Genomic DNA, 55,024 nt, shown 5'->3' with positions numbered 1-55,024 from the left:
GGCTACAACCTGCTCGTCTTCGGACTGCCCGGGGGCGCGCGGGGCGGGCCGATGAGCACGTCGCCCGTTCAGGCGTCCGTCCTCGCGACGGCCGCCGCCGCGCTCTTCAGCTGGGCCGGGAACCGCTACTGGACCTACCGGCACCGGCACCGCGAGAAGGTGGCCCACGAACTCGTCCTGTTCCTGGTGGCGAACGGGGTCGGGCTCGCCATCACTGCGGGCACGATCTTCGCCTCCCGGCATCTGCTCGGGCTCGACTCCCCGCTCAGCGACAACACCGCCCGCGTCCTGGGCTGGGTGCTGGCGACCCTGTTCCGCTTCTACGCCTACCGGCGCTATGTCTTCGTCGCCCCCTGAGCCGTCGGCATCCTGAGCCGTTAGCATCCGGCATATGGGACAAACGGGATGGGTGTCGCGGGTGCGGCGCTGGGTCTGGGCACTGGCCGTCGTCGCCGCGGTCTGCTGCCTGGGCACGGTCCTCGTCTTCGCCCCCGGCTACCTGAGTCCCGACAGCCTCGACCAGCTGCGGCAGGCCAGAGGAACGACGCCCCTGACCGACTGGCACCCGCCGGTGCTGAGCCTGGTGTGGCGTGCGCTCATCGCCGTGACCGGGTCGTTCGCGTCCATGGCCGTCCTGCAGTCCCTGGTCCTCTGGGGCGCGCTGTGGGTGCTGGCCTGGTGCGTGTGGGAGCTGACGGCGAGCCGTGCCGGTTCGCTGGCCGTGCTCGGGCTGGGGTTGCTGCCGTGGGTGCTGACGTTCGCCGGGGTGGTGTGGAAGGACGTCCACGCGGCGTTCGCGCTGCTCGCCGCGGTCGCGGTCGCGTTCGTCGGGCTGCGGCTGCGGGGCGGTCGTCCGCGTCCCGCGGTGCGGTGGGGCCTGCTCTGGCTGGGTGTGCTGTTCCTCGCGTACGCCGTGCTGGTGCGCAAGAACGCCTTCCTCGCCGCGATCCCCGTCTTCGTCCTGCTGGTCCTGGCGCTGTGGCTCGGCCCCGGACGCCGTACGTGGGTGCGGTGCACGGCGGCACTGGCGGCCGCCGTACTCGTACCGGCCGCCGCCATCTCCCTCTTCGCGCGGCCCCTGCAGACGCACCAGGAGGCGCAGATCGCGCTCGACGACCTGGTCCATGTGCTGACGGTGGACGAGCTCAGGTCGGCGGACGTGCCCACCGGCCTCAGGGACCGGCTGGTCGCCGCCGCGCGGGAGTGCGACCGGGCCGGGGCCCTGTCGGACGCCTACTGGGCCTGCTACGAACGCCCGGCGGACGGGCTGCGCGGTGACTCGGACGATCTGACGTCCCTGTGGCTGCGGGAGATGGGCGGGCATGTGCCGCGGTACGTCCAGTACCGGCTGGTGCTCTTCGCGAGCCTGCTGTTCGAGACCGGCTACCAGTACAAGGCGGGGATCACCCGCAACGACCTGGGCATCACCGTGGCGCATCCCCGGCTCGAGGACATGCTCGGCACGTACGTCGAGGGCATGGCCGAGGATGTGCCGTGGCTGTTCCGCGGGTGGTTCTGGCTGGCCGTCGCGCTGCTGCTCGCCATCCGTCCCGGGAAGGGGCTGTTCTCGATGCCGGTCCGGGCACTGGGTGTCAGCTCGGCGGCCTACATCCTCGGCTACCTGCCGATCATGCCCGCGACGGACTTCCGCTACGTCTACTGGCCGGCGATCGCCGGCTCCCTCGGCCTGCTCCTGCTGTGGCTGGGCCGGGGGGAGACGCCCCCGCCGCCGACGAGCCCCGGCGCCACGGCCGGCCGTACGGTGCCGGTGCATCGGCCGACGGATGCCGAGGGCCGGTCGCCGGCGTCGTGAGGCCCCGGCCGGCCAGAGCGCGGCTCCCGTGGTGGTTGCGGCCGCGGGAGCGTTGTGGCTGGTCGCGCAGTTCCCCGCGCCCCTGACGGGGCGCACACCTCCGGCCGGTCCGACGCCGACGGGTGAAACGCGGCGGTGGTTGCGTCCGCGGGAGCGTCGTGGCTGGTCGCGCAGTTCCCCGCGCCCCTGACAGGGCGCACGCCCCCGGCCGGTCCGACGCCGACGGGTGAAACGCGGCTCCCGTGACGGTTTCGGCCGCGGGAGCGTCGTGGCTGGTCGCGCAGTTCCCCGCGCCCCTCAAGGGGCACACGCCCCCGGCCGGTCCGACGCCGACGGGTGAAGCGCGGCGGTGGTTGCGTCCGCGGGAGCGTCGTGGCTGGTCGCGCAGTTCCCCGCGCCCCTGACGGGGCGCTCAGTCCAGGACCGGCAGCAGTTCCGGGAGGTGGCCGTCGGAGGCTTCTGCGGTCCGCTGTCGCTCCTGGGGAACCGGCCCGTAGAGGGTGTTGCGTGGCTTGGCCGGGCGGCCTGCCGCCTCCGCCACCGCGATCAGGTCCTTGACCGACTTGTACGAGCCGTACGACGAGCCCGCCATCCGGGAGATGGTCTCCTCCATGAGCGTCCCGCCGACGTCGTTCGCGCCGGAGCGGAGCATCTCGGCGGCACCCTCGGTGCCGAGCTTCACCCAGCTGGTCTGGATGTTGGGGATGTGCGGGTGCAGGAGCAGCCGGGCCATGGCGGTGACCGCGCGGTTGTCCCGCATGGTCGGACCCGGGCGGGCGATCCCCGCCAGGTACACCGGCGCGTTGGTGTGCACGAACGGCAGCGTCACGAACTCGGTGAAGCCGCCGGTGCGCTGCTGGATGCCGGCCAGGGTGCGCAGGTGCCCGAGCCAGTGGCGGGGCTGGTCGACGTGGCCGTACATCATCGTCGAGGAGGACCGGATGCCCAGCTCGTGGGCCGTCGTGACGACCTCGATCCAGTCCGCGGCGGGCAGCTTGCCCTTGGTGAGGATCCAGCGGACCTCGTCGTCGAGGATCTCGGCGGCCGTGCCCGGGATGGTGTCCAGCCCGGCCTCCTTGGCGGCGGTCAGCCACTCGCGGATCGACATGCCCGTGCGGGCCGCGCCGTTGACCACCTCCATCGGCGAGAAGGCGTGCACGTGCATGCCGGGGACACGTTCCTTCACCGCCCGCGCGATGTCGAAGTACGCGGTACCGGGCAGGTCCGGGTGGATGCCGCCCTGCATGCAGACCTCCACCGCGCCCACGTCCCAGGCCTGCTGGGCCCGGTCGGCGACCTGGTCCAGGGAGAGGGTGTAGGCGTCGGCGTCCGTGCGGCGCTGGGCGAAGGCGCAGAAGCGGCAGCCGGTGTAGCAGACGTTGGTGAAGTTGATGTTGCGGGTGACGATGTAGGTGACGTCGTCGCCGACGGCCGACTTCCGCACGTCGTCGGCGACCCGGGCGAGGGCGTCCAGCGCCGGGCCGTCCGAGTGCAGCAGGGCCAGCGCCTCCTCGTCGGTGAGCCTCGTCGGGTCGTCGGCGGCCGTGCGCAGGGCCTCGCGTACGTCGGTGTCGATGCGCTGCGGTGCCATGCCGGGGGCGGCGGCCTCGCGCAGGGCGCCCCAGTCGCCGTACACCTCGTCGAAGTCGTCCCGGCGGTCGGACGTACGCCCCTCGGTGTCGATGGAGCTGTGCAGGTCGGTGCGGCCGGACGCGGTGAAGACCTCCTCCGGCTCCTGCCACGGCAGGCCCCGCGGGAGGGCGTCGGGGCGGGCCAGGCCGGTCTCCGGGTCAGCGAGGGCCGCCACGTGCGGGCGCAGCCGCGGGTCCAGCCAGGGCTCGCCGCGCTTGACGAACTCCGGGTACACGCAGAGCCGTTCACGCAGCTCGAACCCGGCCCCCCGGGACTTCTCGGCGAGCTGCTCGATCTGCGGCCAGGGCCGCTCCGGGTTGACGTGGTCGATGGTGAGCGGCGAGACGCCGCCCCAGTCGTCGATGCCGGCCCGGATCAGCCGCTCGTACTCGTCGTCGACGAGGTTGGGCGGGGCCTGGATGTTGCCGCTCGGGCCCATGAGGAGACGGGCGACGGCCACCGTGGCGACCAGTTCGTCGAGTTCCGCGTCGGGCATGCCGCGCATCGCGGTGTCCGGCTTGGCGCGGAAGTTCTGGATGATCAGTTCCTGGACGCCGTGGTAGGCGCGGGAGACCTTCCGCAGCGCGAACAGGGACTCGGCGCGCTCCTCGTAGGTCTCGCCGATCCCTATCAGGACACCCGAGGTGAAGGGGACGGAGGAGCGGCCCGCGTCCTCCAGGACGCGCAGGCGGACCGCGGGCTCCTTGTCGGGGGAGCCGTGGTGGGGGCCGCCCGGCTCGGACCACAGGCGGGTCGCGGTCGTCTCCAGCATCATGCCCATGCTGGGCGCCACCGGCTTCAGGCGCTGGAAGTCGGTCCAGGACATGACGCCCGGGTTCAGGTGGGGCAGCAGGCCCGTCTCCTCCAGGATGCGGATGGAGATGGCGCGGACGTAGGCGAGGGTGTCGTCGTAGCCGTGCGCGTCGAGCCACTCGCGCGCCTCCGGCCAGCGGTCCTCCGGCTTGTCGCCGAGGGTGATGAGGGCTTCCTTGCAGCCGAGGGCGGCGCCCTTGCGGGCGATGTCGAGGACCTCGTCCGGGGACATGAACATCCCGTGGCCCTCCCGGCGCAGCTTGCCGGGGACGGTGACGAAGGTGCAGTAGTGGCACTTGTCCCGGCACAGCCGCGTCAGGGGGATGAAGACGCTCTTCGAGTACGTGATGACTCCGGGCCGGCCGGCCGCCTCGAGCCCCGCGTCGCGCACCCGGGCGGCCGAGGCCGACAGGTCCTCCAGATGCTCCCCCCTGGCCTGCAGCAGGACCGCCGCCTCGGCGATGTCGAGCGAGACGCCATCCCTGGCCCGTTTCAGGGCGCGACGCATGGAGTTCTCGGTGGGGCCGGTTCCGGAGGTCGCGGAAGTCGTCATCCTTCGAGCATACGAGTGCGCTGATCAGCGCGGGTGGTCCCGGTCAGTGGAAGGCCAGCCACCCTATGCCCAGGGCACAGGTGAGGCCGGAGGCGGCCATCGCGGCCGGCCTGTTGCGGTTGTCCAGGGTGAACCAGACCAGCGCTGCGGTCACGAGCACGGCGAGTGTGCCGATCGCGGCGGGCAACAGCCCCTGGCTGTAGCCGTATTCCGTGAAATGCCGGTAAAGCCAGGACAGCCAGGCGAATCTCATGACGCTCCCCCGTGGGCGGCTCGGTACCGGGTGGCGGGTCACGTCCTTCGGGCGCGGTGGTCAGCCGCGCGGTGCCCCCGGATGGTTCTTGACCCGCACTTTAGTAGTGACAGCCAACTGCTCTGCCCGGCCCCGCAGTTGCCGGCCGTCAGAGATACCCCGCGAGTCCGTCCAGCGCCTTGAGCACCTCCGCCTCCCCCGCCGGCGGCAGCTGCGCCACGACCTCGTCGATGCCGAGGTCGGCGTAGTGGGCCAGCTTGCCGGGGGACGGGTGGACGGCGTACGGCACGACCTGGAGGGCCTTCGGGTCGCGGCCCGCTTCCGCCCAGGCGGCCCGCAGCAGGGGCAGGGACTCGGAGAGGCCGCGCCCGCCGATGGGCAGCCAGCCGTCGGCGTATTCACAGATGTGCGTGAACAGCTTGGGCCCGGCACCCCCGCCGACGAGTGTGCGCGGGCCGATGACCGGCCCGCGCGGCTTCCGCACGGGCTTGGGATGTGCCTGACTGGCCCGGACGCTGCTGAACTCCCCCTCGTACGCGACCGGCCCCTCCGACCACAGGGCCCGCATCAGGCCCATCCGGTCCCTGACCAGCTCGCGCCGGGTGCGCCACTGAACGCCGTGGTCGGCGGCCTCCTCGACGTTCCAGCCGAAGCCGAGCCCGAGCGTGAACCGGCCACCGGAGAGGTGGTCCAGGGTCGCGACCTGCTTGGCCAGGTCGATCGGGTCGTGCTGGGCGACCAGCGTGATGCCGGTACCGAGCCCGAGCCGCTCGGTGACGGCGGCGGCCTGGCCGAGCGCCACGAACGGGTCCAGGGTCCGGCCGTACTCGCGCGGCAGCTCGCCGCCGGCCGGGTACGGGGTGGTCCGCTCGACCGGGATGTGCGTGTGCTCGGGCAGGAACAGCCCGGCGAACCCGCGGTCCTCCAGCTCACGTGCGAGCCGGGTCGGGGTGATCGTCTCGTCGGTGAGGAAGATCGTCACGGCGATGCGCATGGAGTATCCCTACCCAGGGAAGGGCCGACTGTCCATACCGGCCGGTCGGCATCGCACAGGGGGTCGTGTCGGCGAAAACCGCCGGTCCCCTTCCCGTGCGCCGAAGTTCACGGCTCAATACCAGAGTTGTACGCACCACCCCGCCCCACCCGTGCCACGTCACCGACGACACCCTGGGAGCAGCCGCATGTGCGAGGACAACCACGGCGGGCCCGGCCGGCGCGCCCTGTTCGTGACCGGAGCCGCCGCCGCGCTTACGCTGGGAGGCGTGACCTTCGCGTCAGCGGCCGGCGGAGGCCGGGACGATGCGGGCCAGGAGAGCAGAACGGTGCGCGGCACCCTGCCGCCCGGCTCTCCCGACTTCGTGTACGTGCCCGTCGAGGTCCCGGCCGGTGTCCGGGAGATCAAGGTCGCCTACGCCTACGACCGGCCGTCCGTCCCGCCCGGCACCACCGGCAACGCCCTCGACATCGGCGTCTTCGACGACCGCGGCACCGAACTCGGCGGCCGGGGCTTCCGGGGCTGGTCGGGCGGGGCGCGCACCGAGTTCTTCATCCGCGCCGACGACGCGACGCCCGGATACATCCCGGGCCCGGTGCGCCCGGGCACGTGGCACATCGCGCTCGGCCCGTACACGGTCGCCCCGCAGGGGATGTCGTACGAGATCACCGTCACGCTGACGTACGGGGAGCCGGGCGAGACCGCCCGGCCGGTGTACCCGCCGGAGCGGGCGAGGGGGCGGGGACGGGCCTGGTACCGGGGGGACTGCCACCTGCACTCCTGGTACTCCGACGGCCGTCGCACCCCCGCCGAGATCGGGGCGCTGGCGCGGGCGGCGGGACTGGACTTCATCAACTCCTCCGAGCACAACACGCACGCGGCGCACGCCCACTGGGCGGACGTGGCGGGCGACGACCTGCTGGTGATGCTGGGTGAGGAGATCACGACCCGGAACGGCCACGTGCTGGCGCTCGGTACCGACCCGGGCACCTTCGTCGACTGGCGCTACCGGGCCCGCGACAACCGCTTCGGCCGCTTCGCCCGCCGGATCCGCCACGCCGGCGGCCTGGTCGTCCCCGCCCACCCGCACGCCACGTGCGTCGGCTGCAACTGGAAGTTCGGCTTCGGCGAGGCCGACGCGGTGGAGGTGTGGAACGGCCCGTACACGCCCGACGACGAGGTGGCCCTGGCCGACTGGGACAGCATGCTGGTGGCGTCCGTGCGCGATGGGCGGGACGGGCGCGACTGGCTCCCGGCGATGGGCAGCAGCGACGCCCACCGCGACCCGGACACCGTCGGCAGCCCCCAGACGGTCGTCCTGGCCGACGACCTGACCCGCCGGGCCGTCCAGGAGGGCCTGAGGGCCGGACGGTCGTACGTCGCCGAGTCCGCCAGGGTCGGGCTGTCGTTCCGGGCGTCCGGCGGGCGCGGTGAACACGCGGGTATCGGCGGGCGGTTGAGGGTGGCGCGCGACACGCCGGTCACCGTCCGCCTGGAGGTCACGGGCGCACCGCGCTGCACGGTCCGCTTCGTCACCGACCAGGGTGTGCTGCACACCAGCGCCCCCCTGCCGGTCTCGGGCTCGGGCGTCGTCGAGTGGCGGACGACAGCGTCGTACGCGGCGTACGTGCGGGCCGAGTTGCGGCACGAGGCGGCGGCGGGGCCGCTGCCGGGTGCGCTGGCTGCGTTCACGAACCCGGTCTTTCTCGGAGGTCAGTGAGATCGGGTGCGGGAACCCCGGCGCCCCTTACGGGGTATGCGGCGGAGTCAGTCCACCACCTGTGGATCACGGACGTACTGGCAGGAATCCGCTGGGTTGCTCTCGCTCACCTAGGTGAACGCCTGGCGTCCACGGGCGGCCGCGCCGAGGACCACGTCCGCGCCGCCCGCGCCACCGGCCTGCGGAGCCTCCCCTGCACGACGCCACGCAGAACCAGATCTGGCCGGAGGTCGTCCAGGTCACAGTCGACCTGCCGGCCTGGATGCCGATGCTCGCCCTGGCCGGCACCGCCCGGCTCTGGGTAACCCCGCGGCCTGCGACTGCGTGTGCTCTCCACTGCGGCCCAGCTCATCATCACCGGAGCCACCGCATCCTCCGGCTCGCCCGCCACTGGCCCTGCCGCATCCGGCCAGGACTTCCGAAATGGACTGCCCCTACCTCTCCCTCTGCCGTCGGGTCAAGCGGGATCCGAAGCCACGGCTATTGTTCGGCCAAAGCGTTCGGTCACATCTGCTGGTTCTTGTGCGAACGTGATCGACTATGTGAAGATCTTGAGCGCGCACCGGGGGGAGGGCGTGTCGACCGCACGCACGTGCCACCCCCTCGGGGCATTCCATCGACTCGAGGGGGACTCAGGTTTGTTCGGCCGGACCGGCAGTTGCCGCACTCGCAGCGTCCCCGAGAAACGACTCTGAGAACGCGTTCCGCGGACTCTTCTTTGCCTGGGGCCAGGTGGGCAAGGAACTTTCCAGGTCGGAGGACGCGATATTGACCGCTGACCCGCTTCATGGCCCTGATCAGGACTCAAGAACGCGACTGATGCGCTCAGGGAATGCCGCCAAGCGCCCTCCTGGCCCGTCAACGGCTTCATGGGCTGCCCCATTCGGCGCGACAACTGAGCGACCAGCACCTGCCGTCTGTGCAAGAGAAAGGGAGAACCTGACTGATGAGCAAGCGAACCCGTATCGCCGCGGCGGCTACCATCAGCGCTCTGATTACCGTATCCACCTCAGCCACGGCTACGGCCGCACAGGATGACGCCTTCGCACGGACGGCCACGGCAGCCGACGCAGCCGCGGAAGGCGATCGAGGTGCCGAGAGAGCCATGTCCGAGTGGTCAGTAGCGCACGGAACCGCAAAGGCCTCTGGCCTGATTCGCCCTGCTGACGGTAAGAGCGCGATTTCCGGGGAGCTTCGAAATTCCGGCCCAGGATGCTACTCGCTGACGATCCAGTTCACGCTCGGCTCCTTCCCCGGGCCCATCACGAAGGTAGCGACAATCTGCGGCTCCGAAACAGTGCCGGTCTATCGCGAATACGCCGGCAGACCTCTCATCAAGGTCTGTCGCGACACTGCCGCGGCCTTCACCGACTGCGGCCCCGCCCAGCAGCTTCCGGAAGGCTCGAACGCGCCACAGGGATACGTCTACGAAGCCGCATGGTTGGCCACACCGGACTACTGCAGGTCTGAAGGAGAAAAGGGCATTGCGGAAGGCCGCTGGACCGCCTACGTGTGCCGCCAGGAATACCGAGGCGCGGACGTACCCCTCCTCCACCAGGTGCTGTACGTGAAGAAATGACCTGAGAAGCCGCATCTCAACCGATCTTGAGGCCTGCAAGTCACCCCGACTGAAGAGAAGGAACCTGCCATGACTCGTGCGATACAGAAAGCAGTGCCCGGCATAGTGCTTGCCGCCATGCTCGCCCTGGGCGCCCCGGGGGCATACGCCGCATCGGGCGGCGGCACCACTGGCTCAGAGCAGCGGCCAGTGGCCAGCGCCTGGACGCCCCCTGAAGGCTTCGTTCGCGAAGCTTCGTTCTCCGGTATGGACGCCGCCTGCGAAAAGGCGGGCAGAAACGGCATCGCGGACGGCAAGTGGAGCGCATACATCTGCGTACGGGTGTTGCCCTTCTCGCCCTTCGTGGACCTCTACGTCAAGAAGTGATGTCGTGGTCCAAGGTGTTCACGCATACCCCATCGACCGGTTGCACAACGCGCTGAGTCTGTACACGAGGCACTGTTGAGGGCCCTGTCCCCGATGCGCCGGCCGCCGGGGCGAAGGCGGTTCGGTGGAGGCTCCGTCTCTCCGGTGGAGAAACCGGGATGAACCGGGGGTCGTGGGGCGACGGTGGCGGGTTACGGCGTTCCGTTTACCTGTGCCGGTTCCTTATGATCGCTGCGTTTGTCATGGCGGCCGCCGCTCCCTGACCAGGGGCCAGGGCCGCCGGAGTGAGACACGGGGGTAGTGACTTGACGCTAGGTGCAGCGTCCGTACTCGGACTGTCGGAGCTGGAGGAACGCCTCTACCGGCACTTCCTGAGAAATCCCGGAACGACGGCTGATGACGTCCATCTCCTGCTGGAAGTATGCCCTGAGGAAGTCGGGGCGGCGCTGGGACGGCTCACCGCACTGGCCGTTCTGGGAGAAGGCGGGGATGGGGGATATCTGCCTGGGAATCCGGAACTTGTCGTGGACACTCTGGCCGACCTGCGACTGAGACAACTGCATGACGAGATGCGGGCCGTCACCCAGGCCCGGCACCTGGTCGCCTCACTGCGCGCCGAACAGGAACGCGCACCGACCCCGGCGCCGGTCGTCGAGAAGATCGAGAACCTGGACACCATCCGCAGCAGGATCGACGCCCTGGCCTTCTTCGCCCGCGAGGAGATCCTCTCGGCCGAGCCCTACACCGCCCTGACCCCCGAGAACATCCAGCACTCCAGACCCCTGGACCTGCGATGCATCAGACGGGGCGTACGGATCAAGAACGTCGTTCTGAGCAAGACCGTCGAAGACCCTCTGACCTTCGAGTACCTGCGCGAACTCGCCTCGCTCGGTGCCGAGATCCGCGTGGCGGAGGAGATCTCCGCGCACATCCTCGTCTACGACCGCCACACGGCACTGACGCCCATCGACCCGGCCGACAGCTCACGCGGGGCGCTGGTGGCGAACGAGGCCGGACTGGTGGCCAACATGGTGGACCTCTTCGAGAAGATCTGGTCCGACGCCGTGGATCTGATGTCCTTCAGCGCGGAGAACGAGGGGGACCGGCTCCCCGACGAGGAACAGCGGGTCCTGGAGGCCATGTGCCGCGGCACGAAGGACGAGATCGGAGCCCGGGACCTGGGTGTCTCGGTACGCACCTACCGTCGCTACGTGGCCAGCATCCTGCACATCCTCAATGCCGCGAGCCGTCCGCAGGCCGTGCTTCTGGCCCGCGAGCGGGGCTGGATCTGAGCCTGCCGGGGGACTTGCCATGTTGGAAAGTCGAGGTAGACTTTCCAACATGGAAAACATCACGCCCGAAGGACCTGCCGACGCCCGTGCCGCCCTCGACAGCGCCGCCGCCGCCCGTGCCGCGGTCGCGGACCGCGCCGCCGCCCCTTGGTGGTACCACGCGGGGCTCGGCCTGGGTGTCGGCCTCGCCTTCCTCTCGATCGATGTCGGCGGAAGCTTGGTGCCCACAGGGGTTCTCGTCGGTGGAGTGTTACTGCCCGCCACGCTCACCCTGACCGTCGCCCGCTCCCGGGGCGTCTCCGTCAACCGCTCCCTGTCCGCGCCGGGCACCCGCCAGCTCAACGGCCTGTACCTGATCATGCTCATCGTCCTCGGCGGAGTGGGCCTGGCCCTCAAGCTGGCCGCGGACCTGCCGGGCGCCATGTCGGTGGCGGGCCTCGCGGCTCTGGCCTTCACCATCTACGTCAGCAGGCGCAACGACGACGCTCTGCGCCACGACCTCCTGCGCCGGCCATGACCGCGTCCGGCCTCGACGAGGTGATCCATCCGACGCACCGGCTGCAGATCTGCGCGATGCTCGCCGCGGTGGAATCCATGGAGTTCTCAGCGGTCCGCGACGCCCTGGGGGTGAGCGACTCCGTGCTGAGCAAACAGATGAAAGTGCTGCAGACGGCCGGCTACGCCACCGTCAGGAAGGCGCCCATGAACTCCCGGACCCACACCTGGCTCGCCCTCACCGACGCGGGCCGCACCGCTCTCGCCGGACACCTGGCAGAGCTGCGGCGCATCGCGGCACTCGCCGACCCGGCGAAGCAGTAGCCGAACTCCCGCGCGACCCGGTGGTCGCGCGGGAGCGGGGAGACCGTACGACCCCGGCGTGCTCCTCGGCGGCACACCGGGGTCGTACACCGGGGGCGGTGCGGGGCCGCGCGGCACGACCCTCGTCGAAGTGGTACCTCGGCGTCAGCGCCGGGCGAACGCCCCCGCCGGTGCTCCGGGGAGCACCCCCGGCTTCATGAACTCGTCCGGGGCGTCGGCGCCGAGCAGGACCGTGTCCATGGCGGCGGTGGCGAACAGCTCACGGCCCGCCCGGGCCACGGCCTCGCCGGGCACCTCGTGCAGCAGTCGCGGGATGCGCGGCAACCACAGCGGGTCTCGCCCAGCGGCCGTCAGCTGGCGCAGCAGATCGGCCTGGGTGGCCGGGGAGTCGAACGCACCCAGCGCCTGGGCCGCGCAGAACTCCCGGGCGTCCGCCACTTCCGCGTCCCCGAACGGCTCCTCACCCGCCCGGCGCAGTTCCGCCCGCACCCCGGCGAGAGTCTCCCCGGCCAGGTGGGGCGCCACCCGCGCCCGGACGAAGACCCGGGCGGTGTCCAGCAGGACGTCCCGTCCCGCGTACACCTCGAAGCCCGCGCCCATCACGCCACGCATCCGGGCGGCCAGCCGGGAACCGAAGTAGCCGCCGAACACCGCTGTCGCCAGATAGCGTGCCGCCTCGGTCGCCTCGGCATCGTCCGCCGGGGCCGCCGGCTCCGGTGCGCAGAAGGTGAGATGGACTTCGCGCTCGGCGGGCGACCGCAGCATCAGCAGCCGGCCGCCCGCGGCCCGCCGCGGGGCGCCGCCCGTACGGGGGAGCGGGGTGAGGCCGGTGAACTTCGGGCGGGTGAGCGCCTCGCGCGCTTTCGCGAGGGCACGGTCCGGGGCGATGTCCCCGTTGAGGATGAGCACACCGCCCTGCAGGGCCCCCCTCGACGACGCGTTCCCCGGCGTCTCGTCCGCCAGCCAGTGGCGCAGTACCGCGTCGTCCATGAGGCGTCCGGCCGTCGGACGAACGGTACGGCCCGCGCTCGCCGGCGACGGCTCCGACGCCGCCTCCTGCAGGAACTCCCCTTGTGCGCTCAGGAGTTCCGCCAGCACGGCCAGCCAGGCCGGCAGCTCCTGCGGTGGAACGCAGCCCGTGACGTCCATCCACTGCCCGTCCACGGACCCCTCCATGACGCCGCCCAGACCCGCCGCACGATCGCCGGCCCGGGTACGGGCCAGACCGCGGCGCAGCAGGGACTCGGCCGCAGGGGCGTCCCACCCGCCGAGAACGCCCAGCGGCAGCCGCAGCCGTACCTCGACGGCCGGTGCCCGGCGGTCGGCGAGAGCGACCACACGCAGCCCGTTGTCCAGGACCAGATCGTCCGACTGCCATCGGAGGGGTGCCGCGGGCCGCCCGTACGGCGGGATGGCGCGGGCCTCAGCGCGCACCCGGGAGACACGGCCGGAGCCGGCCGCGTCCGCACCGCCGGTTCCGGTGTCGCCGAACGGCGGCTCCGGCCGGGTCCGGGTGCTGCCCGGGCGCATGACCAGGACCGTCGCGGGCGTGGCCGCCAGTTCACGGGCGGCCCTCGCGATCTCGGCCGGCCCGATGGCCGCGAGGTGGTCCGGGATCCGGTCGAGGATGTCGGCCCGTCCGAAGAGGATCTCCAGACGGCCCAAGGCACGGCACCGGGTCTCCAGGTCCCCTTGCCCGCGGTGATGCTCAGCCGTCATCAGCCGTACGGTGCGCCGTACCGCCTCCGCCGGAGGCAGCTCGGCCCAGCCGGCCCAGCGACGGGCGATCGCGGCCGCCACCTCCCTCGGACCGGCGTCCGGCGGCAGCAGCGCGGTGACCACCAGGGCGTCGGGGTCCCTGGCGTCCAGCGGGCCGAAGAAACCGCAGCTCGTCCCGACCGCGGGCAGACCGGGCGCCACCGGTCCCTGCTCGGCGGTGAGCCGGGCCAGCACGGCGTGCGCCAGATAGCCCGGCAGATCCGTTCCCGGGTCGGGCAGCCGGTGTCCCATGGCCAGCGCGGTCGCGGTGACCCCCGGCTCGGTGCACTCCAACCACCGTTCCTCGTCCGGGCGAGGCTCGGCCAGGACGGGCGCGGGTGCCGTGCTGCGAGCGGGTATGCCGGCGAAGTGCCGCTCCACCAGCTGCCGGATCCCCTCGGGGTCGGCGCCGCCGACGACGGTCAGCACGGCGTTGCCGGGAGCGTAGTGGGCGTCGAAGAACTCCTCGCAGTCCGCCACCGTGACGGTGCGCAGCCGCTCGGCGTCGCCGTAACCGTCGTGCGCGTTCGCGAAGGTACCGAACAGCACTCCGGGCAGCAGCGGCCAGGGGAAGCCGCCGTACGGCCTGTCGTGCACGGCCTGCTGGATCTCCAGCTCCACGCCGCGCAGTTGCTCGGCCAGCGCGGTCTCGGTGAACAGCGGAGCCCGCATCCGATCCGCCTCGGCGAACAGCGCCCGCTCCAGGGCCTGGGCCGGAACCACCTGGTAGTAGTCGGTGTAGTCCTGGTGCGTGGTGCCATTGGCCCGGGCACCGAAACGATGCACGTGGTCGTAGAAGCGGCCGTCGGGAAGGCTGGCGCTCCCCCGGAACATCAGGTGCTCGAAGAGGTGGGCGAACCCCTCTCGGCCCGGGGGCTCGGACCGGAACCCGGTGCCGTAGTGCACGGCGACCGCCACCCTCGGCTGCGGGAAGCGGCTGTCCAGCACCACCCGCAGCCCGTTCGGCAGGGTGAACCTGTGCAGCCCGGGTCGCGGACGGTAGGTGCTCATGAGGGTACGTCTCCCCTTCGTGGTCAAGGAGTTGTGTCGAGGGTCCGGGAACCGGCGCGGCCCGCTGGGCGGTGGGCCGCGCCGGTCACAGATCGAAAAGGAACGTCAGGAAGGTCGCGTAGTGGTCGAACCCCGCGGTGTGCCAGCCGACGTAGGCGGCGATGTCGTGGACGTGCAGCAGGATCCGCAGGGCGGCCGCCCGGCTCCACTCGTCGCCGAGGTCCCGGCCGTAGCCGTCGAAGAGCGCCTCGAGCAACAGCTGCCAGCCCTCCTGGTCTCCACCCAACTGCCACCTCAGCTCGACCAGTTCACCCAGAACCCAGCCCAGGTCGAAGTACCAGGGGGCCACGGCCAGGTCCTCGCCCGTCAACAGGGCGTCCGGGCCGACGCCGCTCCCGGCGACCAGCGAGCCGAGTCCGGGAGCCCCGTGCACCAGGGTCACGTCGGTGTCCTCGGTGATGCCGCGGCTCCAGTCGACGGCACGGGACCAGCGTCGCGGTCCCAGTCGCGTCCGCAGTTGGACACCGACGTACGCGGCGCGGGGGACCGGCGCCCGCCCGTCCAGCCAGGTGTCCAGACGTACCAGGCCCCGAGGCGGGCCGAGCCGCTCCGCCACCGGCGGAGGCCCACCGTCGTGCAGCCGTCGCAGCGCCAGACCGAGGCCGCGCAGCGGCTCCCGCAACTGCGGCGACGGCCCCGCGGACAGCAGCCGGTTCGCGACCGACTCCCCGCCCTCGACCGTGTAGAGCCTGCCCTCACCGACCGGCCTGCCCACCGTCAGGAGGGCCGCGCCGTCGCCGCCCACCGCCACCGCACGGCCCGCCGGACCGGTGACGGGCCGGAACGGCTCGGGCGCCGACGGGCCGGGGGTCCTGATCCACTCGTGGCCACCGGGCAGGGCGCGCACGGACGTGCGCAGCAGATCGGTGCCGTACTCGGCGACCGCGGAGGCCCCCGGAACGTCCTGGTGCGGGCCTTGGTCCTGTGCGGTCGTCTCCGCGACCGCTCGCAGATCGCTCACGGGTGGACCAGGTCAGCGACGAACTCACCCGGGGTCCTGGGGTCCCGGTGCGGACGGCCCGCCTCCAACTGGGCGCGGCGCTTCTCCAACATGTCTATGACCTCCGGCAACAGGGGTGGGACCCACGCGTCGGCACGACCGGTGGTCATGCTGACACCTGGGTGGGGCGGGACGAGGACGACGTTGGGGCGGGCGGTCAGCGCAGCCCAGTGCGTCTGGAAAGCGGCGCTCTCCAGCCCGCCGGGCGGCAGCGCCGGGGCCACTGCGACCGGGGCCCGGGTGCAGTGACAGGCCAGCAGTGCGGGCGAGTCGGCCAGCCCCAGCGCCAGCCGGGCGGTGAAGTGGAAGGTCGCCGGATAGACCACGACCGCCTGGGCCCACTCGGCCAGTTCGACGTGCCGGGCCGTCCCCTCGTCCTCGGGCCACTCGTCGAACAGCACCTCACCGTGCCGGTGCAGCCGCCCGGCCAGCGCCTGACGGGTGACGAACCGCCGGGCGCTGGCGGTGAGCACCATCTTGACGGCCAGCTCCGGGTAGGACAGGCGCAGCCAGTCGATCCAGTACGGCATCCCGGTGGCGAAGGCGGAACCGGCGGTGACCACCAGCAGCCGCTCGACGCGCAGCTCGGGCGCCTGCGCGTCCGGCACCGCGGTCCCCGGAAGGCGGCTGTGCGTCATGACGTCACCTCGGCGAGGACGGTCTCCAGCTCCCGCAGCGCGGTCCGGCTGCCGTACATGCCGTTCACACCGGTCACGTTGAGCACGATCTCGTCGACCCCCGCCTCCCGGTACGCCGCGAACTCCTCGGCGAGCACCTTGGGCTCCCCGTAGAGGAAGGCCCGTCCCTCGACCAGAGCGGCCGCACCCGCAGCCGGATCGGAAGTGTCGGTGCGGATGCCGGAGCGGCGGAGCATGTCGACGTAGTGCGGCAGCCGGAGGTGGCCGATGTTGCTCGCCAGCGCAAGGGCCGCCGGGTCGCGGTCCGCTTCCGCCAGGGCCACGGGCACGATGGAGACCAGGCGCGGGACCGGGCGTCCCGCCGCCTCGGCACCCTCGCGCAGCGCGGGCACGATGGTGTCGCGCAGATAGGCTGCGGGGGTGAGCCAGGTGATGGCCGTGTCGGCCACTTCGCCCGCCAGCCGTGCCATCCCGGGACGCAGCACACCCAGGCCCACCTCGATGGGCGGCCGCGGCACGGGGAGCAGTTTTCCGTGGCAGGTGAAGTACGTGCCGTCCTGCTCGACCGACTCGCCGTCGAGCAAGCCGCGCACGGCGGTGAGGTACTCGCGTGACGCGGCGAGCGGGCTGCGGTAAGGGGCTCCGCACATGCTGCGCTGGAGCACCGCCGCGCCCGGTCCGAAGCCCGCCACCACGGAATGCCCGGTCGCCGCCGCCAGCGACTGGGCCTGGAGCGCCGCCTCGTAAGGGTGGGTGAACGGCATGAGCGTCACGCCGAGTCCCACCGGAACCCGGAAGCCGGACGCGGCGGCGTAGGCGAAGGCCTGGTGCGGCTGGTTGAGCATGGCCTGGCCCTGCCACAGGCGGTGCGCGCCGCTCCACTGGGTGAGCGCGGCGAACGGCAGGATCTGTTCGGGCCGCGGCGGCGCGAAGGGCATGAGTACGGAGTACACGCTGTCGGTCCGGTCGGTCATGGGACGGCTCCTGGCCTGGTCGTACGGTCGGCTCCTGGCCGCGGTCATCGGGAGACGGTGCTGAGGACCTGCCCGCTCACCAGGTCGGCGTAGTCGGGGCACCGGTCGAGGAGGTTCATGTGCGTGCCCTGGTCCACCACCCGGCCGGCGTCCAGCACGATCACGCGGTCGGCGTGCTGGACCGTGGAGATGCGGTGGGCGACGACCAGCACGGCGCGGTCCACGGCCAGTTCGTCCACCACGTCCCGAAGTTTCCGCTCGTTCACCGAGTCCAGGTGTGAGGAGGGCTCGTCGAGGAGCACCAGCCGGGCGTCGGCCAGTACCGCTCGGGCCAGCGCGAGCCGCTGGCGCTGGCCGCCGGAGAGATCGGCCGCGCCTCCCAGGACCGTGTCCAGCCCCTGGGGCAGCCGCCGGATCTCCTCCGCCAGGCCGACCCGGTCGAGGGCCGCCATCAGGTCCGCGTCGGACGGCTCGTCCGTCCGGCCGAGCAGCAGGTTTTCCCGGACGGTGTCCTGCAGCAGCGTGCTGGACTGGTCGACATAGGCGATCCGGGAACGCAGTTCGTCCAGCGGCCAGTCCGCCAGGGGACGGCCCAGCACCTCGATGCGCCCCGAGTCCGGCTCCATGAAGCCCTCGACCAGGCCCAGGGCCGTGGTCTTGCCCGATCCGGAGAGTCCGACCAGGGCGGTGAGACCGTGCGGCGGGACCGTCAGATCCACGTTCCGCAGCACGGGGTGACCGTCGTAGGCGAACACGACGTCCTCGAAGCGTACGGCCGTGGGGGCGTCGTCCTCGGGGGACGTGGGGACGCGCCCCGGCGGTACCGTGGCGGCCCGTGCCGCCGTCTCCGTCGGCAGGGCGAACAGCGCTTCGAACCGCTTGCGGGCCACAAGTCCCATCTGCAGACCGCTCACACCGGACGCCGCCATGATCAGCGGTGCGGTGAGCTGCAGCAGGTACAGCAGGAAGGAGATGAAGTCGGCCAGTGGCAGATGGCCGTCGAGCATCCGGCTGCCGCCACCGATGACCACGCTGACCAGGGCGATCTGCTGACCGAGGTTGATGATCGGGACCATCAGGGATTCCATCCGGGCCGCGCCGGTCTCCAGCCGCGCCACCTCGCCGGCGCGAGCGGCGAGCCGGTCGCCGACGATCCTCTCGGCCCGGCAGGCCTTGATGATGGTCAGCGAGTCCAGGGCGGCGACGAATTGCTGCGCGAGCGCCCCGATCTCGCCCTGGACGGCCGTGTACCGGCGGCGCAGGCCCCTGACGACCAGGGCGATGAGCCCCACGGCCACCACGAAGGCCAGCACCGTGATCGACAGCAGGACCCAGTCGAGCAGGCCCATGATGACCAGCGTGCCCAGTACCGTGATGCCGGCCATCGGCAGCTGGATGGGGCCGATGTCGACCAGGTTCTTGACCATGGCCGCGTCCGCGGTCAGCCGTGCCACCAGATTGCCGGACCCTTCGGTCCGGCTGTCCTGCAGCCGCAGTTCCAGCGAGTGCCGCATGGTGCGCACGCGCAGTCCGCGGATGAGTTCCCGGCCCATCAGCCCCAGCAGATAGGCGGCCAGTGCCCCGGCGGCGGCCGAACCCAGACCCGCCCCGACCATCGCCACGACCCACCAGGTCGGACTGTCGCCGCGCTGGATGACGGCCAGCAGTCTGCCCACCACCATCGGCAGGGCCAGCGTGGCCGCCGCGGAGACCAGTGCGAGCAGGGCGACGGCGCAGGTCTGCGCCGCCCTGCCACGGGTGAGTTCACGCAGGACACGCAGCTGCTGCGACTCCTCGGCGCCCGTGCCTCCGGCCGCGGGCGCGGCGGTCGCCGCGTCCGTGCTCGTCGTTGCCTTCATCGTGCCCGACTCCCCCTCCTGGACGGGTCGTTCAGTGTGCTGCACCGCGCAGAGCCTCTCCGACCTTGACGATCCCGCCGTACCTGAGCAGTCCGCCGCGGTAGATCCGGCCGCCGAACCTCACCAGTGCGGCGATCGCCAGCAGCATCAGCGCGAAGGCGGCGAGCGCCTGCCACCACGGCACCTCGGTGACCGCCATGCGCATCGGCATCGCGGCCCAGGACAGGCCGGGTGTCATCGAGACGACGGTCAGCAGCGCGTCGTCCGGGGCGGGCCGCACCGCCAGCGCCGGGCCCGCCAGGCTCAGCATCTGCAGCATGTTCACCGGCCCTATGACGTGGTTTACGTCCTCCTGGCGGGAGACCAGCGCACCGGCCACCGCGTAGAGGGTCACGAACAGGACGTAGCCCGGTACGAACCACAGCAGCAGGTTGGCGGCGGTACCGACGGCGTTCAGCGGGGCCTTCAGCACTCCGAAGCCGATGGCCGCCGTCAGCACGGCCGTCATCATCAGCACGATCTGCACCAGCGCGGCCGCACCAAGGCCGACGATCTTGCCGGCGAGCAGGTGCCAGGCCCGGACCTTCGCCAGCAGCACCTCGACGATGCGGCTGGACTTCTCCTCGGCGACTCCCTGGGCGATGCCCAGCCCCGATATGAGCATCAGGGTGAAAAGCAGGAACACCCCGATCCCCGCGGTCATCGTCCGTTCCTGGACCACGCCGGCGTCCGCGTCGAGGGCGCTGACCCTGAGCGCCGGCGGTACGATCGCCCGCTCGGTCTCCTCCCGCGCCGCGCCGAGCTCCTTGAGCCTTTCGACCTGCTCTGCCGTCTGCTGGGCCTGCTGGATCGTACGGCCCAGTTCGGCCGACAGGTTCCGCAGGACCAGTACACCGCCGTCCCGCAGCACCACGGCATCGACCGCCTCGTCCCGAAGGGCCGTCCGGGCGGTGCCGGTGTCCGTGTACTTCTCGACCGTGACCTGGGGGCGCAGCGCCGCGGCGACCGTGCTCCCCTCACCGACGACGCCCACGGCCGGAGGGCTCTCCCCGTCGCCCTTGAGTACATCGGTCAGCGAGAACGACAGGCACAGCATCGCGGCGGTCACGATCACCGATGCCCAGAAGGCCTTGTTGCGCAGCTGCCGGGTGACCTCACGGGCCGCGACGATCCTGATGAGCGCCAGGTCCGTACGCTGGTCGCGGTTCATGCCACCGCCTCCCGGAAGATGTCGGCCAGTGCGGGCTCGTGCCGGCCGAAGGACTCCACCCGGCCCGCGGACTGCGCCGCGGCCAGGGCAGCCTGCGCCGCACGGTCGGACTCCAGCTCCAGGGTGACGACGCCGTCCTCCTCGGCCAGCACCCGGGCGCCCTGAAGGGCGTCGGCCCACCGCGGGGGTACGTCCGTCACCGAAAGACGCGGCCGGCCGGGATCGGCGGCGCGACGCAGCTCGTCCACGGTGCCCTCGGCGACCAGGCGTCCGCCGCGCAGGATCCCGACCCGGTCGCACAGCCGTTCCACCAGTTCCAGCTGGTGGCTGGAGAAGACGACCGGCACTCCTTCGCGGGCGGACTGCAGCAGCACCTCCGCCATGGCGTCCACGGCCACCGGGTCCAGTCCCGAGAACGGTTCGTCGAGGACCAGTACGGCCGGGTCGTGGATCAGGGCGGCGATCAGCTGGACCTTCTGCTGGTTGCCGAGGGACAGCTTCTCCAGGGCGTCCCTGGGACCGGCCACCACGCCCAGCCGCTCGAGCCACTCGGCGGCCCGCCGAGCAGCCTCCCGGCGCGGGATGCCACTCAGCCGCGCGAAGTGGACCAGCTGGTCGAGGGGGGTCATCTTGGCGTAGAGGCCCCGTTCCTCCGGCATGTATCCGAAGCGCCGCCGGGAGTGCGCGTCGACATCGGCGCCGTTGAAGCGGACCGAGCCGGAGTCCGCTTCCAGCACGCCGAGCGCGATCCGCATCGCGGTGGTCTTGCCGGCCCCGTTGGCGCCGCAGAACCCGAAGATCTCGCCGGGGCGCACGTCGAAGGTGAGAGCGTCGAGCACTCGCCGGCCGCCGAAGCTCTTGTCGACGGCGTCGAAAGTCAGCACGGCGAGAACTCCAGGATCGAGCGGACGGATGTCGCCGGGCCCTCCCAGACCAGGCGGAGACCGGCGGCGGCGGCCAGCGCCTTCAGCTGTTCGACGCTGCGCACGGGAGCCGGCATCGTGGCGCGCAGCCACAGCTCAAGGGCCGCCGACTCGGGTATCTCGCGCGGGACGCGCAGGTTCACCTCGGCCAGCAGCACCTTCCCGTCGGGGCCCGCCGCTCGGGCGCAGCGGCGCAGGATCGCAGTGGCGCGCTCGTCCGGCCAGTCGGCGAGGACCGCCGACAGGAGGTAGACGTCGCCGCCCGCGGGCAGCGGTTCGAAGAAGCTGCCCACCACCACCTCGGTCCGGTCCGCGAGCCCCGCGGCCGCGAACCTTCGTCCGGCGACCTCGGCGACGTTCTTCAGATCGACCAGCGTGCCGTTCAAGTGAGGGTGCCGGCGCAGCAGTTCCATCAGGATCGTGCCGCTGTGGCCTCCCACGTCGACGACCCGGCCGACCCGGCTCCAGTCGTAACTGTCGAGGATCAGCTCGGCGCCCCAGCCGAGCTGCTGGCCGGTGGCGCTCTGTTCCAGTGCCTCGACGAAGTCGGGGTCCTCGTTGACGGTCTCCCAGTAGCCGCGCCCGAAGACCGTCTCGTGGGCCGGTTCCCCGGTGCGCACGGTGTGCAGGAGGTTCACCAGCGCGAGGGCGGCTCGTCCGTGCAGGCCGTCCATGGTCAAGTGGCCCCGCAAGCTCTCCGGATGGTCCTCGCGCAGCCTCTCGCCGAGTTCGGTGACGCTATACACCCCGTCGTCGTCGCACGTGAGAACCCCCTGCGCCCGAAGGTGACGCAGCAGCAGTTCCAGCAGGTCCGGGCGGGTGCCGGTGAGTTCCGCCAGCTTCGCCACATCTCCTGTGCCGGCGCCGAGATGGTCCGCCAGGCGGAGGGTGGCCGCGGCACGGATCGCGGCGGGTGTCAGGAGGTCCGCCATCTTCAGCAGATCTCCGGGGTCCGATTGATGTGCCATCGGTCGGTTCCCATCTGGTGTGCGGGTGAACGGGGTTGATCGGTCGCAGGGGGAGGAGGGGGAAGACCGCCGGGCGACCGGCCGCGGTGAACGGAAGACGTTCTGCGGCCGGTCGGCCGGCACGCCACAATCAGCAGCCGCCGGCGATCGTCTTCGCCGAGAACTGGCTCGCGACGTAGCTGGCGGTGGCGCTGGCGATGCAGGCGGGCGAGGTGGCGGGCGCCTCGGCGGCGGCCGTCACATTCAGCTCACGTACATCGCTGTAGGCCTCGTAACCGGCCATCAGCTCCATGATCGCGGTGGTCTTCTCCATGGGGATTCCCTCTCCATGCGGTCACTGCCGGCTCTTCGGCCGACAGTCACTACCGGCCTGATGCCGGCAGACTGGGGAGCGACCGGTCAGCAGGTCAGCTCGTAGGTGGCGCCGCTGACGGCGCTCGCGGAGGCGGCGCACCAGCTGGAGCTGGCGACGCTGGCGGCGCACACCGGGGTGGTCGCCGGGGCGTCGGCAGCCGCCGAGATGTTCAGCTCGTCGACGTCCGCGTAGGCGTCGTAGTTCGAGACGAGCTCCATGATCGCCACAGACTTGTCCATCGGGTTCTCCTTCTTGATCGGTCTCTGTTCACCGGCGCCCGGGAACGCGGACGCCGTCACTGCGGAAAGCGGAGAGTTCCTCGGTTCAGCAGCCGCCGTCGATCGTGCGCGCCGAGAACTGGCTGGCGACGAAGCTGGCGGTGGCGCTGGCGATGCAGGCGGGCGAGGTGGCGGGCGCCTCGGCGGCGGCCGTCACATTCAGCTCACGTACATCGCTGTAGGCCTCGTAACCGGCCATCAGCTCCATGATCGCGGTGGTCTTCTCCATGGGGATTCCCTCTCCATGCGGTCACTGCCGGCTCTTCGGCCGACAGTCACTACCGGCCTGATGCCGGCAGACTGGGGAGCGACCGGTCAGCAGGTCAGCTCGTAGGTGGCGCCGCTGACGGCGCTCGCGGAGGCGGCGCACCAGCTGGAGCTGGCGACGCTGGCGGCGCACACCGGGGTGGTCGCCGGGGCGTCGGCAGCCGCCGAGATGTTCAGCTCGTCGACGTCCGCGTAGGCGTCGTAGTTCGAAACGAGCTCCATGATCGCCACAGACTTGTCCATCGGGTTCTCCTTCTTGATCGGTCTCTGTTCACCGGCGCCCGGGAACGCGGACGCCGTCACTGCGGAAAGCGGAGAGTTCCTCGGTTCAGCAACCGCCGTCGATCGTGCGCGCCGAGAACCGGCTGGCGACGAAACTGGCGGTGGCACCGGCGATGCAGGCGGGCGAGGTGGCGGGCGCCTCGGCGGCGGCCGTCACATTCAGCTCACGTACATCGCTGCAGGCCTCGTAACCGGCCATCAGCTCCGTGATCGCGGTGGTCACTGCCGGCTCTTCGGCCGACAGTCGTTACCGGCCTGATGCCGGCGGCGGCAGAGCGACCGGTCAGCAGCCCTTGTGGTAGGTGACGGCGCTGACGGCGCTCGCGGCGGCGGCGCACGGGGCGGAGCTGGCGGTGGCGGCGCACACCGGGGTGGTCGCCGGGGCGTCGGTAGCCGCCGAGATGTTCAGCTCTTCGACGTCCGCGTAGGCGTCATAGTTCGAAACGAGCTCCATGATCGCCACAGATTTGTCCATTGAGTTCTCCTCGCTATCGTGATGCGTTCGTCGGTGCCGGAATCTCGGCGTAACGGCCTTACGGCGCCCGGAATCTCACTTCAGGCGGACACGAGGCCGGCATCCTGCGGGCTTTCCAGCACCGCCGGAAACTCAGGGGAGGCGCTGTTGCGCGCCGGACGGGCGGGGTCGATTCCCGCCTCGGTGAAGCGGGCGACGACGGTCCCTTCCAGGGGCGTTCCGTCGGCCGCGCTGTCGAGCAGGGCCTGGGCCAGCGCGGTGGCCCGGTGTTGGCCGAAGCTGAGACCGGACATCCCGGGCCGGTTGTCCCCGGGTTCCAGGGCCACGGCCACGCCGGGAGCCACCGTGTCGGCGAACACGGAGGTCTCCCGCCCGATTCCGGACAGACCCCGCAACGCCTCGGCCAGCCGGGGCACCTGCGGCCACATCTCCTGTCCCAGGTAGACCACCAGGGCGTCCCGCCGGGGATACAGGGCCTTGGCCGAGAGGATCTTCGAGCGGTACGCCACCCCGTGGTCCTCCAGGTGGCCGAGCGCCCCCGCCCACACCGCGGCGGCGTCCTCCCAGCGCTCGATGTGGACGTACACGCGCAGCAGTTCACGGTGCGGACTGCGCGGCAGCGAGCCGTCCACCACGAAGAACCCGGGTGACAGCGCCGGCCGGCGTGCCGGCACGTCGAGGGTCACCACCTGACCGGCGGCGAGTGGGCCGTCCTCCCGGATGCTCGCGGAGGGCACCCACACCCGCACCCCGTCCCGCTCGACCAGGGCGCGCGGCTCCGTGCCGTCGTCCCCGGCCGCGGGAATGTGCACCCGGGCACGCGCGGTGCTGCGCTCGTGCGGAACCGCCGCTCCGAGGACACGCTCGAAGGCCGTGTCACGCAGGCGGAACGACAGGGCTCCCTTCTCCACGAACTGCCCGGCGTGCAGGATGTCGTACAGGGCTTCCGCCAGCAGTCGGCGCATCTCCCGCGGGCTGTCCGCCTCGACCAGGCGGTCGTCCACCCACGCACGGGCGCGGTCCGGTGCGACTCTCACCCGGTCGAGGGCGTCCCGCAGCCGTGGCGCCAACCCGCTCGGCACGGTGGCCGGCCGTCTCTCGCTCATGCCGCTCTGCCTTCCCAGGCACGTTCGTGGGTGCCTTGGTCGCTGCCTTCGCTGGTGGCCTCGCCGGGGTGGTCCTCGAATCCGAGCGTGGTCACGAACCTCTCCGGGGTGATGAGCGCCGCCCGGCCGATTCCCGCCGCCGCCCGCTCGATGCCGGACAGCCTGGACGTCCGGGACGCGCCGGCCATCAGCCGGTCGAGCAGATGCCAGCCGGCGTACGCCGTGGCCCGGGTGGCGAGCGAGCCGTCCAGGTCAGGACGGACCTGCCGGTAGCCGTGCCAGAAGGCGCGTACCAGTGGCAGGAGTCGTTGCAGCTTCTCCACCCCGCGGCTGAGCACCGCCTCGTGTGTCAGCTCGATGTCCGCGAACACCGAGTCGCCGCGCGTGGTGACGATGTCGAGGATCGAACGGTGCAGCCACTCGCCGGCGAAGGCGCCGACATCACGGGCCGGGTCCGCCAGCCGGAACTCCTCCCAGTCCGTCACCAGGAAGTCGTCGCCCGTCACCAGAAACTGGTCGACGCGCAGATCGCAGTGGGACGGCACCCTGGGTGCCTCTCGCTCCCGGGCCCGCAATTCCCCGATGGCCTCGACCAGTGACGTGTCGGTCTGCATGAGCCGCCAACCCTGGAGTTCCGCGAAACTCAGCGACTCGAACACCGGCAGCGGAAGTCCTCGGAGGAATCCCGACGGGGGATGGAACGGCAGCGAAACGTCGAATTCAACGGAATCCGGTGCGGACGCCCCGTGCAGCAGTCCGATCGCCCTGCCGATATTCTCCGCGAGTTCCGGACCGAATGTTTCGTCGATCATCAACTCCGCACCGCTGCGCGCGCCCTCGACGTATTCGTAGGCCACCAGAGCGGCCGTCTCGTCGGCGCCGAGGAATGCCGGGCCGCGCAACGCCGCCGTAGGCAGCCCCTCGGCGAAACGCTCGAACGACAGCAGCCGGCGCATGCGGGACCGGACGTCCGGGCCCGTCCCGATCAGGTGCTTGACGAAGACCTTCCGCCCGCTGGTGGTAACGCCGGTCCAGGAGTCGTTCCGGCCGACCGGAGCCGCCAGGGTGTCCCGGACAAAAGGACCTGTCCCCAGTTCCACGAGGAGCGCGTCCACGGACGGGACTTCGTCCAGATCTCGCGGCTTGAACCCCGCCGCATTGTTCTTCTCCACAAGCCCTCACAAGTCCGAAGCGTTGACAGGTCGGCCTACTGCCAGCCGTTGACCGGGCCGGGTGTGTGGACGACGTTCCCCGGAATTTCGGAGACCTCGGCGACAAGATGCTCGACGAAACCGGGGATTTCCCCACCGGAAAGCGTGGCGGAAGGTGCGGCCGGCTCATTGTCTGCCGCGAATGAATTTCCGGCCAGCATCGACGACCCGGAAATCACCAGTGCCGCGGCAACCGTCGCGCCGACGCGAACAGACTTCGAAACGGCACTGTGAAATTTCCTGCTCATGTTTCCCCCTTGAGTTCCTCTGCAGAACACTCTGTCAGCCGCCGGACACTCACTCCAGGGGAAGCGATGTCATGTTGCTGCACGGGCCAGTCAGCTTGATGCAGTGTCAAAGGGGGTGCTGCGCGGGCCTGCGGAACAGACTCGCCTCGGTTAAGCCGGCTGGATACATCGGTGCATGAGATCTCGCGCAGAGCAGCGCGACCGCCGGCCGTAGACGACCTCGAACGGTTCGAGGAGATGCTCCTCGGTCAGCTCGCCGATGCCGGCCTTCCCACAACACGATCGAGCGGATCTCGCGCACGTCGAGGAGGTCGCCGAAGGCGGCCGGGCCGGACAGCGACCGCTGCCCTCACGAGCCGGTGTCCTCGCTCAGGTCGGCCACCACCGCCGCGTGGTCGGAGGGCCAGATCCCGTCCACCGGGCCGTCGCAGGCCCGCCGCACCTGCCGCACGCGGCCGAGTCCGCCGGGGCCGGGCGGGCCCACGTGGATGTAGTCGATGCGCACGCTGGGTCCGTAGGTCGCCGCCACGTACGGGTTGGCGGCGTCCCAGGTGGCGGCGGGGGCGGCCGGGTCGGCGTACTCCCAGGCGTCGAGCAGCACCTGGCGGGGCACGGCGGGGGCGGTCCTGAAGCCGCCGAGGAGGCGGACCTCGTCGGAGTCGGGCCAGGCGTTGAGGTCGCCGGTGACGACGGGCGGGAAGGGAGTGTCACCCCGGTGCCGTGCGACGAACCCGGCGAGCGCCGCGGCCTGGCCGCATCGGACCGCCGAGGCATGCACGACTGAGGTGAAGTGCACGGTGAAGAAGGGGACTTCGTGGTCCGGGGCGGCGATGCGGGCGTAGAGGGCCAGCCGCCCGTCGTCCAGCTCCGCCGGGGCGGGCAGCGGCAGCACGTCCCGGTCCACGACCGGCCATCTGCTGAGGACGGCGTTGCCGATGTCCACCGTGGGGTCCCCGATCCGCCGCCGCCAGCGCTCCGGCGCGGGCGAGGGGGCCCAGGCGCAGTGCAGCCCCAGCTCACCGGCCAGCCACTCGGCGAGGTTCTCCCCGTCGGCGGCCCACACCTCCTGCAGGCCCACGACATCCGGCCGCAGCTCCCGCAGGGCCGTGAGGATCGCCTTCTGCCGCGCCTGCCAGGGTCCGAAGCGCCACCACAGGTTCCAGGTCACGATCCGCATGCACAGCACCCGCTCTCGTCCCGCCGCGTCAGGGGGATCATTGAAGCAGGAGCCGTTGCAGAAACCGTGAGCCTCGCGCCGAAGGAGACCCGCCGACGATGTCCCGCCTCACCGACCTGCGGTTCCGTGCCGCCACGTCCGTTCAGCGCCGCGTCAACCCGCTGCTGCGCCGTCTGCCCCTCCAGACGGTCCTGGAGACCACGGGCCGCGTCTCGGGACTTCCCCGTCAAACGCCGGTGGGCGGCCGCCGCGTCGGGGACGCCTTCTGGCTGGTGTCCGAGTTCGGCGAACGGTCGCAGTACGTGCGCAACATCAAGGCCGATCCGCGGGTACGGGTGCGGATCCGGGGGCGGTGGCACGAGGGGACCGCGCATCTGATGCCCAAGGACGATCCGGTGGCGCGACTGCGGCGGCTGCCCCGGCTCAACAGTACGGCGGTGCGGGTGATCGGCACGGGCCTGCTGACCGTACGGGTGGACCTGGCGGACTGAGGTCAGCCCGGCCAGACGATGGCCTGTACCTCGCTGTAGGCGTGCAGCGCGTAGGAGCCGACGTCCCTGCCGACGCCGCTCCTCTTGAAGCCACCGAAGGGGGCCTCCATGTTCCGCCCGACGGTGTTCACGCCCACCCCGCCGGCCCGGAGCCGCCGCGCCACCCGGAAGGCACGGGCCACGTCCCCCGACCAGACGTAGTCGATCAGGCCGTAGTCGGTGTCGTTGGCGAGGGCGATGCCCTCCTCCTCGTCGTCGAAGGGGATCACGACCACCACCGGGCCGAAGATCTCCTCGCGGGCCACGCGCATGTCGTTGGTGCAGTCGGCGAGGAGGGTGGGGGTGACGTAGAAGCCGGCCGGCAGTGCGGGGCGGTCGCCGCCCGTGACGACCACCGCGCCTTCCTTCCGGCCGAGTTCGACGTACGACTCCACCCGGTCCCGGTGCGCCGCCGAGATCACCGGCCCGACGACCGTGTCCGGCTCCTTCGGGTCCCCGACCTTCAACCGGGCAGCGTACGAGCTCAGTTGCTCCACCAGCCGGTCGTACACGCCCCGCTGCGCCAGCACCCGCGTCGGCGCCGTGCAGATCTGCCCGCTGTAGAAGGAGAAGGTGGTGCCGATCCCGGCGACGGCCGAACGCAGGTCGGCGTCGTCGAAGACGAGCGCGGCGCCCTTCCCGCCCAGCTCCATCAGCTGCCGCTTCATGCCGCGGCCGCACACCTCGGCGATGCGCTGCCCGACCGCCGTGGAGCCGGTGAAGCTGACCATGTCGACGTCCGGCGAGTCCACGGCCGCCTCGCCGACCCCTTGCGACCGGCCCGACACCACGTTGACCACGCCCCGGGGGACACCCGCCGCCTCCAGTGCCCGCGCCATCCGGTAGACGGAGAGCGGGTCCTGCGGAGCAGGCTTCACCACGACCGTGTTGCCCATGGCCAGCGCCGGGGCGATCTTGCCGGCCGGGTTGGCCCAGGGGTTGTTGTACGAGGTGACGCAGGCGACGACCCCGACGGGCTGACGGACGGCGAGCGCGCCCATGACGCCCGCCTTACCCTCCCCCACTGCCTTGAGGGCGTGGGAGGTGCCCCCATGCCCCGCTTCGTTGATCTGCGGCGGGATCGCCCACTCGGCGGGTTCCACGCGCGCGTAGCGCCGGAAGCGTGCGGCGGCGACCCCGACCTGCATCCCGCGTGCGGTGCGGGTGGTCGCCCCCGTCTCGGCCTGGGCGAGCTTCGCGTACTCCGCGCCGCGATCGGTGATGATCCGCGCCGCCCGGGCCAGGATCGCGGCCCGCTCCTCCGGCGCCGTGCGCGACCACGGCCCGAAGGCTTCGCGGGCCGCGGCGCAGGCCGCCCGCACCTGGTCCCGTGAGGCCTCCGGCGCCCACCCGACGGTCCCTTCAGTGGCCGGGTCGGTCACCTCGTAGTGCCCGCCGTCCGGCTCCACCCAGGAGCCGCCGACGAACAGCGCCTGCCGGGCCATCACCTGGCTCACCGGGTGCTCACCGTCTCGGTGTCCCGGCCGGACCGCAGCACCCGGCCCGGCACCGCGCCCGTCACCAGGTCGTCCCGGATCGCCTCGACGCCGTTGACCCACACCGCCCGCACGCCGAGCGCCCGGGAGTCCAGCCGGGGGCTGTCACCCGGCAGGTCGTGCACCAGGGTGGCGGGGCCCGCGTCGATCCGCTCGGGGTCGAACAGGACGAGATCCGCGTGCCAGCCCTCCCGCACCCGCCCCCGTTCGCGCAGCCCGAAGAGCCGGGCGGGGTCGTCGGTCAGCATCTTCACGGCCTGCTCCAGACCGACCAGCTTCCGGCCGCGCAGACAGTCCCCGAGGAAGCGGGTCGTGTACGGCGCCCCGCACATCCGGTCCAGGTGGGCGCCCGCGTCGGACCCGCCGAGCAGGACGTCCTCGTGCTGCCAGGTCTCCGCCCGCAGCGCCCAGGACGCCGGGTCGTTGTCGGAGGGCATCGGCCACAGCACCGTACGCAGCTCGTCGTTGGCGCAGATCTCGACGAGGCACTCGAAGGGCTCCTGGCCGCGCTCCTCGGCGATGTCCTTCACGACCCGGCCGGTCAGTCCGGCGTTCGCCTCGCTGTAGGTGTCGCCGATGACGTACCGCCCGAAGTTCGCGAGCCGCCGGAAGACCCCCGCATCCTTGGAGTTCGCGCGTCGCAGCAGTTCTGCCCGTACGTCGGGGTCACGCAGCTTCCGGATCCGCTCGGGCACGGGCAGCCCGAGGACCGGACCCCAGCCGGGTATGAGGTTCAGCGCGCAGAACGTCCCCAGCGACATGTTCATCGGTGTGAGGATCGGCATGGTCAGGGCCACGACCCTGCCGCCCGCCTTCCGCGCCTGCTCGCTCGCGAGCAACTGCCGGGGCACCCGCTCGGGCACCGCCGCGTCGATCGTGAGCACGTTCCAGTTGAGCGGCCGCCCCGCCGCCGCGCTCATCTCCACGAACAGGTCGATCTCGGCGTCGCTGAACTGATCGAGGCAGCCCGCGACGATCGCCTCGATCTGCGTGCCCTCGTGCTCTCCGACGGCCCGGGACAGGGCCAGGAGTTCGGCCGGCTCGGCGTGCCGGGAGGCGACCGGTTTCCCGTCGCCGTCCGAGTGGCTGGTCGACTGGGTGGTGGACAGTCCCCACGCCCCGGCGTCCATGGCCTCGCGCAGCGACCGCACCATCGCGGCCAGTTGCTCCGGGGCCGGCCGCCCGCCCACGGCCTGCGGCCCCATCACGTACCGCCGCAGCGCGCAGTGCCCCACCATGAACCCGGCGTTCACGGCGATCCGCCCCTGAAGGGCATCGAGATACTCCCCGAACCCGTGCCAGTTCCAGGGCGCCCCCTCCTCCAACGCCACCAGCGACATGCCCTCGACCTTGGACATCATCCGCCGCGTGTAGTCGGCGTCCTCGGGCCGGTCGGGATGCAGGGGCGCGAGCGTGAAACCGCAGTTCCCACCCACGACGGTGGTGACCCCGTGGTTGAGGGAAGGGGTGGCGTACGGATCCCAGAAGAGCTGCGCGTCGTAGTGGGTGTGGGGGTCGACGAAGCCGGGGGTGAGGACGAGGCCGGTGGCGTCCTCGGTGCTGCGGGCTTCCTGGGTGACCTGACCGATGACGGCGATCCGGCCGTCCCCGATGCCGACATCGGCGGTGAAGGCGGAGTCACCGCTCCCATCGACGACCGTCGCCCCCTTGATGACGTGATCAAGCATGAGCCCTCAACTCCCTTGAGTCCGTCGCCTCAGGGGCGCGGGGAACTGCGCGACCAGCCACGAGCCACCCGCACCCGCCCGCGGCGATCACGCAACCCCCCGGAGCCGCGAAGTCCGATGCACAGGATCCGTATCGATCTCGGGAATCACGTACTCCCCGACCAGCCGGAGCGTCTGCAGCGTCTCCTCCTTCGGCACCCCCACCGGCAACCCGAAACTCAGCTGATCCGCCCCGGCCCGCTCCCACCGCCGGCACTGAGCCAGCACCTCGTCCGGATCCCCGCAGATCAGCAGTTCCTCCTCGATGAGCACCTCGACGAACTCCTCGGTGTACTCCGGCAGCGTCTGCGGCCACACCGGGAACCCCTCGGGCCGCGGGAACGTGTCGTGGTAGCGGAACACCAGCGACGGCAGGTAGTGCAACTGGCCGTTCGCCGCGATCCGCACCGCCTCCTCGTGGGTGGGCGCGCAGATCGCCGTGGTCGTCACCATCACGTTGTCGTTGACGAAGTCCCCGACGGGCTCCGCGTCGACGATCGCCGTCTTGTACTGCTCCAGCACCCACTCCATGTCGGAGACCTTCTGCACGCTGAAGCCGAGCACGCCGAGCCCCTTCCGCGCGGCCATGGCGTACGACGGCGGCGACCCGGCCGCGTACCACATCGCCGGGTGTGACCTGCCGTACGGCTTCGGCAGGACCTTCCTCGGCGGCAGCGACCAGTGCTTGCCCTGGAAGCCTTCGTACTCGTCCTGGAGCCACATCTTGGGGAACTCCGCGATGGTCTCCTCCCAGAGTTCCTTGGTGTGGTTCATGTCGGTGATCCCCGGCAGGAACCCGAGGATCTCGTGGGACCCCGCACCCCGCCCGCTGCCGAACTCGAACCGTCCCTCGCTGAGGTGGTCGAGCATGGCCACCTTCTCGGCGACCTTCACCGGGTGGTTGACCGGCGCCAGCGGGTTGAAGATCCCGGAGCCCAGGTGGATTCGCTCGGTGGCGTGTGCCAGGTACCCGAGGAAGACGTCGTTGGCGGAGAGGTGCGAGTACTCCTCCAGGAAGTGGTGCTCGGAAGCCCAGGCGTACTTGAAGCCCGACCTGTCGGCCTGGATGACGTACTCGGTCTCCTCCATCAGCGCCTTGTGCTCGGCGAGCGGGTCGGTCTCGGCCCGTTTGCCCACGTATCCCTGTACGAAGACCCCGAATTCCAAGGAGATTCACCGCCCCAAGGTCATATCCGACGCGCATCTGACGTGCCGTCAGATCGATGGCTCCGACTGTTCCACCGGCCCCCATGGGCGTCAATAGCTGACGGCCCGTCAGCTCATACGACGCTGACTCCGGCCAGCCACCCTCCGTCGATCACGAACGGCTGCCCGGTGATGTACGACGAGTCCTCGCAGGTGAGGAAGAGGGCGAGCCGGGCCACCTCCTCCGGCCGCCCCGCCCGCCCGAGCGGCACGAGCTTGCGGTAGAGCCGGTCGAGCCCCTTCGCCGTCGCCTCCGGGTCCGCGCCCGGATCCAGCCGCGCCGGGTTGGACATCGCCGTGTCGACGGCCCCCGGGCAGACGGCGTTGACACGGATTCCCCGCCCGGCCAGCTCCAGGGCGGCGACCCGGGTCAGGCCGACCACGGCGTGTTTGGTCGCCGCGTACGCGCCGACCGCCGCCATCCCGGTCAGGCCCGTGCAGGAGGACGTGTTGACGATCGTGCCGCCGTCGGACATCTCCGGGGCGACGGCCCGGATGCCGAGGAAGCAGCCCACCTGGTTGACCCGCACGACCTGCATGAACTCGTCGAGGGGGGTGTCCAGGAGGGTGTTGAAGCGCAGGATGCCGGCGTTGTTGACGAGCCCGTCGACATGACCGTACGCGTCCTTGGCCGCGGCGACGGCGGCCTGCCAGTCGTCCTCCCGGCCGACGTCGAGATGGACGTACTTCGCGCCGATCTCCTTCGCCAGGGCCTCGCCCTGGTCGTCGAGGACGTCCGCGACGACCACCCGGGCCCCCTCGGCCGTGAACAGCCGGGCCTCCTGCTCGCCCTGTCCGCGTGCGGCGCCGGTGACGATGACGACCCGACCGTCGAGCTTGCCCATTGCGGCCCCCTTCACGGGTGGACTCGGTGGGCTCCGCATCGTAGCGACATATCTGACGCTACGTCAGATGCAAGTCCTGGACGTTGCTGAGGCGAATATCACGTGACCGGCAAGTAGGGATGTTTGACCCTGTCGGGGCTCGTCAGGACCGCCCAGGATCTGGCTCATGGCCAAGAGGAAACTCAGGAACAGAAAGATCAGGATCGTCGCGATCGGATCGGCCCTCGTGACCGGCGGAGCCGTGGCGGCCGTACTGCTGCCGTCGGCGAACGCCGCCGACGAGAAGACACCCGAGCAGATCATGACGATGTGCCAGCGGGCGAAGGTGCTCAACGGCAAGCAGCAGTCCATCTTCGATTTCGGCGGCCACCCGGTCGCCGGACCGGGTTTCGAGTCGGACAACTGCGAGTTCGTCGAGACGGGCTTCGAGACCTTCGACGGCCCGACCGAGAAGGCCTCCGTCGACTTCCCCAACTGCGAACCGGGCGCCACCGAACCGGCGAAGGCGTCGATCACCTGGACGGCGACGACGGCCCAGGGCCAGGGCAAGTACACCGTCACCCAGCAGGGCGGCGGCGGGGGGCTCTTCGGGGCGCTGAGCGGATCCTGGCTAAAGCACAAGGGCACCCTCGACCTCACCCTGAAGTCGGCGACCGCCGGCGATACGGAACAGCGGGAAGTGCCGGTCGGCAAGGTGCTCCACATGGAGTTCACGCCGAAGATGCAGCGCATGACGGGCGAATGGCGGGTGCGGATCGACGCCCGTGAGGCGACGACCACCACCAACGCCACACCGGAGCAGAACTTCGCGGCACCGGAGGTCGTCGAGGGGCCGGTCGTGCTGCCGGGCGCGGCGGGTGCCCCCGGTGTCGTGGACGGCACCTCCAAGGCCGTGCTGACCGACTGCTGACTCCCCACCGCCCCTCTTCCACCACCCCCATCCCCCACAGGAGAGAGCCATGACACGCGCAGGCCGCAAGAGAAGCCACCGGAGCAGGAAGAAGCGCATCACCCTCGCCCTGGCCCCTGTGGCGGCCGTAGCGGTGGCCGTACCGCTGATGAACCCGGCGGGTGCCGCCACCCCCTCCGAAGTGAGCGCCGACTGTTCGGCGGACTCCGACAAGCTGGAGAACTGCGAGTTTGTCGACGTCCAGGTCAAGCGGGACAGTCTCGGGCCGAACCAGCGGGTCTCCGCGGTGACCGACAACTGCGGATCGACGAGCACCGCCTCGAAGACCTTCGACGTGAGCACGTCCGTCACCAGGGTCATTCAGCTGGAGGACGGATTCACGGCCGCCGCCGACACGAAGCTCGGCAACTCCTTCTTCGAGATCGGCCTGAAGTTCAACACCTCGGAAATCAACATCACGCGTGACGACAAGACGACCGGCCTGGCGTTCAGCAGGACGGACACCGTGCAGGCGGACAGCGTCGCCTTCTTCATGTGGTCGGCGAAACGCACCGACGTGAGCGGATTCCTGCGAGCCACGTACAAGGAGCCGCAGGACGGCCAGAAGGTGTTCTTCTCGCCGAGTGAGGGCGGCACGAGTGTGCACGTCTTCTATCCGCAGATTCTGAAGAACGGAACCCCCGACGGGCGCCTGTGGCTGCGCAACGTGAAGTGCGGCACGCCGGAGGCCGCGGGGCTGCTGAACTCCACGCGCGCCCTCAGGTCCGAACCGGGCTTCGGTGAGGGCGGCGAGAACGTCACCGACGTCGACATCCCGCTCTCGGAGATACCGGCGCCGTAGCCGGTCGACCCGGAGGTTCTCAGATGCGAAGCACGGGCGCGGCTCCCAGCCACCTCAGGACCGCGTCCGTGCTGCCGCGGGCGTCCAGCTTGGCGTAGATGTTGCTGAGGTTGTTGCGCACGGTCTTCTCGCTCAGCCGTAATCGCAGTCCGATCTCCTGCGCGCCAAGACCGGTCGACAGCAGCTCCATGATCTGCCGCTCACGCGGGGAGAGCAGCCCCCGCAGCCGCTCCGTCGCGGCGTCCGGAACGGCTGCCCGCCGGGCCCCGTCGCGCAGGGCCGCGCACGCCGCCGGGGAGAGGTAGGTGTGCCCGACGGTGGACTGGACGACGGCCGAGGAGAGCATGCAGGTGCAGTAGTCGCCCTCGACCAGATATCCGGCGCCCCCTCGGAACACCTCCACCACGGTCTCGGCGTCCCGGTGCGGTGCGACCACGATCACCGGGACGGCTCCCGCCCTCAACTCCCTCAACTCGGCCAGTGGTTCGGTGCAGTGCAGGACCACGACGTCCACACCGTCCGGCACCCGGAAGGGCGGTGGCGGGCGCAGGCTCACCACTCGCTCGACGTACGGGTCGTCCGGTGCGGGCCAGTCGGGATGCGGCCAGTGGCCCTCGGGGCAGGCGAGAGCGACGGAGAGTTTCCGGGAAGTGCGCACGTCATTGTGTCCTTCCGCCGAAGCCGTACGTGTCCGTACGTGTCCGTACGTCAGTACGTACGGGTCCCGGCGTGGACGTGTTCAAGTTTTCAAGGAATGCGCTTACGACAGCAGCGGCGCGACCTCCGCCCCGAACTCCCCTATCTGGTCTACAAGTTCGGCCCGCCCGCGGCTTCGGAACCGCACCTGCACCTGATCCACTCCCATCGCCCGGTACGCCCGCAGCGACTCGGCGATCACCTCGGGCGGCCCGCTGACCGTCCGCCGCCCCACGTCCCAGCGCGGCTCCCCGACGTACAGGGGCTCGGCGATGGCACCGAGGACGAACGGCCCCTCAACCCCGGCCTCTTCCCGCAGCCTGCGTATCCGCTCGACCTGCCCCGGCAGCCGGTCCCTCGGATCCCCCTGCGGCAGCCACCCGTCGCCCTTGAGCGCGGCCCGTCGTACGGCGGCGGGCGAGGAGCCGCCGACCCAGAGGGGGACACGGTCCTGGACCGGACGGGGCCGCTGCCCGAGTCCCTCGAAGTCGTACAGCTTGCCGTGGTGTTCGGGGAACTCCTGCGCCCCGAGGGCGGCGCGCAGCGCGTCGACCGTCTCGTCCAGCACGGCCCCGCGCCGCTCGAAGTCCACGCCCAGCGCCTCGAACTCCTCCCGGACGTGCCCGGCGCCCACCCCCAGGATCAGCCGGCCGCCGCTGAGGTGGTCGAGGGTGGCGTACTGCTTGGCGGTGAGCAGCGGGTGCCGCAGCCCGACCACGGCGACGTGGCTGAGCAGCCGGATCCGTTCGGTGGCCGCCGCGAGGAAGGCGAGGGTGGCGACGGGGTCGTACCACACCGTGCTCATCGAGGACGCGAGCCGGCGCGGGATGCCGATGTGGTCGCAGCTCGCGAGATAGTCGAACCCGGCCCGGTCGGCGGCGCGGGCGACGGCGAGAAGGTCCTCCGCTCCCGCGGCGGCCTCCCAGGACTCGGCGTAGAGGGTGCTCTGCGACTGGACGGGAAGCTGCATCCCGTACAACAGACTCACCGCGCACCACCGCCCGGCCACAACCCCCCGTCGGTCAGCCCCAGCAACTCGATGGCGTTCCGCCGCACGATCCGCTGCACCACGTCCGCCTCCAGATGCCCCATCTGCGCCTCGCCGACCTCGCGGGACTTGGGCCAGGTGGAGTCGGAGTGGGGGTAGTCGGTCTCGTAGAGGACGTTCGCGAGGCCGATCGCGTCGAGGTTGCGCAGCCCGAAGGCGTCGTCGAAGAAGCAGCCGTAGACGTGCTCGGCGAAGAGCTCGGACGGCGGCCGGTGCACCTTGTCCTCGACGCCGCCCCAGGCCCGGTTCTCCTCCCACACGACGTCGGCCCGCTCCAGGATGTAGGGGATCCAGCCGATCTGCCCCTCGGCGTACATCACCCTGAGGTTCGGGAACTGCTCGAACTTGCCGCTCATCAGCCAGTCGACCATCGAGAAGCAGCAGTTGGCGAAGGTGATGGTGGAGCCGACGGCGGGCGGGGCGTCGGCCGAGGTGGACGGCATACGGCTGCTGCTGCCGATGTGCATGGCGATGACGGTCCCCGTCTCGTCGCACGCCCGGAGGAACGGGTCCCAGCCGTCGCCGTGGATGGAGGGCAGCCCGAGGTACGGCGGTATCTCGGAGAAGGCGACGGCCCGTACCCCGCGCGCCGCGTTCCGCCGGACCTCCTCGGCGGCCAGCTCCGCGTCCCAGAGGGGGATGAGAGTGAGAGGTATGAGCCGCCCCCGCGCGTCCGGCCCGCACCACTCCTCCACCATCCAGTCGTTGTAGGCCCGCACGCACAGCAGGCCCAGCTCGTGGTCCTTGGCCTCGGTGAAGGTCTGGCCGCAGAAACGCGGGAAGGTCGGGAAGCAGACGGCCGACTGGACGTGGTTGACGTCCATGTCGGCGAGCCGCGCCGGGACGTCGTACGACCCCGGCCGCATCTGCTCGTACGTGATGACCTCGAGCTTGATCTCGTCCCTGCTGTACCCCACGGCGGTGTCCAGCCGGGTCAGCGGCCGCCGCAGTTCCTCGTAGACCCACCAGTCACCGACGGGACCCTCGTCCCCGGGCTCACCCATGACGGGCCGGAAACGCCCGCCGAGGAACGTCATCTCCTTGACGGGCGCCCGGACGATCCGCGGCCCCGCCTCCCGGTACTTCCCCGGAAGCCGGTCCTGCCAGACGCTCGCGGGCTCCACGGTGTGGTCGTCCACGGAGATGATCAGCGGAAACGTGCTCTCGTGGCTCTCGTGGGTGTCCATGCGATGTACGGTAGCGCTGATCTGACGAACCGTCAGCTATGGTGGCGGGAGCCCATGCGTGACCCAGAATGGTGGGATGGTCACGCTTGGGACTCCCCGTTTGCTGCTGCGTCGCTGGCGCGAGGAAGACGTCGCGCCCATGGCTGCGATCAACGCCGACCCCGAGGTCATGCGGTGGATCCGTGACGGCAGCGTCCGTGACGAACGGCAGACCCGCGCCGGGATTCAGGCCTGGGAGAGCGAGTGGGACTCAGAGGGCTTCGGCCTGTTCGCCTCGGAGATCCGGTCCACTGGTGAGTTGGCCGGGTTCACTGGCCTTTCGGTGCCCGACTACTTGCCGGAGGTGCTGCCCTGGACCTCAGGCCAGGGAGCAGGTCAACGACTGGCGCTCGGGCCGCCGTCTCGCTTGCCGGAGTCAGCCCTCCCTGCCTGTGCGACAGTTGTGCGCAGCAACTCGGCCATCGACCGGCCGGCCACCCGCAGGGGTTCCGCATCACGAGCAGCCCGGCTGAGCATGAACGCCCCCTCAAGCATCATGATCATCGAGCAGGCGAGCGAGCGCGCCGCCGTCGGGTCGGCGACCCAACGGCCGAACCAATGCGCCGCGGCGTCGACCCACTCCTCGAAGACCTCTGCCGTCGCGGCCCGCAGCACCTCATTGCTGCTGGCAACCTCCAACGCCAGTGTCCCGATCGGGCATGCGTCGGCGTAGTCGGCCGCGGCAAGGTCGTCCGCGGCTGCCTCGAAGGCGTGTACGAGGGATTCGGCAGGGTCCGGCACGCTGTCCAGCAGAGCCAACACCATGCGGCCGTACTGGGGTCCGGACGTGCGGATCATGTCCTCGGCCAGTTGCTGCTTGCCACCGGGGAAGAAGTGATAGATCGAGCCGAACGGCGCTTCCGCCTCTGTCGCGACCCGCTTGAGGCCGGTCGCTGAGTAGCCGTGGCGGCGGAACAGCATCGCGGCAGCGCCCTGGATCCTGGCCCGAGTGCCCGATTGCCCCATTGCCCTCTACTCTTCTCGCCTTCAAGATTGCAGTAGAACAATCTATCAAATGGGGGGTTTGATGCCGCGGATCGAGCTGTCGTCTGGACCGGTTGACTACCAGGACACCGGCGGTGAAGGGCCGGTGCTGGTGTTCGGCCACGGTATGCCGATGAACGAGACCCAGTGGCGCAAGGTGGTCCCGCTGCTGGGCGGATACCGCTGTGTCCTGCCTACGCTGCCCCTCGGCGGTCATCGCCAGCCGATGAACCCGGATGCCGACCTGTCCCAAAGCGGTGTCGCCCGGCTCCTGGGCGAGTTCATCGAGCGGCTGGGCCTGGACCAGGTGACCCTCGTCCTCAACGACTGGGGCGGTGGCCAGTTCCTGGTGTCGGAAGGGCGGGCCCAGAGGATCGCGCGCATGGTGCTGGTGGCCTGCGAGGCCTTCGACAACTTTCCCCCCGGACCCGCCAAGGCGATGGCCCGGGTATGCAGGGTCCCCGGTGGCGTCTGGCTCCTGACCCGGCTCATGGGCATCCCCGCGTTCCGCCACAACCGGGCCGGATACGGTGGGATGAGCCTGCGCGGGATCCCCGACGAGATCATGGACGGCTGGTTCGCTCCCGCCACCCGCAGCAGGGCCATTCGCAAGGACCTCGCCAAGTTCGCCACCGGAGCACCCGGCCGCAAGACACTGCTGGCCTGGAGCGAGCGACTGCGTGAATTCGACCGCCCGGTACTGGTCGTCTGGGCGACCGAGGACAGACTGATGCCGCGTGAGCACGGCCCCCGACTGGCCAAGCTGTACCCGCAGGGCCAACTGATCGAGATCGCCGACTCGTCCACCCTCATCCCCGAGGACCAGCCCGAACGGCTGGCCGAAGTGCTGACTGACTTTCTCGTCCGGACTGGAGCGGAGCCGACCCGACACAACGACTGAGTGAGAGGGAAGCAGCCGGCGGCGCCGGCGAGCGGGGTTACGGGACTGGAGCGTTTGGGCGCAGTCCGTCAGTCCACAGCTGGGCATGTCAGCCGCTTCTTGGCCCAACCGCTCCAATTCCTGTCACTCCAGGGGGGGCAGAGCCGCGGTGATCTCGGTGATCATTCGGGCTGGGTTGTGGAAGACGTCCTCAGCGGTGAAGCGGAGCAGACTGCGCACCTCGGGGCACTGTACGGCCTGGTTGAAGCGGGCGATGTCCCGTCGGTGAGCCTCGCGCGTGCCGTGGTAGGCGTAGCCCTCGATCTCGACCGCCAGCCCCTCACGCCGGAAGAGGAAGTCGAGGACGATGCGGCGGCCGAGAGGGGTGAACAGCTCGACCTGGCTCTCGGGACGGAGGCCCGCGTCGGCCATGCGCAGGCGGGCGACGGTCTCGGCCGGTGACCCGGACCGGGGGTCGCACAGGCCGAGCCATCGGCGAGCTCTCGCCGACCCCTGCGAAGGCTGAGCCAACGCCGCCACCACCGCGTCCAGTGCGACAAGTGGCGCCCTCCGTACCCCGCCGACCCGGCGGTACGTCACCGCCGACTCCAGGGCGACGAGCGCCTCGTCCCTTGGGAGCGAGCGGAGAAGGTCGGCAACTGTCCGCACCGGGCTCGTGACGCGAAGGCCGTACCGCAGCGCCACGTCCCCTGCATCGACGACTGTCCGGCGAACGCGCACGCCCTTGACCTTGCCCCGGAAGGTGAGGGCGGGGTCGATGAACTCCAGAGGCGCTTGGGCTGTCGGGGCGAGGGTCTCGATCCGCCACAGGGCGGTTGCCGAACGGTGGCTCACGACGAGCCGAGGAGTGAGGAGCTGGACGGCTCGGAGCCGCGTGGGCAGGTCCGCGGCCCGGTCCGGCTCCAGCCAGGCACCCGGCAGCAGCCGACCCCAGCCCTCGGCCCGGAGGGCACGGGTGAGGCTCCGCGCGGGCCAGCCGGATTCCAGGGCACGGCAGGTGAGCAGCACACCCTCCTGCGCCAGCTCCCGCAGGGCCCTTCGTTCCTCCATGCCGCCAAGATCTCAGGAATGGCGCGCGTTCTCGGCGGCCTGTGGATAACCTCCGGGCTCAGCCCTTCAGGGAGGTGAGGAAGGCGGTCCAGGCAGGGGCCCGGAAGAGGAGTACCGGGCCTGCGTCCGAGGCCTTCGAGTCCCGGACCGGCATCACGCCGGGGTGCCCGTCCGCGACCTCGACGCACTCGCCGCCGCTGCCGTTGCTGTAGCTGCTCCTGCGCCACGCGACCGCGCCCAGGTCATCTGCGGTGATTGCCATCTCGGTAGTCCTCTGCCGCTTGTTCGATCATGGTCAGGGACGCCTCCGGCGGGAGTGCCGCGGCCCTGAGCAGATCGTACGACCTGCGGTAGTTCTTCACGAGGGCCGGATAATCGATGAGTTGGCCATTGTGGAGACCCTCCGTATAGGCCACCGGTGGGGCGTCCGGGAAGGTCATGATCCGCATCATGCCCATCATGAACGGGTGGGCGTGCGCCGTTTCCGGGAGGATCTGCAGAACGCCCTGCGTGGAGCGGACCACGTGCGCGATGTGCTCCAGCTGCGCGGCCATCTCCACCGGGGGCAGCAGGGGCTTGTGGACCAGCCCCTCGTGCAGGATCGCCCAGAACGCCGGACGCTGCTCGCCCGCCCAGATCTCCGCGCGCTCCAGCCGGGCACGGACCTGCTTGTCGACCGTCTCGGGAGGCAGCCACGGCAGCGAGGTGTGGACCACCGCCTCCGCGTAGGCCCTGGTCTGCAACAGACCCGGCACCAGCATCGGCGCCCAGTCCTCGATCGTCTCCGCGTGCCGCTCCATCTCCGCCACGTCCGCGAAGTACTCGGCATGCCCCGACTGCCGGGCCCTGCGGGCGTCTTCGCAACGCCGCTCGAAGAAGCCGTCCGTCTTCAGCACCTTGTCGACGTGCCGGGCCAGATCCAGCGGCATGCGCCGCTCACCACGCTCGATCTGACTCAGGAACGGCACGCCGCGAAAGCTTCCGTCGGCCAGCTGCTCCAGGGTCAGACCCGCCAGTTCCCGCTGGTAGCGCAACTCGGCGCCGTAGAAGGAGGGAACGTTGGCCGACGCGTCGGGGTCCTTGCGTGGGGGCACAGCTCATCACCGCCGTTTGCCAGTCGCTCTTGCGCAGTCGAAAGCCCTCCCACGGTACGGGAATTGGCAGCACTGTGTGACTGATTCGTCACAGCAGGTACCCGAACGCGAGAAGGTCCGTCATGCGCAACGCGCAGCCCGTCACCTCGGCCGCCCCCGACCGCTCCCCCGCCCACCACCACGCCGACCGGTGCGTCGACCGGTGCGTGGACCGGTGCGTGGACGACCTGAAGTCCGCCCTCTCCATGCACGGCATCACCCTGCCGTCCCTGCGCGTCGACGTACCATCGTTCGCGGGCGCGCACGGCAGGACTGCGGGTCTTGTCGCGTTGGGCAACTGCAACACCGAGACGGCACGCAAGCTGATCGCCGCGTTGCGAGCCCCGGCCGGGCCGACGGTTCCGGGTTCGGTGCTGCTGGATGTCGTTCTGGCTGCCGTACCCGAGGTGGTGCCGGAACTGCGCCGCACACTGCGCGCGTGTTTGGGCGTGCCCTGCGCCGATGTGCAGTTGTGGGTCACGGAGCTGGTCGGCAATGTCATCCGGCACGTCGGGGCGGGCGTCCCGGTGCGGGTGCACGTGTCGCGCTCCGGTGAGCGCGCCCGGGTCGAGGTCAGCGACCCCGACCCTCGTGCCCCCGTTCTCCGGGACGCCCCGGCCGACGGCGAAACCGGGCGGGGCCTGGCGCTTCTCGACGCGGTGGCGTTGCGGTGGGGTGTCGAGGAAGGGGAGTCGGGCAAGACCGTCTGGTGCGAACTGGCGTGGGAAGAACCGGTGCAGGCGTCCTGATTGCCCCGGCTGCGGACACACATCGGCCGCGACGGCTCCCCCTCCGCGCCGCCGCGGCCGAACCCCGTGTGTTGTGGCTACCTCACCGGGCTTGCTTCACCGGACTCACCTGGTCGGCTTGAACGGCTCCGTCGTGGCGTGCAGGTCCTTGGTCTCCAGCGGCTCGTCCGTGGCGTGCAGGTCCTGCTTCTTGACGGTGTTCTTGTCCGTGGCGTGCAGGTCCTCGGTCCCCAGCGGCTCGTCGGTCGCGTGCAGGTCCTGCGGCTTGAGCTCGTCGCTCATGTTCGTCAACTCCCCGTTTGGATGTAGCAGTTCTGTTGGCGGGGCCCGCCCGGTCACTCCCCCGAGTCCGACCGGACGGGCCCGCTTGGGCCGCTCACCCCAGCTTCTCGGTGCGGGGCCCCGTGCGGCGACCCGTCTGCCCCCCGACGCGACGGATCGACTACGCAAAGAATGGCGTGGGGCGATAAACGAATGATGAACGCCCGCGACAGGGGGTCAGGCCGCCCGTACCGGGGAGAGCAGCGCGCGCACGTCGGCGGCCTCGGGGGAGCCCAGTTCCTCGTAGATGCCGGCCGCTTCCTGCCAGCAGACCTGGGCCCGGCCGGTCTGGCCGATGCCGCTGAGCGCGCGGCCGAGGACGGTGAGGACGTTGCCGCGCCGCCACTCGCCGCCGATGCCGCGCAGCACGGTCAGGGCCATCTCGGCGTTGGCTGCGGCCTGTGCGGGGCGCCGGGCGGCGAGGTCCACCTCGGCCAGCCGGAACAGGGTCATGCCCTCCCAGAGGCGCTGCCTGCTGTCCCGGAACACCTCCAGCGCCTCCTGGAGCCGGCCGGCGGCGTCGCACAGCTCGCCGCTCTGGGTGAGGGCGAGCCCCAGGGCGTAACGGGCGTTCGCGCCGCGCATGGTGTTGCCCATGGCGTCGTAGATGCCGATGCCCTCCTGGGCCAGCGCGACGGCGCTCTGGGTCCGTCCGGTGGCGAGGTGGATCCGGGACAGGTTGCACAACGCGGCGGCCTCTCCGGGGCGGTTGCCCAGGACCCGGAAATGCTCGATGGCCCGGGAGAGGTGCTCCTCGCCGTCCTGGTGCCGGTTCTGGTACAGCGCGATGATGCCGCGGGCGTTGCGGGCCCAGCAGACGGTGAACAGGTCGTCGGCCTCCTGCGCGAGGAGGATGGCCCGCTCGGCCTCCTCGTCGGCTCGCTCGAAGCGGCCGCCCACGTGGTGGACGTTGACGAGGGTCGTCAGCGCCCGGGCCTCCGCCCGCGCGAGGCCGAACTGCCGGGCGGCGTCGAGGAGCGCCTCGGCCGTAGCCTCGTATCCCCGGGAGTTCGCCCCGGACTCGGAGAGGTCGTGCGCGGCCCACAGCAGGTCGATCGCCCGGGGGAGCGTGTCCGGCCGCCCGGCGGACTGGCGTACGCACGCGAGGAGGCAGACGGCCTCCGCGTAGAGCCAGTCCTGCGCTGCGTGCCGGTTGTCGAAGCGCAGCCCCGGATAGGCGGTCGGTTCGAGGTGGTCCACCAGCCGGTCGCCCGGCCGTTCGATCGCGTACACGCCCGCCGCCGACGCCAGGTAGAAGTCCAGGAGACGGGACAGGGCCGCGCCCCGTTCGCTCGGCGGCAGCTCGTCGCGTTCGGCGCACGCACGCGCGTAGAGCCGTACGAGGTCGTGGAAGCGGTACCGGCCGGGGGCGGCGGACTCCAGGAGTGAGGTGTCGACGAGGGACTCCAGCAGGTCCTCGGTGTCCTCCACCGGCAGGTCCAGGATCGCCGCGGCGGCCGGGAGGGAGATGTCGGGGCCGTCGGCCAGGCCGAGGAGGCGGAAGGCGCGGGCCTGGGCGGGCTCCAGCTGGCCGTAGCCGAGCTCGAAGGTGGCCTTCACCGCCAGGTCGCCGGCCTGGAGTTCGTCGAGGCGGCGGCGTTCGTCGGCGAGCTTCGCCGCGAGGACCGACACCGTCCAGGTGCGGCGCGCGGCCAGCCGGGACGCCGCGATGCGGATCGCGAGGGGCAGGAAGCCGCAGGCGGCGACGACGTCCAGGGCGGCCTTCCGCTCGGACGCCACCCGCTCCTCCCCCACGATCTTGGTGAACAGCGCCAGTGCCTCGTCCGGCGACATCACGTCCAGGTCGATCAGGTGGGCGCCCGCCAGGTCCACCATCCTTACCCGCGAGGTGACCAGCGCCGCGCAGCCGTCCGTGCCGGGCAGCAGGGGACGTACCTGGGCGGCGTCGCGGGCGTTGTCCAGGAGCACCAGGACGCGGCGGCCGGCCAGGACGGAGCGGTAGAGCGCCGCCCGCTCCTCCAGGGAGTCGGGTACGGCGGTGTCGGCGGTGCCGAGCGCGCGCAGGAACGAGCCCAGGACGGTCTCCGGATCCGCCGCCCGCGCGCCGGCGCCCTGCAGGTCGACGTACAACTGCCCGTCGGGGAACGCCGCGCGCGCCTGGTGGGCCACGTGCACGGCGAGGGTGGTCTTCCCCACGCCGCCGATCCCGGCCAGCGCCGAGACCGCCATCACCCCGCCGTCGGCCGAGGCCAGGATGTCGCCGAGCTCGCGCACGAAGGCGGAGCGGCCGGTGAAGTCCGGCACGGTGGCCGGGAGCTGGGCCGGGCGGACGAGGACGGAGGCGGGTTCGGGGGCCGGGGAGGAGGGCTCCGCCAGGCCCGGGTCGGCCTGGAGGATCCGCTGCTGCAGCTCGCTGAGGCCGGGGCGCGGGTCCACGCCCAGTTCGTCGGCGAGCAGCCGCCGGGTGTCGGCGTACACCGCGAGGGCCTCGGCCTGCCGGCCGCTGCGGTACAGCGCCAGCATCAGCAGCTCTCTCAGCCGTTCGCGGAGCGGATGGGCGGCGGTGAGGGCGGTGAGCTCCGAGACGGCCTCCGCGTGGCGGCCCTGCTCCAGGTCCATGTCCAGGCGGGACTCCAGGAGTTGGAGCCGCCACTCCTCCAGACGGACGCGCTGCGTCTCCGCGTACGGGCCGGGCACCCCGGCCAGGGTCTCCCCGTCCCAGAGGGCGAGGGCCCGCCGCAGCACCTCCCGGGCGTGGCCCAGGTCGCCGGCCGAACGGGCCTTCTCCGCCTCGGCGGCCAGATCCTGAGCGACGGTCAGGTCCAGGGCGCCTTCGGCCAGGCTGCGGATCGCGTACCCGCCGGACTCGCTGACCAGGACACCCGGGTCCAGCACCTTGCGCAGCCGGGAGGCGTACGTCCGCAGCGCCGCCAGGGCCTGGGAGGGCGGTTCGTCGCCCCACAGGGCGTCGATCAGCTCCGCCGCCGTGGCCGTCCGGCCTTCGCGCAGCAGCAGGGCGGCGAGCAGGGCGCGTTGCTGGGGGGACCCGGTGGTGACGGGCTCGTCACCACGCCAGGCGCGCACCGGCCCGAGCACGCCGAAGCGCAGCGCCGCCGACGCCGCCGGATCCGCCCCTTCCGCCGACTCCGGCGATGTGGCCGACTTCGCCGAGGAGCCGGGACGCCGCTGCTCCGGTTCGCGCGGCACACCGTCCGGTACACCGTCCATGCAGTCCCCCTAGCCGTCCTGAGCAACCACGCCAGTTTGCCTTGTGCGCGGCGGCTGCGTCAGGTGCGGGGGACACCGATCACAGCCCGGCGCACGGGAGTCCACACGATCCGCACACTCTCTCCGCGCGCGGCGGGACGCGGACGAGCGGGGAGAGGCCGGCTACAACGGCGCGAGCCGCACGCCCGGCCCGCACAGCTTTCCCATGTCGTCCTCGTCGGAGGTGAAGAGCACCACGCCTCCGGGCTGCCGTCCCGCGATCACCGCAAGGGCCGCGTCGATCGCGTACTCGTGTCCGTGCAGGCCGGTGTCCTGGAGGAGGGTCACAGCGGCATCGGCGATCTCCCGCGTCACGGGCTCCACCACGACCCGCGACATCGCCCAGGCCCAGGCAGCGCGCTTCACCCGGGAGTGGTACGCCTCGATCAGGGTCATGGAACTGGTCACGACGCGGATGCCCGATCGGTGGGCGTCCTTGAGCCGCGCGAGCATCGCCCGCTCGCCCAGGACGGCCCGCGACAACGCCTCGCAGTCCAGCACGTAGCAGGACGGCAGCATCAGCTCGCCCTCCGGGCCTGATCCCCGGAGGCCGCACCCCGCTGAGTGAAGTGGCGCTCGAACTCCCTGCGCTCAGCCTCCGCCGCGGCGAGTTCGTCGTCGGTGACGGGGCCGTGCTCCTCCTCCAGCCACGCCACGAGTTCACCGAGCCGGTCCTGCTCCCGCTGATGCTCTATGGCCCGCGTGACATAGGCGCTGAAGCCGCCCGATCCGACTTCCTGCCGGATCTCCTCGGCGAGCTCCTCCGGCAGCGTCACGGTGTACTTCTTCGTTGCCATACCACCTATCATACCGAACCTGAGTGTCCGCGGCCCGGCGGAATGCGCCGCTGTTCGGGGCACGCGATAGTGAGTGCGGCAGCTCTTCAGTCGGCTCGATGGGAAGGTGGCGGCATGCCCGGCGAGCAACCGCAGACGTACGAGACCCTCGACGACCGGTTCCGGACGGGGCGGTGTCAGGCCGGGGACTCCCGGCTGGAGACGCTCTTCGAGGGGTGCCGGTGGGCCGAGGGGCCGGTGTACGTGCCCGCGGGGCGGTACCTCCTCTGGAGCGACATCCCGAACGACCGGCTGCTGCGCTGGGACGAGACCACCGGGTCCGTGGGGGTGTTCCGGACGCCCGCCGGGTTCCCGAACGGCAACACCCTGGACGGTCAGGGCCGTCTCATCACCTGTGAGCAGGGCGAGCGGCGGGTGACCCGGACCGAGCACGACGGGTCGGTCACCGTGATCGCCGAGCGGTTCCGGGGGAAGCGGCTCAACAGCCCGAACGACGCCGTCGTACGGTCGGACGGGTCGGTCTGGTTCTCCGACCCCGAGTTCGGGATCGCGACCGACTACGAGGGGCATCGCGGGGAGAGTGAGATCGGCGCCCGGAACGTATACCGGGTGGACCCGGACAGCGGGGAGGTGCGGTTGGCCGCCGACGGGTTCGAAGGGCCCAACGGGCTGGTGTTCTCGCCCGACGAGCGGCGGCTGTTCGTGTCCGACAGCCTCGCCAACCATATCCGCGTCTTCGACGTCCGCGAGGACGGGACGCTGACCGGCGGTGAGGTCTTCGCCGAGTGCGCGAACGGCACCTTCGACAACATCCGGTTCGACGACGAGGGGCGGCTCTGGGCCGCCGCCATGGACGGCGGCGTGCACTGCTACCACCCCGACGGCACGCTCCTCGGCCGCGTCCTGGTGCCCGGCACCGTCGCCAACATCCGGTTCGGCGGCGCCCGGCTGAACCGGATGTTCATCGCCGCCGACACCACGCTCTACTCGCTCGTCATGTCCGTCACCGGAACCTCGCCGCTCCCCCGCCGCTGACACCGTCCCGCAGCGCCCCCTTCACGACCTTGCCGCTCGCGTTGCGGGGCAGCTCCGCCACGAACTCCACCGATCTCGGGACCTTGTAGTTCGCCATCTCCCGGCGGGACCAGGCGATCAGGTCGTCGCCGGTGAGCAGTGCTCCCGGCCGCCGGACGACGTAGGCCCGGCCGACCTCGCCGAGCCGGGCGTCGGGGACGCCGATCACCGCCACGTCCGCCACGTCCGGGTGGAGGCCGAGGAGCTGCTCTATCTCGGCGGGGTAGGCGTTGAAGCCGCCGACGATGAACATGTCCTTGAGGCGGTCGGTGATGCGCAGGTTGCCCTCGGGGTCGAGGACGCCGACGTCGCCGGTGCGCAGCCAGCCGTCACGTGACAGCACCTCGGCGGTGGCCCGCTCGTCCTCGTGGTAGCCGGTCATGACGTTGAAGCCGCGGACCAGGACCTCGCCGGGTGTGCCCGGCGGCAGGGGTGTGCCCCCAGGATCCGTGACCCGCACCTCCGTGCCGGGGATCGCCCGGCCCGACGTCGAGGCGATGACGGCCGGGTCGTCGCCGCGGCGGCACATCGTGACGACGCCGCCGGCTTCGGAGAGGCCGTAGGCCGTCAGGACCGTGCCGACGCCGAGTTCGGTGCGCAGCCGCTCGACGAGCCGCAGTGGCACCACCGCCGCTCCCGTCACCACCAGGCGGAGCGCCGACAGGTCGTGGGCGTCCCGTGCCGAGTGGTCCAGGAGGGACTGCAGGAGGGTCGGCGGGCCGGGGAGCACGGAGACCCGTTCCGCGGCGATGTTGGCCAGGACGGTGTTCACGCCGAACACCGGCTGGGGGATCATCGTCGCGCCCCGCATCAGGCAGGCGAGCACTCCGGCCTTGTAGCCGAAGGTGTGGAAGAAGGGGTTCACGATGAGGTAGCGGTCGCCCCGAGTGAGGCCGGCCAGGTCGCTCCAGATGCCGTACGCCCGCAGCGACTGGCCGTGGGTGATGACCGCGCCCTTGGGGCGGCCCGTCGTGCCCGAGGTGAAGATGATGTCGGAGGTCCAGGAGCCGTCGACCGCGTCCGCCCGTGCGCGCACCTCCCGCGGCCCCACCCCGTCCCCGCTCGCCAGGAAGCCCTTCCAGGTGAGGAAGTCGGCGGGGGCGTCCTCCGACAGGACCACCACGCGCTCCAGCGCGGGCAGTCCGGGCAGCGGGCCGGGGCCGCCGGGGCCTTCCCCGGCCGCCCTGCGCAGGGACGCCACGTAGGAGGTGCCGAGGAAGGTGCCGGTGACGAAGAGCAGCCGGGTTCCGCTGCGGCGCAGGACGTCCGCCGCCTCGGCGCCCTTGAAGCGGGTGTTCAGCGGCACGAGCACCGCGCCCGCCGAGACGGCGCCCAGGGCGCTGACGATCCAGTCGAGGGTGTTCGGCGCCCAGACGCCGACCCGGTCGCCCGGTCCGACCCCGTTCGCCAGGCAGGCCGCCGCGGCGCGCTCCACGCGGGCACCCAGTTCCGCGTAGGTGATCCGGGTGCGGCCCTCCACGACCGCCTCGACGTCCGCGTACCGCTCGGCCGCCGACCTCACCAGATTCGGGATGGTTTCCCGTTCCGTCTCCGCTCGCACAGCAAGCCTCCCGGGAGCAGAAGAGCCGACGAAGAGCTGACTGACCGTCAGATTAGCTGTAATCTGACGCACTGTCAGCGAACCGTTCGGTCCCGGAGGTGCGCGCACATGGCAGCAGGAACGGCAGGACCGGCCGGCCTCAAGGACGCCACCGCCATCGTCGGCATCGGCCAGACACCTTTCGCCAAACGGCTCCCCGAGGACGAGCGCACCCTCGCCTGCCGTGCCGTGCTGGCCGCCCTCGACGACGCCGGGATCGCACCCGGCGAGGTCGACGCCCTCGCCTCCTACACCATGGAGGAGACGGACGAGGTGGAGCTGGCGAAGGCCTGCGGCTTCGGCGACCTCACCTTCTTCAGCAAGGTCGGTTTCGGGGGCGGCGGTTCGTGTGCCACGGTCGCGCATCTCGCCGCCGCCGTCGCCACCGGGCAGGCGAGCGTCGGCGTCGCCTGGCGGTCACGCAAGCGGGGCAGCGGGGCCCGGCCCTGGACCGACACCACCGTCCAGCTCCCGACCCCGGCCCAGTGGACCCGGCCGTACGGTCTGCTCAGACCGGTGGACGAGATCGCCATGCTCGCCCGCCGGTACATGCACGAGTACGGGGCCACCCGGGACCACCTGTTCAACGTCGCCCTGGCCTGCCGCAACCGGGCCAACCAGAACCCCGCCGCGATCATGTACGACCGTCCCCTCACCCGCGAGATGTACATGACGTCCCGCTGGATCAGCGAACCGCTCTGCCTCTTCGACAACTGCCTGGAGACGGACGGGGCGCTGGCCTGTGTCGTCATCTCCGCCGAGCGGGCCCGCGACTGCCGCCGCACACCCGTCTACGTCCACTCCGCCGCCCAGTCGCTGCCCGCCCAGCACCACGGCATGGTCAACTACTGGAACGACGACCCCCTCACCGGCCCGGCCTGGACCGCCGCCCGGCATCTGTGGAAGCACTCCGACCTGGCCCCGGAGGATGTGGACGTCGCCCAGATCTACGACGCCTTCACCCCACTGGTCCTCCTCTCCCTGGAGGGGTTCGGCTTCTGCGGGCGCGGGGAGGGCGGGGCGTTCACCGAGGGCGGGGCGCTGGAGATCGGCGGGCCGCTGCCCGTGAACACCGGCGGGGGCGGGCTGTCCGAGGCCTACGTGCACGGCTTCAACCTGATCAACGAAGGGGTGAAGCAGCTGCGCGGGACCAGTACCGCGCAGGTGCCGGGAGCGTCGGCCTGTCTGGTCACGGCCGGTGAGGGTGTGCCGACCTCCGCCCTGCTGCTGAGGAGCTGAGGAGCTGAGATGCTGCGTCCCGTCACCGACGCCGACGGCGCCCCTTTCTGGGAGTACGCCGCCCGGGGCGAACTCCGTGTCCAGGCCTGCGCCGGGTGCGGCGAGCCGCGCTTCCCGCCCCGGCCCTGCTGTCCGCACTGCCAGTCCTTCGAGGCCGAGTGGCGGCTCGTGCCGGGGACGGGTCGTGTGTGGTCGTACGTCGTCCCGCATCCGCCCCTGCTGCCGGACTACGCGGAGCTGGCGCCGTACAACGTGGTCGTCGTCGAGCTCGACAAGGCGCCCCGGATCCGGCTCGTCGGCAACCTCGTCGCCGGGCCCGGGGAGCCACTCGGCTCCCTCCCGGCGGACCGCCTGCGCATCGGCGCCCGGGTGCGGGTGGTCTTCGACGACGGGCTTCCCCGGTGGGTGCTGGAGCGGTCATGAGCACCGTGACCGTGCGCTCCGACCCGGACAGCGGGGTCGCCGTCGTCACCCTGAACCGGCCCGGCCGGCTCAACGCCATCGACCTCGCCATGGCGGGCGAACTCGTCGCCGTGTGGCGGGCGTTGCGGTTCGACGACGCCGTGCGGGCCGTCGTCCTGACCGGAGCGGGCGAGCGCGCCTTCTGCACCGGCATCGACCGGGACGCCGTCGTACCGCAGCCCGACTCGCCGTTCGCGCAGGACGATCCGCTGCTCGACGTCGGGCCCAAGGCGAACGACCTGTGGAAGCCGGTCGTCGCCGCCGTGCGCGGGATGGCCTGCGGGGGCGCCTTCTACCTTCTGGGCGAGGCGGAGTTCGTGGTCGCCGACACCACCGCGACCTTCTTCGACCCGCACACCACCTACGGCATGGTCAGCGCCTACGAGTCGGTACTCATGGCGCAGCGCATGCCGTACGGGGAGGTCGCGCGGATGGCGCTGATGGGGACGGCCGAACGGATCTCGGCCCGGCGGGCGTACGAGGTCGGGCTGGTGTCCGAACTCGCGCCGCGGGGCGAGGTGCTGGAGGCGGCCGTCGCCTGTGCCACCGTCATCGCCGGGTATCCGACGCGGGCCGTGCAGGGGACGGTGCGGGCGCTGTGGGCGGCGAGCGAGGCCGGGCGGTCCCGGGGCGTCGCGCAGGCGCCGCATCTCATCGCGCTCGGGAACGCGACGGGTGAGCGGCAGGCCCGGCTGTTCGCGCAGCGGGGGCGGGGAGGGGAGTACCGGTTGCGCGAGTAAAACCGTTGGCACCTACACGCGTATGCTCGACGCGTGGTTGAGCATCGGATGATCGACGTCAACGGTATACGGCTGCACATCGCGGAGCAGGGCGAAGGCCCGCTGGTGGTGCTGCTGCACGGCTTCCCGGAGTCCTGGCACTCCTGGCGGCACCAGTTCGGCCCGCTGGCCGAGGCCGGTTTCCGGGTGGTCGCCCCCGACCAGCGCGGGTACGGCGGCAGCGACCACCCGGAGGACGTGGCCGCGTACAGCATCCTCCACCTGGTGGGGGACGTGGTCGGGCTGGTCCACGCGCTGGGCGAGGAGCGGGCGTTCGTCGTCGGGCACGACTGGGGAGCGCCGGTGGCCTGGCACACCGCGCTGCTGCGGCCGGACGTGGTGCGCGGGGTGGCGGGACTGAGCGTGCCGCCGCCGTTCCGGGGCGGTCAGCCGCCGCTGAAGACCATGCGGGAGCGGTTCGAGGGACGGTTCTACTGGAACTACTTCGAGCAGCCCGGGGTCGCCGAGGCCGAGTTCTCCGCGGACACCCGCGCCACCCTGCGCAAGCTGCTGTACTCCGCCTCCGGTGACGCACCGGGCGCCGGGCGCCCCGAGCAGGCCCTGGCCGACCCGGAGCGCGGCTGGCTCGCCGACGCGCCGGACCCCGAGGTGCTGCCCGAGTGGCTCACCGAGGAGGACCTCGACCTGCTCACCGAGAGCTTCGCGCCGGGCTTCACCGGCGCGCTCAACTGGTACCGCAACCTGGACCGCAACTGGGAACTGACCGCGCCCTGGCAGGGAGCGGTGGTGTCCTCGCCCGCGCTGTACGTGTACGGCGACCGGGATCTGGTCCCGGCCTTCCCGGGCACGCCCGAACTGATCGAGAAGCTGCCCGAGTTGATGCCCGGCCTGCGCCGGAAGCCGCTCGTGCTGCCGGGCTGCGGCCACTGGACGCAGCAGGAGCGGCCCGGCGAGGTGAACGCGGCGCTGCTGGACTTCCTGACGGAGCTGCGGGACTGACGGCCGGGGCTCGCCCGCCGCGCGGGCATGTCACTGCCTGGCGGCCGGCGGGCGCCCGGCGTAGCGTCTTGGTGGAGGCGGTGGACCGGCCGCTCCGCCGGGCCGCTCCCCGGTGCCTTGCCGGTGCCGCTTCCCGGTGAGCGACGGCCGCCGTCCGGAGCCCCTTCCGTACGCCGGTGCGACGGCCGTCCCCGACGCCCTACGCGGTACGCGCCGTGCCGGTGCCCTTCTCCGCGTCCAGCGCGTACACGCAGCGGTCCTTGCTGCACGCGTAGACCACCCCGTCCTTGACGACCGGGGAGCCGGTGATCTCGCCGCCGGTGGCGAGTTTCCAGCGCAGCCGGCCGTCGTCGGCCTTCAGGGTGTAGAGCAGGTGGTCGGTGGAGCCGAAGTGGATCCGGCCCTCGGCCACCGAGGGGGCGCCGACGATGTCGCCGCCCGCCTGGAAGCGCCACTTGGGGGTGCCGGTGACCGCGTCGAGGGTGTAGAGGCCCTTTCCGCTGCCCACGTGGACATGACCGGCGGCGACCAGGACGGGGTCGACACAGGAGCGGGACTCGGTGGCGATGCGCCAGCGGTCGCGGCCGTCGGTGGCGTCGAGGGCGTAGACCGTGCCGAGGTAGTCGGCCAGGTAGATGCCGCCGCCGGTGACGGCCGGGCCGGGCACGAAGGCGGGCGGGGAGAGGAAGACGGCCGGGGCCTCGAAGTGCCACTTCACATGCCCGGCGGCCACGTCCAGGGCGAGGACGCGGGTGCCGGCGCAGACGTAGACGTAGCCGTCGGGCGCCTGGGTGACGCGGACCGGGACGCCGCCGCAGGAGGCCGTGTCGCCGATCGGGTACGACCAGCGCTCTTCGCCGGTGCGGGCGTCCAGGGCGCGCAGCCGGGCGTCCTGCCAGACGTAGACCGTGCCGTCGTGCAGGGCGGGTCCGGCCTCGGGGGACTCGAAGTCGGTCTGGCAGCCGGTGATCTCCCACAGCTTCTGCCCGTTCGAGGCCTCCCAGCCCTGGACTCCGCCGCCCCGGGTGCCGGTGACGACGGTGCCGTGGCCGGCCTTGAGGGAGTAGACCCAGGCGTCCGTCTGGAAGCGCCACAGGTCACCGCCCTCGCGGGCGTCCAGGGCGAACAGGGTGGGGCCGTCGGAGGCGTGGATGCGGCCGTCGGCGACCGCCATGGACCAGGCGACGTCCCGGGTCTTGAAGCGGCGGCGGCCGGTGGCGACGTCCAGGGCGTGCACCTCGAAGGAGGTGACGTAGACCAGGTCGTCGGCGACGGAGGGGGTGCCCCAGACGTCGTTGGACATGCGGAAGCGCCAGGGACGCCAGCCGCCGGGCTGCTCGGGCGGCGCGGCCGGGGCCGGGGGCGCGGCGACGGCGGGGCCCACGGCGGGGTCGGTGCCGTTGACGCCGGGGCGGGGCTTGGACCAGGAGGCGGCGAGGGCGGCCTCGGGAGGGGGTGCCTTGACGGCTGCGGCACGGATGTCCGCGACGCGCGGGCCCGGGCCGATGGGCACCGGGGCGCCGGGCAGCCGCACCGGGCCGGTGTCGGGGGGCGTGCCCGGCCCGGCCACCGACGCGGCGGCGGGGAC

56 protein-coding genes and 2 pseudogenes (1 of these 58 cut by a window edge) are annotated in these 55,024 nt (G+C 71.4%); 20 read left to right on the top strand and 38 right to left on the bottom strand.

Features of this window, described 5'->3' with window-relative positions:
- Nucleotides 1-357, top strand: the 3' portion of a protein-coding gene (locus IE212_RS15385; protein WP_229864338.1) for a GtrA family protein. The gene continues 114 nt to the left of window position 1, outside the view; the window shows 357 of its 471 coding nt (coding positions 115-471); the start codon falls outside the window, past its left edge; its stop codon occupies nt 355-357.
- A gap of 34 nt (nt 358-391) precedes the next feature.
- On the top strand, nt 392-1,813 hold the full coding sequence (locus IE212_RS15380; protein ID WP_190198396.1) for a hypothetical protein: 1,422 nt from the start codon (nt 392-394) through the stop codon (nt 1,811-1,813).
- Between the two features lie 412 nt (nt 1,814-2,225).
- Here IE212_RS15380 and IE212_RS15375 read toward each other — a convergent pair whose 3' ends face one another.
- The 3 genes from IE212_RS15375 to IE212_RS15365 form a co-directional block, all read right to left on the bottom strand.
- Nucleotides 2,226-4,811, bottom strand: coding sequence for a bifunctional FO biosynthesis protein CofGH (locus IE212_RS15375; RefSeq protein ID WP_190198395.1), 2,586 nt, complete (start codon nt 4,809-4,811; stop codon nt 2,226-2,228).
- 43 nt (nt 4,812-4,854) lie between these two features.
- A complete protein-coding gene (locus tag IE212_RS15370; RefSeq protein ID WP_190198394.1) occupies nt 4,855-5,064 on the bottom strand; it encodes a hypothetical protein in 210 nt (69 codons plus the stop codon).
- A 148-nt stretch (nt 5,065-5,212) separates the two neighbouring features.
- A complete protein-coding gene (locus tag IE212_RS15365; RefSeq protein ID WP_190198393.1) occupies nt 5,213-6,058 on the bottom strand; it encodes an LLM class F420-dependent oxidoreductase in 846 nt (281 codons plus the stop codon).
- 187 nt (nt 6,059-6,245) lie between these two features.
- Between IE212_RS15365 and IE212_RS15360 the strand changes: the two genes are divergently transcribed.
- From IE212_RS15360 to IE212_RS15335, 7 genes and pseudogenes are all read left to right on the top strand, one after another.
- Nucleotides 6,246-7,778: a CehA/McbA family metallohydrolase gene (locus tag IE212_RS15360; protein ID WP_190198392.1), complete on the top strand. Its 1,533-nt coding sequence runs from the start codon at nt 6,246-6,248 to the stop codon at nt 7,776-7,778.
- A 140-nt stretch (nt 7,779-7,918) separates the two neighbouring features.
- Nucleotides 7,919-8,175 (top strand): annotated as a pseudogene (locus IE212_RS34950) (transposase); the annotation flags it as partial.
- 549 nt (nt 8,176-8,724) lie between these two features.
- Entirely contained in the window at nt 8,725-9,357 is a 633-nt protein-coding gene (locus IE212_RS15355; protein WP_190198391.1) for a hypothetical protein, read from the top strand.
- Between the two features lie 69 nt (nt 9,358-9,426).
- Nucleotides 9,427-9,723, top strand: a complete 297-nt coding sequence (locus IE212_RS15350) for a hypothetical protein (RefSeq protein WP_190198390.1) — start codon at nt 9,427-9,429, stop codon at nt 9,721-9,723.
- A 305-nt stretch (nt 9,724-10,028) separates the two neighbouring features.
- Nucleotides 10,029-11,015 (top strand): helix-turn-helix transcriptional regulator, encoded by a 987-nt coding sequence (locus IE212_RS15345; protein ID WP_190198389.1) that lies wholly within the window; start codon nt 10,029-10,031, stop codon nt 11,013-11,015.
- Between the two features lie 49 nt (nt 11,016-11,064).
- Nucleotides 11,065-11,532 (top strand): hypothetical protein, encoded by a 468-nt coding sequence (locus IE212_RS15340; protein ID WP_229864336.1) that lies wholly within the window; start codon nt 11,065-11,067, stop codon nt 11,530-11,532.
- A complete protein-coding gene (locus IE212_RS15335; protein WP_190198387.1) occupies nt 11,529-11,834 on the top strand; it encodes a transcriptional regulator in 306 nt (101 codons plus the stop codon). The genes IE212_RS15340 and IE212_RS15335 overlap by 4 nt, the downstream gene beginning before the upstream one ends.
- 144 nt (nt 11,835-11,978) lie before the next feature.
- Here the strand turns inward: IE212_RS15335 and IE212_RS15330 are convergent, their stop codons facing one another.
- The 18 genes from IE212_RS15330 to IE212_RS15245 all read right to left on the bottom strand — a co-directional run bounded on the left by IE212_RS15330 (nt 11,979) and on the right by IE212_RS15245 (nt 27,634).
- On the bottom strand, nt 11,979-14,603 hold the full coding sequence (locus IE212_RS15330; RefSeq protein WP_190198386.1) for a M16 family metallopeptidase: 2,625 nt from the start codon (nt 14,601-14,603) through the stop codon (nt 11,979-11,981).
- An 85-nt stretch (nt 14,604-14,688) separates the two neighbouring features.
- Nucleotides 14,689-15,624 (bottom strand): hypothetical protein, encoded by a 936-nt coding sequence (locus IE212_RS15325; RefSeq protein ID WP_190198385.1) that lies wholly within the window; start codon nt 15,622-15,624, stop codon nt 14,689-14,691.
- A complete protein-coding gene (locus IE212_RS15320) occupies nt 15,621-16,301 on the bottom strand; it encodes a flavoprotein (RefSeq protein ID WP_190198384.1) in 681 nt (226 codons plus the stop codon). Before IE212_RS15320 ends, IE212_RS15325 begins: the two co-directional genes overlap by 4 nt.
- Nucleotides 16,298-17,275, bottom strand: coding sequence for an LLM class flavin-dependent oxidoreductase (locus IE212_RS15315; protein WP_190198383.1), 978 nt, complete (start codon nt 17,273-17,275; stop codon nt 16,298-16,300). Before IE212_RS15315 ends, IE212_RS15320 begins: the two co-directional genes overlap by 4 nt.
- Before the next feature lie 44 nt (nt 17,276-17,319).
- Nucleotides 17,320-19,134: an ABC transporter ATP-binding protein gene (locus IE212_RS15310; protein ID WP_190198382.1), complete on the bottom strand. Its 1,815-nt coding sequence runs from the start codon at nt 19,132-19,134 to the stop codon at nt 17,320-17,322.
- 31 nt (nt 19,135-19,165) lie between these two features.
- Entirely contained in the window at nt 19,166-20,344 is a 1,179-nt protein-coding gene (locus IE212_RS15305; RefSeq protein WP_190198381.1) for an ABC transporter permease, read from the bottom strand.
- Nucleotides 20,341-21,228 (bottom strand): ABC transporter ATP-binding protein, encoded by an 888-nt coding sequence (locus IE212_RS15300; protein WP_190198380.1) that lies wholly within the window; start codon nt 21,226-21,228, stop codon nt 20,341-20,343. The genes IE212_RS15305 and IE212_RS15300 overlap by 4 nt, the downstream gene beginning before the upstream one ends.
- Nucleotides 21,222-22,235, bottom strand: a complete 1,014-nt coding sequence (locus IE212_RS15295; protein ID WP_190198379.1) for a methyltransferase — start codon at nt 22,233-22,235, stop codon at nt 21,222-21,224. The genes IE212_RS15300 and IE212_RS15295 overlap by 7 nt, the downstream gene beginning before the upstream one ends.
- Before the next feature lie 130 nt (nt 22,236-22,365).
- Entirely contained in the window at nt 22,366-22,548 is a 183-nt protein-coding gene (locus tag IE212_RS15290) for an LxmA leader domain family RiPP (RefSeq protein ID WP_190198378.1), read from the bottom strand.
- 86 nt (nt 22,549-22,634) lie between these two features.
- Complete coding sequence (locus IE212_RS15285; protein ID WP_190198376.1) at nt 22,635-22,829, bottom strand: LxmA leader domain family RiPP; 195 nt, start codon at nt 22,827-22,829, stop codon at nt 22,635-22,637.
- A gap of 85 nt (nt 22,830-22,914) precedes the next feature.
- Nucleotides 22,915-23,097 carry an LxmA leader domain family RiPP gene (locus IE212_RS15280; RefSeq protein WP_190198377.1) on the bottom strand — a complete coding sequence of 61 codons (183 nt, stop codon included), beginning with the start codon at nt 23,095-23,097 and terminating at the stop codon, nt 22,915-22,917.
- Nucleotides 23,098-23,183: 86 nt separating this feature from the next.
- On the bottom strand, nt 23,184-23,378 hold the full coding sequence (locus tag IE212_RS15275) for an LxmA leader domain family RiPP (RefSeq protein ID WP_190198376.1): 195 nt from the start codon (nt 23,376-23,378) through the stop codon (nt 23,184-23,186).
- Between the two features lie 85 nt (nt 23,379-23,463).
- The gene (locus IE212_RS15270) at nt 23,464-23,640 is read right to left on the bottom strand and encodes an LxmA leader domain family RiPP (RefSeq protein WP_229864334.1); all 177 of its coding nucleotides are present in this window, start codon (nt 23,638-23,640) and stop codon (nt 23,464-23,466) included.
- A gap of 60 nt (nt 23,641-23,700) precedes the next feature.
- On the bottom strand, nt 23,701-23,892 hold the full coding sequence (locus IE212_RS15265) for an LxmA leader domain family RiPP (RefSeq protein WP_190198375.1): 192 nt from the start codon (nt 23,890-23,892) through the stop codon (nt 23,701-23,703).
- Between the two features lie 80 nt (nt 23,893-23,972).
- Complete coding sequence (locus IE212_RS15260) at nt 23,973-24,998, bottom strand: T3SS effector HopA1 family protein (RefSeq protein ID WP_190198374.1); 1,026 nt, start codon at nt 24,996-24,998, stop codon at nt 23,973-23,975.
- Nucleotides 24,995-26,170, bottom strand: coding sequence for a class V lanthionine synthetase subunit LxmK (lxmK, locus tag IE212_RS15255; RefSeq protein ID WP_190198373.1), 1,176 nt, complete (start codon nt 26,168-26,170; stop codon nt 24,995-24,997). The genes IE212_RS15260 and lxmK overlap by 4 nt, the downstream gene beginning before the upstream one ends.
- A 35-nt stretch (nt 26,171-26,205) precedes the next feature.
- Complete coding sequence (locus IE212_RS15250; RefSeq protein ID WP_190198372.1) at nt 26,206-26,457, bottom strand: hypothetical protein; 252 nt, start codon at nt 26,455-26,457, stop codon at nt 26,206-26,208.
- A gap of 349 nt (nt 26,458-26,806) precedes the next feature.
- Nucleotides 26,807-27,634, bottom strand: a complete 828-nt coding sequence (locus IE212_RS15245; protein WP_190198371.1) for an endonuclease/exonuclease/phosphatase family protein — start codon at nt 27,632-27,634, stop codon at nt 26,807-26,809.
- Between the two features lie 98 nt (nt 27,635-27,732).
- On the opposite strand from IE212_RS15245, the gene IE212_RS15240 reads away from it, so the two are divergent.
- The gene (locus tag IE212_RS15240; protein WP_190198370.1) at nt 27,733-28,125 is read left to right on the top strand and encodes a nitroreductase/quinone reductase family protein; all 393 of its coding nucleotides are present in this window, start codon (nt 27,733-27,735) and stop codon (nt 28,123-28,125) included.
- Between the two features lie 2 nt (nt 28,126-28,127).
- Here IE212_RS15240 and IE212_RS15235 read toward each other — a convergent pair whose 3' ends face one another.
- The 4 genes from IE212_RS15235 to IE212_RS15220 form a co-directional block, all read right to left on the bottom strand.
- A complete protein-coding gene (locus tag IE212_RS15235) occupies nt 28,128-29,609 on the bottom strand; it encodes an aldehyde dehydrogenase family protein (protein WP_190198640.1) in 1,482 nt (493 codons plus the stop codon).
- An 8-nt stretch (nt 29,610-29,617) separates the two neighbouring features.
- Nucleotides 29,618-31,348: an N-acyl-D-amino-acid deacylase family protein gene (locus IE212_RS15230; RefSeq protein ID WP_190198369.1), complete on the bottom strand. Its 1,731-nt coding sequence runs from the start codon at nt 31,346-31,348 to the stop codon at nt 29,618-29,620.
- A gap of 87 nt (nt 31,349-31,435) precedes the next feature.
- On the bottom strand, nt 31,436-32,554 hold the full coding sequence (locus tag IE212_RS15225) for an LLM class flavin-dependent oxidoreductase (RefSeq protein WP_190198368.1): 1,119 nt from the start codon (nt 32,552-32,554) through the stop codon (nt 31,436-31,438).
- A 113-nt stretch (nt 32,555-32,667) separates the two neighbouring features.
- Nucleotides 32,668-33,438: an SDR family NAD(P)-dependent oxidoreductase gene (locus IE212_RS15220; RefSeq protein ID WP_190198367.1), complete on the bottom strand. Its 771-nt coding sequence runs from the start codon at nt 33,436-33,438 to the stop codon at nt 32,668-32,670.
- Nucleotides 33,439-33,604: 166 nt separating this feature from the next.
- On the opposite strand from IE212_RS15220, the gene IE212_RS15215 reads away from it, so the two are divergent.
- Together IE212_RS15215 and IE212_RS15210 are read left to right on the top strand one after the other, a co-directional pair.
- Nucleotides 33,605-34,348 (top strand): hypothetical protein, encoded by a 744-nt coding sequence (locus tag IE212_RS15215; RefSeq protein WP_190198366.1) that lies wholly within the window; start codon nt 33,605-33,607, stop codon nt 34,346-34,348.
- Between the two features lie 49 nt (nt 34,349-34,397).
- The gene (locus IE212_RS15210) at nt 34,398-35,189 is read left to right on the top strand and encodes a hypothetical protein (protein WP_190198365.1); all 792 of its coding nucleotides are present in this window, start codon (nt 34,398-34,400) and stop codon (nt 35,187-35,189) included.
- Nucleotides 35,190-35,208: 19 nt separating this feature from the next.
- On the opposite strand, the gene IE212_RS15205 is transcribed toward IE212_RS15210, so the two are convergent.
- The 3 genes from IE212_RS15205 to IE212_RS15195 form a co-directional block, all read right to left on the bottom strand.
- Nucleotides 35,209-35,847: a response regulator transcription factor gene (locus IE212_RS15205; RefSeq protein WP_190198364.1), complete on the bottom strand. Its 639-nt coding sequence runs from the start codon at nt 35,845-35,847 to the stop codon at nt 35,209-35,211.
- A 102-nt stretch (nt 35,848-35,949) separates the two neighbouring features.
- Nucleotides 35,950-36,855 carry a TIGR03619 family F420-dependent LLM class oxidoreductase gene (locus IE212_RS15200; RefSeq protein WP_190198639.1) on the bottom strand — a complete coding sequence of 302 codons (906 nt, stop codon included), beginning with the start codon at nt 36,853-36,855 and terminating at the stop codon, nt 35,950-35,952.
- A 14-nt stretch (nt 36,856-36,869) separates the two neighbouring features.
- Complete coding sequence (locus IE212_RS15195) at nt 36,870-38,120, bottom strand: amidohydrolase family protein (protein ID WP_190198363.1); 1,251 nt, start codon at nt 38,118-38,120, stop codon at nt 36,870-36,872.
- Nucleotides 38,121-38,196: 76 nt separating this feature from the next.
- Here IE212_RS15195 and IE212_RS15190 point away from each other — a divergent pair.
- Nucleotides 38,197-38,508 (top strand): annotated as a pseudogene (locus IE212_RS15190) (GNAT family N-acetyltransferase); the annotation flags it as partial.
- Here IE212_RS15190 and IE212_RS15185 read toward each other — a convergent pair.
- A complete protein-coding gene (locus IE212_RS15185) occupies nt 38,496-39,080 on the bottom strand; it encodes a TetR/AcrR family transcriptional regulator (RefSeq protein ID WP_229864332.1) in 585 nt (194 codons plus the stop codon). The pseudogene IE212_RS15190 and the gene IE212_RS15185 sit on opposite strands and share 13 nt — an antisense overlap.
- Nucleotides 39,081-39,186: 106 nt before the next feature.
- Here IE212_RS15185 and IE212_RS15180 point away from each other — a divergent pair, with 106 nt between their 5' ends.
- Complete coding sequence (locus tag IE212_RS15180) at nt 39,187-40,044, top strand: alpha/beta fold hydrolase (protein ID WP_190198638.1); 858 nt, start codon at nt 39,187-39,189, stop codon at nt 40,042-40,044.
- 123 nt (nt 40,045-40,167) lie between these two features.
- Here the strand turns inward: IE212_RS15180 and IE212_RS15175 are convergent, their stop codons facing one another.
- From IE212_RS15175 to IE212_RS15165, 3 genes are read right to left on the bottom strand one after another with little or no spacing between them, the layout of a single operon-like run.
- The gene (locus IE212_RS15175; RefSeq protein WP_190198361.1) at nt 40,168-41,094 is read right to left on the bottom strand and encodes a hypothetical protein; all 927 of its coding nucleotides are present in this window, start codon (nt 41,092-41,094) and stop codon (nt 40,168-40,170) included.
- 58 nt (nt 41,095-41,152) lie between these two features.
- A complete protein-coding gene (locus tag IE212_RS15170) occupies nt 41,153-41,356 on the bottom strand; it encodes a DUF397 domain-containing protein (protein WP_190198360.1) in 204 nt (67 codons plus the stop codon).
- Nucleotides 41,337-42,188: a helix-turn-helix domain-containing protein gene (locus IE212_RS15165; protein ID WP_190198359.1), complete on the bottom strand. Its 852-nt coding sequence runs from the start codon at nt 42,186-42,188 to the stop codon at nt 41,337-41,339. Before IE212_RS15165 ends, IE212_RS15170 begins: the two co-directional genes overlap by 20 nt.
- 122 nt (nt 42,189-42,310) lie before the next feature.
- On the opposite strand from IE212_RS15165, the gene IE212_RS35535 reads away from it, so the two are divergent.
- A complete protein-coding gene (locus IE212_RS35535; RefSeq protein WP_308430210.1) occupies nt 42,311-42,976 on the top strand; it encodes an ATP-binding protein in 666 nt (221 codons plus the stop codon).
- Between the two features lie 105 nt (nt 42,977-43,081).
- Here the strand turns inward: IE212_RS35535 and IE212_RS15155 are convergent, their stop codons facing one another.
- The 4 genes from IE212_RS15155 to IE212_RS15140 form a co-directional block, all read right to left on the bottom strand.
- On the bottom strand, nt 43,082-43,258 hold the full coding sequence (locus IE212_RS15155) for a hypothetical protein (RefSeq protein WP_190198358.1): 177 nt from the start codon (nt 43,256-43,258) through the stop codon (nt 43,082-43,084).
- Between the two features lie 216 nt (nt 43,259-43,474).
- The gene (gene afsR, locus IE212_RS15150) at nt 43,475-46,486 is read right to left on the bottom strand and encodes an SARP-family global regulator AfsR (protein WP_190198357.1); all 3,012 of its coding nucleotides are present in this window, start codon (nt 46,484-46,486) and stop codon (nt 43,475-43,477) included.
- Nucleotides 46,487-46,648: 162 nt separating this feature from the next.
- On the bottom strand, nt 46,649-47,044 hold the full coding sequence (locus IE212_RS15145) for a hypothetical protein (protein ID WP_190198356.1): 396 nt from the start codon (nt 47,042-47,044) through the stop codon (nt 46,649-46,651).
- On the bottom strand, nt 47,044-47,322 hold the full coding sequence (locus IE212_RS15140) for a hypothetical protein (RefSeq protein WP_190198355.1): 279 nt from the start codon (nt 47,320-47,322) through the stop codon (nt 47,044-47,046). Before IE212_RS15140 ends, IE212_RS15145 begins: the two co-directional genes overlap by 1 nt.
- Nucleotides 47,323-47,436: 114 nt before the next feature.
- On the opposite strand from IE212_RS15140, the gene IE212_RS15135 reads away from it, so the two are divergent.
- Complete coding sequence (locus IE212_RS15135; RefSeq protein ID WP_190198354.1) at nt 47,437-48,357, top strand: SMP-30/gluconolactonase/LRE family protein; 921 nt, start codon at nt 47,437-47,439, stop codon at nt 48,355-48,357.
- On the opposite strand, the gene IE212_RS15130 is transcribed toward IE212_RS15135, so the two are convergent.
- Nucleotides 48,326-49,957, bottom strand: coding sequence for a FadD3 family acyl-CoA ligase (locus IE212_RS15130; protein WP_190198353.1), 1,632 nt, complete (start codon nt 49,955-49,957; stop codon nt 48,326-48,328). The genes IE212_RS15135 and IE212_RS15130 overlap by 32 nt on opposite strands.
- Nucleotides 49,958-50,065: 108 nt before the next feature.
- Between IE212_RS15130 and IE212_RS15125 the strand changes: the two genes are divergently transcribed.
- The 4 genes from IE212_RS15125 to IE212_RS15110 are packed head-to-tail and all read left to right on the top strand — an operon-like array spanning nt 50,066 to nt 53,436.
- Entirely contained in the window at nt 50,066-51,235 is a 1,170-nt protein-coding gene (locus IE212_RS15125; RefSeq protein ID WP_190198352.1) for a lipid-transfer protein, read from the top strand.
- A gap of 9 nt (nt 51,236-51,244) precedes the next feature.
- Nucleotides 51,245-51,658, top strand: a complete 414-nt coding sequence (locus IE212_RS15120; RefSeq protein ID WP_190198351.1) for a Zn-ribbon domain-containing OB-fold protein — start codon at nt 51,245-51,247, stop codon at nt 51,656-51,658.
- Nucleotides 51,655-52,437: an enoyl-CoA hydratase/isomerase family protein gene (locus tag IE212_RS15115; RefSeq protein ID WP_190198350.1), complete on the top strand. Its 783-nt coding sequence runs from the start codon at nt 51,655-51,657 to the stop codon at nt 52,435-52,437. The genes IE212_RS15120 and IE212_RS15115 overlap by 4 nt, the downstream gene beginning before the upstream one ends.
- Nucleotides 52,438-52,485: 48 nt before the next feature.
- Nucleotides 52,486-53,436 (top strand): alpha/beta fold hydrolase, encoded by a 951-nt coding sequence (locus IE212_RS15110; RefSeq protein ID WP_190198636.1) that lies wholly within the window; start codon nt 52,486-52,488, stop codon nt 53,434-53,436.
- A gap of 199 nt (nt 53,437-53,635) precedes the next feature.
- Here IE212_RS15110 and IE212_RS15105 read toward each other — a convergent pair.
- On the bottom strand, nt 53,636-55,024 hold a 1,389-nt coding region (locus IE212_RS15105; protein ID WP_229864331.1), incomplete at its 5' end, for an outer membrane protein assembly factor BamB family protein.

Source organism: Streptomyces djakartensis (assembly GCF_014651075.1).
Taxonomy (GTDB): Bacteria; Actinomycetota; Actinomycetes; order Streptomycetales; family Streptomycetaceae; genus Streptomyces; species Streptomyces djakartensis.
This window is presented reverse-complemented; position numbering and strand designations above follow the sequence as displayed.

Coding starts and splice junctions, on each gene's coding strand:
- IE212_RS15240 (WP_190198370.1), top strand. CDS start 27,733: ATGTCCCGCCTCACCGACCTGCGGTTCCGTGCCGCCACGTCCGTTCAG.
- IE212_RS15305 (WP_190198381.1), bottom strand. CDS start 20,344: ATGAACCGCGACCAGCGTACGGACCTGGCGCTCATCAGGATCGTCGCG.
- IE212_RS35535 (WP_308430210.1), top strand. CDS start 42,311: ATGCGCAACGCGCAGCCCGTCACCTCGGCCGCCCCCGACCGCTCCCCC.
- IE212_RS15200 (WP_190198639.1), bottom strand. CDS start 36,855: ATGCAGCTTCCCGTCCAGTCGCAGAGCACCCTCTACGCCGAGTCCTGG.
- IE212_RS15230 (WP_190198369.1), bottom strand. CDS start 31,348: ATGCTTGATCACGTCATCAAGGGGGCGACGGTCGTCGATGGGAGCGGT.
- IE212_RS15355 (WP_190198391.1), top strand. CDS start 8,725: ATGAGCAAGCGAACCCGTATCGCCGCGGCGGCTACCATCAGCGCTCTG.
- IE212_RS15315 (WP_190198383.1), bottom strand. CDS start 17,275: ATGACCGACCGGACCGACAGCGTGTACTCCGTACTCATGCCCTTCGCG.
- IE212_RS15275 (WP_190198376.1), bottom strand. CDS start 23,378: ATGGACAAGTCTGTGGCGATCATGGAGCTCGTTTCGAACTACGACGCC.
- IE212_RS15145 (WP_190198356.1), bottom strand. CDS start 47,044: ATGCTGCCGTCCTGCTACGTGCTGGACTGCGAGGCGTTGTCGCGGGCC.
- IE212_RS15140 (WP_190198355.1), bottom strand. CDS start 47,322: ATGGCAACGAAGAAGTACACCGTGACGCTGCCGGAGGAGCTCGCCGAG.
- IE212_RS15195 (WP_190198363.1), bottom strand. CDS start 38,120: ATGGACACCCACGAGAGCCACGAGAGCACGTTTCCGCTGATCATCTCC.
- IE212_RS15335 (WP_190198387.1), top strand. CDS start 11,529: ATGACCGCGTCCGGCCTCGACGAGGTGATCCATCCGACGCACCGGCTG.
- IE212_RS15285 (WP_190198376.1), bottom strand. CDS start 22,829: ATGGACAAGTCTGTGGCGATCATGGAGCTCGTCTCGAACTACGACGCC.
- IE212_RS15295 (WP_190198379.1), bottom strand. CDS start 22,235: ATGGCACATCAATCGGACCCCGGAGATCTGCTGAAGATGGCGGACCTC.
- IE212_RS15215 (WP_190198366.1), top strand. CDS start 33,605: ATGGCCAAGAGGAAACTCAGGAACAGAAAGATCAGGATCGTCGCGATC.
- IE212_RS15110 (WP_190198636.1), top strand. CDS start 52,486: ATGATCGACGTCAACGGTATACGGCTGCACATCGCGGAGCAGGGCGAA.
- IE212_RS15185 (WP_229864332.1), bottom strand. CDS start 39,080: ATGCTGTTCCGCCGCCACGGCTACTCAGCGACCGGCCTCAAGCGGGTC.
- IE212_RS15360 (WP_190198392.1), top strand. CDS start 6,246: ATGTGCGAGGACAACCACGGCGGGCCCGGCCGGCGCGCCCTGTTCGTG.
- IE212_RS15280 (WP_190198377.1), bottom strand. CDS start 23,097: ATGGAGAAGACCACCGCGATCATGGAGCTGATGGCCGGTTACGAGGCC.
- IE212_RS15155 (WP_190198358.1), bottom strand. CDS start 43,258: ATGAGCGACGAGCTCAAGCCGCAGGACCTGCACGCGACCGACGAGCCG.
- IE212_RS15120 (WP_190198351.1), top strand. CDS start 51,245: ATGCTGCGTCCCGTCACCGACGCCGACGGCGCCCCTTTCTGGGAGTAC.
- IE212_RS15175 (WP_190198361.1), bottom strand. CDS start 41,094: ATGGAGGAACGAAGGGCCCTGCGGGAGCTGGCGCAGGAGGGTGTGCTG.
- IE212_RS15260 (WP_190198374.1), bottom strand. CDS start 24,998: ATGAGCGAGAGACGGCCGGCCACCGTGCCGAGCGGGTTGGCGCCACGG.
- IE212_RS15290 (WP_190198378.1), bottom strand. CDS start 22,548: ATGGAGAAGACCACCGCGATCATGGAGCTGATGGCCGGTTACGAGGCC.
- IE212_RS15180 (WP_190198638.1), top strand. CDS start 39,187: ATGCCGCGGATCGAGCTGTCGTCTGGACCGGTTGACTACCAGGACACC.
- IE212_RS15235 (WP_190198640.1), bottom strand. CDS start 29,609: ATGGCCCGGCAGGCGCTGTTCGTCGGCGGCTCCTGGGTGGAGCCGGAC.
- IE212_RS15170 (WP_190198360.1), bottom strand. CDS start 41,356: ATGGCAATCACCGCAGATGACCTGGGCGCGGTCGCGTGGCGCAGGAGC.
- IE212_RS15210 (WP_190198365.1), top strand. CDS start 34,398: ATGACACGCGCAGGCCGCAAGAGAAGCCACCGGAGCAGGAAGAAGCGC.
- IE212_RS15250 (WP_190198372.1), bottom strand. CDS start 26,457: ATGAGCAGGAAATTTCACAGTGCCGTTTCGAAGTCTGTTCGCGTCGGC.
- IE212_RS15320 (WP_190198384.1), bottom strand. CDS start 16,301: ATGACGCACAGCCGCCTTCCGGGGACCGCGGTGCCGGACGCGCAGGCG.
- IE212_RS15340 (WP_229864336.1), top strand. CDS start 11,065: ATGGAAAACATCACGCCCGAAGGACCTGCCGACGCCCGTGCCGCCCTC.
- IE212_RS15220 (WP_190198367.1), bottom strand. CDS start 33,438: ATGGGCAAGCTCGACGGTCGGGTCGTCATCGTCACCGGCGCCGCACGC.
- IE212_RS15380 (WP_190198396.1), top strand. CDS start 392: ATGGGACAAACGGGATGGGTGTCGCGGGTGCGGCGCTGGGTCTGGGCA.
- IE212_RS15375 (WP_190198395.1), bottom strand. CDS start 4,811: ATGACGACTTCCGCGACCTCCGGAACCGGCCCCACCGAGAACTCCATG.
- IE212_RS15135 (WP_190198354.1), top strand. CDS start 47,437: ATGCCCGGCGAGCAACCGCAGACGTACGAGACCCTCGACGACCGGTTC.
- IE212_RS15330 (WP_190198386.1), bottom strand. CDS start 14,603: ATGAGCACCTACCGTCCGCGACCCGGGCTGCACAGGTTCACCCTGCCG.
- IE212_RS15310 (WP_190198382.1), bottom strand. CDS start 19,134: ATGAAGGCAACGACGAGCACGGACGCGGCGACCGCCGCGCCCGCGGCC.
- IE212_RS15265 (WP_190198375.1), bottom strand. CDS start 23,892: ATGGACAAATCTGTGGCGATCATGGAGCTCGTTTCGAACTATGACGCC.
- IE212_RS15370 (WP_190198394.1), bottom strand. CDS start 5,064: ATGAGATTCGCCTGGCTGTCCTGGCTTTACCGGCATTTCACGGAATAC.
- IE212_RS15115 (WP_190198350.1), top strand. CDS start 51,655: ATGAGCACCGTGACCGTGCGCTCCGACCCGGACAGCGGGGTCGCCGTC.
- IE212_RS15125 (WP_190198352.1), top strand. CDS start 50,066: ATGGCAGCAGGAACGGCAGGACCGGCCGGCCTCAAGGACGCCACCGCC.
- afsR (WP_190198357.1), bottom strand. CDS start 46,486: ATGGACGGTGTACCGGACGGTGTGCCGCGCGAACCGGAGCAGCGGCGT.
- IE212_RS15245 (WP_190198371.1), bottom strand. CDS start 27,634: ATGCGGATCGTGACCTGGAACCTGTGGTGGCGCTTCGGACCCTGGCAG.
- IE212_RS15365 (WP_190198393.1), bottom strand. CDS start 6,058: ATGCGCATCGCCGTGACGATCTTCCTCACCGACGAGACGATCACCCCG.
- IE212_RS15350 (WP_190198390.1), top strand. CDS start 9,427: ATGACTCGTGCGATACAGAAAGCAGTGCCCGGCATAGTGCTTGCCGCC.